The sequence below is a fragment of the Streptomyces sp. NPDC024632 genome (assembly GCF_055559175.1).
Map to the genome: position 1 here is coordinate 86,006 of NZ_JBVHLD010000003.1, position 54,022 is coordinate 140,027.

General features: G+C 71.8%; 59 protein-coding genes, 1 other RNA gene and 1 pseudogene (1 of these 61 only partly in view). 25 read left to right on the forward strand and 36 right to left on the reverse strand.

Annotated elements, in window-relative coordinates:
* Window positions 1-163: 163 nt before the first annotated feature.
* From ACZ37P_RS07615 to ACZ37P_RS07690, 16 genes are all read right to left on the reverse strand, one after another.
* Window positions 164-349, reverse strand: coding sequence for a hypothetical protein (locus ACZ37P_RS07615; protein ID WP_467345462.1), 186 nt, complete (start codon window positions 347-349; stop codon window positions 164-166).
* Complete coding sequence (locus ACZ37P_RS07620) at window positions 346-918, reverse strand: hypothetical protein (protein ID WP_467345464.1); 573 nt, start codon at window positions 916-918, stop codon at window positions 346-348. Before ACZ37P_RS07620 ends, ACZ37P_RS07615 begins: the two co-directional genes overlap by 4 nt.
* The gene (locus tag ACZ37P_RS07625; RefSeq protein WP_467345466.1) at window positions 915-1,229 is read right to left on the reverse strand and encodes a hypothetical protein; all 315 of its coding nucleotides are present in this window, start codon (window positions 1,227-1,229) and stop codon (window positions 915-917) included. Before ACZ37P_RS07625 ends, ACZ37P_RS07620 begins: the two co-directional genes overlap by 4 nt.
* Window positions 1,226-1,489, reverse strand: a complete 264-nt coding sequence (locus tag ACZ37P_RS07630; RefSeq protein WP_467345467.1) for a hypothetical protein — start codon at window positions 1,487-1,489, stop codon at window positions 1,226-1,228. Before ACZ37P_RS07630 ends, ACZ37P_RS07625 begins: the two co-directional genes overlap by 4 nt.
* Complete coding sequence (locus tag ACZ37P_RS07635; protein ID WP_467345468.1) at window positions 1,486-1,875, reverse strand: hypothetical protein; 390 nt, start codon at window positions 1,873-1,875, stop codon at window positions 1,486-1,488. Before ACZ37P_RS07635 ends, ACZ37P_RS07630 begins: the two co-directional genes overlap by 4 nt.
* The gene (locus ACZ37P_RS07640; RefSeq protein WP_467345470.1) at window positions 1,875-2,204 is read right to left on the reverse strand and encodes a hypothetical protein; all 330 of its coding nucleotides are present in this window, start codon (window positions 2,202-2,204) and stop codon (window positions 1,875-1,877) included. Before ACZ37P_RS07640 ends, ACZ37P_RS07635 begins: the two co-directional genes overlap by 1 nt.
* Complete coding sequence (locus ACZ37P_RS07645; RefSeq protein ID WP_467345471.1) at window positions 2,204-2,611, reverse strand: hypothetical protein; 408 nt, start codon at window positions 2,609-2,611, stop codon at window positions 2,204-2,206. The genes ACZ37P_RS07640 and ACZ37P_RS07645 overlap by 1 nt, the downstream gene beginning before the upstream one ends.
* Window positions 2,608-3,129 carry a hypothetical protein gene (locus tag ACZ37P_RS07650; RefSeq protein WP_467345472.1) on the reverse strand — a complete coding sequence of 174 codons (522 nt, stop codon included), beginning with the start codon at window positions 3,127-3,129 and terminating at the stop codon, window positions 2,608-2,610. The genes ACZ37P_RS07645 and ACZ37P_RS07650 overlap by 4 nt, the downstream gene beginning before the upstream one ends.
* Window positions 3,126-3,395 carry a hypothetical protein gene (locus ACZ37P_RS07655; RefSeq protein ID WP_467345474.1) on the reverse strand — a complete coding sequence of 90 codons (270 nt, stop codon included), beginning with the start codon at window positions 3,393-3,395 and terminating at the stop codon, window positions 3,126-3,128. Before ACZ37P_RS07655 ends, ACZ37P_RS07650 begins: the two co-directional genes overlap by 4 nt.
* Entirely contained in the window at window positions 3,395-3,742 is a 348-nt protein-coding gene (locus ACZ37P_RS07660) for a hypothetical protein (RefSeq protein WP_467345475.1), read from the reverse strand. Before ACZ37P_RS07660 ends, ACZ37P_RS07655 begins: the two co-directional genes overlap by 1 nt.
* Window positions 3,739-4,242, reverse strand: a complete 504-nt coding sequence (locus tag ACZ37P_RS07665; RefSeq protein ID WP_467345477.1) for a hypothetical protein — start codon at window positions 4,240-4,242, stop codon at window positions 3,739-3,741. The genes ACZ37P_RS07660 and ACZ37P_RS07665 overlap by 4 nt, the downstream gene beginning before the upstream one ends.
* Window positions 4,239-4,547: a hypothetical protein gene (locus tag ACZ37P_RS07670; RefSeq protein WP_467345479.1), complete on the reverse strand. Its 309-nt coding sequence runs from the start codon at window positions 4,545-4,547 to the stop codon at window positions 4,239-4,241. Before ACZ37P_RS07670 ends, ACZ37P_RS07665 begins: the two co-directional genes overlap by 4 nt.
* A complete protein-coding gene (locus ACZ37P_RS07675) occupies window positions 4,544-4,726 on the reverse strand; it encodes a hypothetical protein (protein WP_467345480.1) in 183 nt (60 codons plus the stop codon). Before ACZ37P_RS07675 ends, ACZ37P_RS07670 begins: the two co-directional genes overlap by 4 nt.
* Window positions 4,723-5,025 (reverse strand): BRO-N domain-containing protein, encoded by a 303-nt coding sequence (locus ACZ37P_RS07680; RefSeq protein ID WP_467345481.1) that lies wholly within the window; start codon window positions 5,023-5,025, stop codon window positions 4,723-4,725. The genes ACZ37P_RS07675 and ACZ37P_RS07680 overlap by 4 nt, the downstream gene beginning before the upstream one ends.
* Window positions 5,022-5,387, reverse strand: a complete 366-nt coding sequence (locus tag ACZ37P_RS07685) for a hypothetical protein (RefSeq protein WP_467345483.1) — start codon at window positions 5,385-5,387, stop codon at window positions 5,022-5,024. Before ACZ37P_RS07685 ends, ACZ37P_RS07680 begins: the two co-directional genes overlap by 4 nt.
* A 72-nt stretch (window positions 5,388-5,459) precedes the next feature.
* A complete protein-coding gene (locus tag ACZ37P_RS07690; RefSeq protein ID WP_355345305.1) occupies window positions 5,460-5,801 on the reverse strand; it encodes a helix-turn-helix transcriptional regulator in 342 nt (113 codons plus the stop codon).
* A gap of 505 nt (window positions 5,802-6,306) precedes the next feature.
* Between ACZ37P_RS07690 and ACZ37P_RS07695 the strand changes: the two genes are divergently transcribed.
* Both ACZ37P_RS07695 and ACZ37P_RS07700 read left to right on the forward strand, forming a co-directional pair.
* Window positions 6,307-6,780, forward strand: a complete 474-nt coding sequence (locus ACZ37P_RS07695; RefSeq protein ID WP_467345485.1) for a hypothetical protein — start codon at window positions 6,307-6,309, stop codon at window positions 6,778-6,780.
* A 403-nt stretch (window positions 6,781-7,183) separates the two neighbouring features.
* Window positions 7,184-8,515, forward strand: a complete 1,332-nt coding sequence (locus tag ACZ37P_RS07700; protein WP_467345487.1) for a tyrosine-type recombinase/integrase — start codon at window positions 7,184-7,186, stop codon at window positions 8,513-8,515.
* A gap of 95 nt (window positions 8,516-8,610) precedes the next feature.
* Here ACZ37P_RS07700 and rnpB read toward each other — a convergent pair.
* An RNA gene (rnpB, locus tag ACZ37P_RS07705) (RNase P RNA component class A) lies at window positions 8,611-9,016 on the reverse strand.
* Window positions 9,017-9,270: 254 nt separating this feature from the next.
* Between rnpB and yaaA the strand changes: the two genes are divergently transcribed.
* Together yaaA and eda are read left to right on the forward strand one after the other, a co-directional pair.
* Complete coding sequence (gene yaaA, locus ACZ37P_RS07710; protein WP_355345317.1) at window positions 9,271-10,056, forward strand: peroxide stress protein YaaA; 786 nt, start codon at window positions 9,271-9,273, stop codon at window positions 10,054-10,056.
* A gap of 93 nt (window positions 10,057-10,149) precedes the next feature.
* Entirely contained in the window at window positions 10,150-10,767 is a 618-nt protein-coding gene (gene eda / locus ACZ37P_RS07715) for a bifunctional 4-hydroxy-2-oxoglutarate aldolase/2-dehydro-3-deoxy-phosphogluconate aldolase (RefSeq protein ID WP_467345489.1), read from the forward strand.
* A gap of 76 nt (window positions 10,768-10,843) precedes the next feature.
* Here eda and ACZ37P_RS07720 read toward each other — a convergent pair.
* From ACZ37P_RS07720 to ACZ37P_RS07730, 3 genes and pseudogenes are all read right to left on the reverse strand, one after another.
* Window positions 10,844-11,521, reverse strand: a pseudogene (locus ACZ37P_RS07720) (histidine phosphatase family protein); the annotation flags it as partial.
* 20 nt (window positions 11,522-11,541) lie between these two features.
* Window positions 11,542-12,285 carry a zinc ribbon domain-containing protein gene (locus tag ACZ37P_RS07725; protein ID WP_355345447.1) on the reverse strand — a complete coding sequence of 248 codons (744 nt, stop codon included), beginning with the start codon at window positions 12,283-12,285 and terminating at the stop codon, window positions 11,542-11,544.
* Entirely contained in the window at window positions 12,282-13,205 is a 924-nt protein-coding gene (locus tag ACZ37P_RS07730) for a Nif3-like dinuclear metal center hexameric protein (RefSeq protein WP_467345490.1), read from the reverse strand. Before ACZ37P_RS07730 ends, ACZ37P_RS07725 begins: the two co-directional genes overlap by 4 nt.
* Window positions 13,206-13,531: 326 nt before the next feature.
* Between ACZ37P_RS07730 and ACZ37P_RS07735 the strand changes: the two genes are divergently transcribed.
* On the forward strand, window positions 13,532-14,917 hold the full coding sequence (locus tag ACZ37P_RS07735; RefSeq protein WP_467345491.1) for a hypothetical protein: 1,386 nt from the start codon (window positions 13,532-13,534) through the stop codon (window positions 14,915-14,917).
* 848 nt (window positions 14,918-15,765) lie between these two features.
* On the opposite strand, the gene ACZ37P_RS07740 is transcribed toward ACZ37P_RS07735, so the two are convergent.
* Window positions 15,766-16,419, reverse strand: coding sequence for a TetR/AcrR family transcriptional regulator (locus ACZ37P_RS07740; protein WP_355345326.1), 654 nt, complete (start codon window positions 16,417-16,419; stop codon window positions 15,766-15,768).
* Window positions 16,420-16,576: 157 nt separating this feature from the next.
* Here ACZ37P_RS07740 and ACZ37P_RS07745 point away from each other — a divergent pair, with 157 nt between their 5' ends.
* A complete protein-coding gene (locus tag ACZ37P_RS07745; RefSeq protein ID WP_401304176.1) occupies window positions 16,577-18,046 on the forward strand; it encodes an MFS transporter in 1,470 nt (489 codons plus the stop codon).
* A gap of 411 nt (window positions 18,047-18,457) precedes the next feature.
* On the opposite strand, the gene ACZ37P_RS07750 is transcribed toward ACZ37P_RS07745, so the two are convergent.
* The 3 genes from ACZ37P_RS07750 to ACZ37P_RS07760 all read right to left on the reverse strand — a co-directional run bounded on the left by ACZ37P_RS07750 (window position 18,458) and on the right by ACZ37P_RS07760 (window position 21,492).
* Entirely contained in the window at window positions 18,458-19,396 is a 939-nt protein-coding gene (locus ACZ37P_RS07750) for a 3-oxoacyl-ACP reductase (RefSeq protein ID WP_401304179.1), read from the reverse strand.
* Window positions 19,397-19,410: 14 nt separating this feature from the next.
* Entirely contained in the window at window positions 19,411-20,496 is a 1,086-nt protein-coding gene (locus ACZ37P_RS07755; RefSeq protein WP_355345335.1) for a Zn-dependent alcohol dehydrogenase, read from the reverse strand.
* A 120-nt stretch (window positions 20,497-20,616) separates the two neighbouring features.
* Window positions 20,617-21,492 carry a MaoC/PaaZ C-terminal domain-containing protein gene (locus tag ACZ37P_RS07760; protein ID WP_401715185.1) on the reverse strand — a complete coding sequence of 292 codons (876 nt, stop codon included), beginning with the start codon at window positions 21,490-21,492 and terminating at the stop codon, window positions 20,617-20,619.
* A 286-nt stretch (window positions 21,493-21,778) separates the two neighbouring features.
* On the opposite strand from ACZ37P_RS07760, the gene ACZ37P_RS07765 reads away from it, so the two are divergent.
* The 3 genes from ACZ37P_RS07765 to ACZ37P_RS07775 are packed head-to-tail and all read left to right on the forward strand — an operon-like array spanning window position 21,779 to window position 24,914.
* Entirely contained in the window at window positions 21,779-22,822 is a 1,044-nt protein-coding gene (locus ACZ37P_RS07765; RefSeq protein WP_401715187.1) for an ABC transporter ATP-binding protein, read from the forward strand.
* On the forward strand, window positions 22,819-23,550 hold the full coding sequence (locus tag ACZ37P_RS07770; protein WP_355345344.1) for an ABC transporter permease: 732 nt from the start codon (window positions 22,819-22,821) through the stop codon (window positions 23,548-23,550). Before ACZ37P_RS07765 ends, ACZ37P_RS07770 begins: the two co-directional genes overlap by 4 nt.
* Complete coding sequence (locus ACZ37P_RS07775) at window positions 23,547-24,914, forward strand: sensor histidine kinase (protein WP_467345494.1); 1,368 nt, start codon at window positions 23,547-23,549, stop codon at window positions 24,912-24,914. Before ACZ37P_RS07770 ends, ACZ37P_RS07775 begins: the two co-directional genes overlap by 4 nt.
* Before the next feature lie 27 nt (window positions 24,915-24,941).
* On the opposite strand, the gene ACZ37P_RS07780 is transcribed toward ACZ37P_RS07775, so the two are convergent.
* The 3 genes from ACZ37P_RS07780 to ACZ37P_RS07790 form a co-directional block, all read right to left on the reverse strand.
* On the reverse strand, window positions 24,942-28,631 hold the full coding sequence (locus ACZ37P_RS07780) for a LamG-like jellyroll fold domain-containing protein (protein ID WP_467345495.1): 3,690 nt from the start codon (window positions 28,629-28,631) through the stop codon (window positions 24,942-24,944).
* A 361-nt stretch (window positions 28,632-28,992) separates the two neighbouring features.
* A complete protein-coding gene (locus ACZ37P_RS07785; RefSeq protein ID WP_467345497.1) occupies window positions 28,993-29,661 on the reverse strand; it encodes a PRC-barrel domain-containing protein in 669 nt (222 codons plus the stop codon).
* A gap of 298 nt (window positions 29,662-29,959) precedes the next feature.
* A complete protein-coding gene (locus ACZ37P_RS07790; protein WP_355345356.1) occupies window positions 29,960-30,325 on the reverse strand; it encodes a nuclear transport factor 2 family protein in 366 nt (121 codons plus the stop codon).
* A gap of 203 nt (window positions 30,326-30,528) precedes the next feature.
* Between ACZ37P_RS07790 and ACZ37P_RS07795 the strand changes: the two genes are divergently transcribed.
* A complete protein-coding gene (locus tag ACZ37P_RS07795; RefSeq protein ID WP_391047638.1) occupies window positions 30,529-31,134 on the forward strand; it encodes a response regulator in 606 nt (201 codons plus the stop codon).
* Between the two features lie 4 nt (window positions 31,135-31,138).
* On the opposite strand, the gene ACZ37P_RS07800 is transcribed toward ACZ37P_RS07795, so the two are convergent.
* On the reverse strand, window positions 31,139-31,699 hold the full coding sequence (locus tag ACZ37P_RS07800; RefSeq protein WP_401715201.1) for a TetR/AcrR family transcriptional regulator: 561 nt from the start codon (window positions 31,697-31,699) through the stop codon (window positions 31,139-31,141).
* Between the two features lie 302 nt (window positions 31,700-32,001).
* On the opposite strand from ACZ37P_RS07800, the gene ACZ37P_RS07805 reads away from it, so the two are divergent.
* The 3 genes from ACZ37P_RS07805 (at window position 32,002) to ACZ37P_RS07815 (ending at window position 35,190) form a co-directional block, all read left to right on the forward strand.
* Entirely contained in the window at window positions 32,002-32,991 is a 990-nt protein-coding gene (locus ACZ37P_RS07805; RefSeq protein ID WP_467345499.1) for an SDR family oxidoreductase, read from the forward strand.
* A gap of 88 nt (window positions 32,992-33,079) precedes the next feature.
* Window positions 33,080-33,529: an SRPBCC family protein gene (locus ACZ37P_RS07810; protein ID WP_467345850.1), complete on the forward strand. Its 450-nt coding sequence runs from the start codon at window positions 33,080-33,082 to the stop codon at window positions 33,527-33,529.
* 86 nt (window positions 33,530-33,615) lie between these two features.
* Entirely contained in the window at window positions 33,616-35,190 is a 1,575-nt protein-coding gene (locus ACZ37P_RS07815) for a helix-turn-helix transcriptional regulator (RefSeq protein ID WP_467345500.1), read from the forward strand.
* Here the strand turns inward: ACZ37P_RS07815 and ACZ37P_RS07820 are convergent.
* Window positions 35,141-36,595 carry an MFS transporter gene (locus tag ACZ37P_RS07820; RefSeq protein WP_401304208.1) on the reverse strand — a complete coding sequence of 485 codons (1,455 nt, stop codon included), beginning with the start codon at window positions 36,593-36,595 and terminating at the stop codon, window positions 35,141-35,143. The two genes, ACZ37P_RS07815 and ACZ37P_RS07820, sit on opposite strands and share 50 nt — an antisense overlap.
* Window positions 36,596-36,733: 138 nt before the next feature.
* On the opposite strand from ACZ37P_RS07820, the gene ACZ37P_RS07825 reads away from it, so the two are divergent.
* From ACZ37P_RS07825 to ACZ37P_RS07845, 5 genes are all read left to right on the forward strand, one after another.
* Window positions 36,734-37,309 (forward strand): hypothetical protein, encoded by a 576-nt coding sequence (locus ACZ37P_RS07825; RefSeq protein ID WP_467345502.1) that lies wholly within the window; start codon window positions 36,734-36,736, stop codon window positions 37,307-37,309.
* 86 nt (window positions 37,310-37,395) lie between these two features.
* Window positions 37,396-38,046: a class I SAM-dependent methyltransferase gene (locus ACZ37P_RS07830; RefSeq protein ID WP_467345503.1), complete on the forward strand. Its 651-nt coding sequence runs from the start codon at window positions 37,396-37,398 to the stop codon at window positions 38,044-38,046.
* 226 nt (window positions 38,047-38,272) lie between these two features.
* Window positions 38,273-39,256 carry an N-acetylmuramoyl-L-alanine amidase gene (locus ACZ37P_RS07835; RefSeq protein ID WP_467345504.1) on the forward strand — a complete coding sequence of 328 codons (984 nt, stop codon included), beginning with the start codon at window positions 38,273-38,275 and terminating at the stop codon, window positions 39,254-39,256.
* 138 nt (window positions 39,257-39,394) lie between these two features.
* Window positions 39,395-40,234, forward strand: a complete 840-nt coding sequence (locus tag ACZ37P_RS07840) for a hypothetical protein (RefSeq protein WP_355345391.1) — start codon at window positions 39,395-39,397, stop codon at window positions 40,232-40,234.
* A 246-nt stretch (window positions 40,235-40,480) separates the two neighbouring features.
* On the forward strand, window positions 40,481-41,491 hold the full coding sequence (locus ACZ37P_RS07845; protein ID WP_355345394.1) for an LLM class F420-dependent oxidoreductase: 1,011 nt from the start codon (window positions 40,481-40,483) through the stop codon (window positions 41,489-41,491).
* A 107-nt stretch (window positions 41,492-41,598) separates the two neighbouring features.
* Here ACZ37P_RS07845 and ACZ37P_RS07850 read toward each other — a convergent pair whose 3' ends face one another.
* The gene (locus ACZ37P_RS07850; protein WP_401304220.1) at window positions 41,599-42,153 is read right to left on the reverse strand and encodes a hypothetical protein; all 555 of its coding nucleotides are present in this window, start codon (window positions 42,151-42,153) and stop codon (window positions 41,599-41,601) included.
* Window positions 42,154-42,337: 184 nt separating this feature from the next.
* Here ACZ37P_RS07850 and ACZ37P_RS07855 point away from each other — a divergent pair, with 184 nt between their 5' ends.
* Window positions 42,338-42,625, forward strand: coding sequence for a hypothetical protein (locus ACZ37P_RS07855; RefSeq protein WP_188285062.1), 288 nt, complete (start codon window positions 42,338-42,340; stop codon window positions 42,623-42,625).
* Between the two features lie 15 nt (window positions 42,626-42,640).
* Here the strand turns inward: ACZ37P_RS07855 and ACZ37P_RS07860 are convergent, their stop codons facing one another.
* Genes ACZ37P_RS07860 through ACZ37P_RS07870 form a run of 3 tightly spaced genes read right to left on the reverse strand, consistent with a single transcriptional unit; the run spans window position 42,641 to window position 46,025 of the window.
* Window positions 42,641-43,747 (reverse strand): prenyltransferase/squalene oxidase repeat-containing protein, encoded by a 1,107-nt coding sequence (locus tag ACZ37P_RS07860; RefSeq protein WP_391160146.1) that lies wholly within the window; start codon window positions 43,745-43,747, stop codon window positions 42,641-42,643.
* Window positions 43,744-44,526 carry a class I SAM-dependent methyltransferase gene (locus ACZ37P_RS07865; RefSeq protein ID WP_467345507.1) on the reverse strand — a complete coding sequence of 261 codons (783 nt, stop codon included), beginning with the start codon at window positions 44,524-44,526 and terminating at the stop codon, window positions 43,744-43,746. Before ACZ37P_RS07865 ends, ACZ37P_RS07860 begins: the two co-directional genes overlap by 4 nt.
* Window positions 44,526-46,025, reverse strand: a complete 1,500-nt coding sequence (locus ACZ37P_RS07870) for a glycosyltransferase family 4 protein (RefSeq protein ID WP_467345509.1) — start codon at window positions 46,023-46,025, stop codon at window positions 44,526-44,528. Before ACZ37P_RS07870 ends, ACZ37P_RS07865 begins: the two co-directional genes overlap by 1 nt.
* 276 nt (window positions 46,026-46,301) lie before the next feature.
* Here ACZ37P_RS07870 and ACZ37P_RS07875 point away from each other — a divergent pair, with 276 nt between their 5' ends.
* The 3 genes from ACZ37P_RS07875 (at window position 46,302) to ACZ37P_RS07885 (ending at window position 48,398) form a co-directional block, all read left to right on the forward strand.
* Entirely contained in the window at window positions 46,302-46,952 is a 651-nt protein-coding gene (locus ACZ37P_RS07875; RefSeq protein WP_188285065.1) for a TetR family transcriptional regulator, read from the forward strand.
* Window positions 46,953-47,346: 394 nt separating this feature from the next.
* Window positions 47,347-48,201, forward strand: coding sequence for a helix-turn-helix domain-containing protein (locus tag ACZ37P_RS07880; protein WP_188285066.1), 855 nt, complete (start codon window positions 47,347-47,349; stop codon window positions 48,199-48,201).
* An 11-nt stretch (window positions 48,202-48,212) separates the two neighbouring features.
* Complete coding sequence (locus ACZ37P_RS07885; protein WP_188285067.1) at window positions 48,213-48,398, forward strand: DUF397 domain-containing protein; 186 nt, start codon at window positions 48,213-48,215, stop codon at window positions 48,396-48,398.
* 133 nt (window positions 48,399-48,531) lie between these two features.
* Here ACZ37P_RS07885 and ACZ37P_RS07890 read toward each other — a convergent pair whose 3' ends face one another.
* Entirely contained in the window at window positions 48,532-48,768 is a 237-nt protein-coding gene (locus ACZ37P_RS07890) for a ferredoxin (protein WP_355345411.1), read from the reverse strand.
* Entirely contained in the window at window positions 48,768-50,309 is a 1,542-nt protein-coding gene (locus tag ACZ37P_RS07895) for an aldehyde dehydrogenase (RefSeq protein WP_467345513.1), read from the reverse strand. The genes ACZ37P_RS07890 and ACZ37P_RS07895 overlap by 1 nt, the downstream gene beginning before the upstream one ends.
* 132 nt (window positions 50,310-50,441) lie before the next feature.
* Between ACZ37P_RS07895 and ACZ37P_RS07900 the strand changes: the two genes are divergently transcribed.
* Window positions 50,442-51,482 (forward strand): MBL fold metallo-hydrolase, encoded by a 1,041-nt coding sequence (locus ACZ37P_RS07900; protein ID WP_467345514.1) that lies wholly within the window; start codon window positions 50,442-50,444, stop codon window positions 51,480-51,482.
* Between the two features lie 29 nt (window positions 51,483-51,511).
* On the forward strand, window positions 51,512-51,787 hold the full coding sequence (locus ACZ37P_RS07905; RefSeq protein ID WP_355345420.1) for a hypothetical protein: 276 nt from the start codon (window positions 51,512-51,514) through the stop codon (window positions 51,785-51,787).
* Window positions 51,788-51,817: 30 nt separating this feature from the next.
* Here the strand turns inward: ACZ37P_RS07905 and ACZ37P_RS07910 are convergent, their stop codons facing one another.
* Window positions 51,818-52,987, reverse strand: a complete 1,170-nt coding sequence (locus tag ACZ37P_RS07910) for a steroid 3-ketoacyl-CoA thiolase (RefSeq protein WP_355345423.1) — start codon at window positions 52,985-52,987, stop codon at window positions 51,818-51,820.
* 222 nt (window positions 52,988-53,209) lie between these two features.
* Here ACZ37P_RS07910 and ACZ37P_RS07915 point away from each other — a divergent pair, with 222 nt between their 5' ends.
* A protein-coding gene (locus tag ACZ37P_RS07915) for a cytochrome P450 (RefSeq protein WP_391116527.1) crosses the window boundary here: on the forward strand, window positions 53,210-54,022 show its 5' portion. 435 nt of this gene lie beyond the right edge of the window; 813 of the gene's 1,248 nt are visible here — the first part of the coding sequence; it begins with the start codon at window positions 53,210-53,212; its stop codon lies off the right edge, out of view.

Consider the following 54,022-nt stretch of genomic DNA (forward strand, 5'->3'; position numbering starts at 1 on the left):
GAGCGGTTCAGTGGGTGATGGGGGGCGGGGTGGTGGGGGAGGGCGGGGGGGGGGTAACGGTGGGGTGGGGCGCGAGGGGGGAGGCGCCAGGAGGGGCGGTGTGGGGTGTGGTTCGTGGGGTGGGTCGGGGCAACACCACCACCCCCAGGCGGGCGGGGGTGGGTTACAGCGGGGGCTGGCAGGCGCAGGCGTCCTGGAGGCCCAGGTCGCCGAGGTAGCAGCCGGGGATGTGGCGGCTGATCGGGTCGAGGCCCGCCGCCCAGTCGGTGGCGTAGAACTCGGGGCCGTCGATCGTGACGACCGCCGGGTCCGGGATGGTCGGGTTGTACAGCAGGCCGTCGACAGTCACAGGGCGCCTCCGGCTGCGGCTTCCGCGAGGGTGCTGACCCGGAACTGCTGGGTGGTCTCCCCGTCCGGCTCCGGGTCGCGCGGGTACCCGAGGTCGGTGAGGGTCCGCTCGTACAGCGGTGCGACCGGCTCCGGCATCGTCGTGTCGCGGTGCATCGGCGCCACGTCGATGGAGCCCAGGTTCTGGATTTTGGACCGCAGCTTGCGGTTCTCCGCCGTCAGCCGGTCGTTCTCCTTGGCGGCCTCGGTGAGCTGCTTCTCCCATACGCTCTGATCGACGTGGTCGGCTGCCGCCTGGGCAAGCTGGGCGTTCAGCTCCTGGATGATGAGGCGCTGGCCCTTGATCAGTTCGTCGGCACCAGCGAGCTGGAGCACCTTCTGCGTCAGCTCGTGCTCCAGGGCCCCGATGTCCGTGGCCTCCGCCCGCTTCAGAAGCAGTTGCAGGCGCTCGATCTCGGCTGCGGTTTGGAGGCGGCTGCCGTCGGCGCTGGGCTGGAGGTGACGCCGGAGCCAAGCGCGGAGGCCGTGTCCCGCGTTGTCCGTTGCCGCGTGTTGGGCGATTGTGGTCATGACGCCTCCTTGTGGGGCGTGGGCAGCGGCAGGCTGATGGCAGCGGGGCGCTGGTGCCGGGTGGGTTGTGTGCCGGTGCGGGTAGCCCATTCGTCGGCGGTTTCGCCGTATCCGGCGGCCTGGGTGGCGACGAAGTCCGGGTCGGCACCGCCCGCAAGGAGCGCGAGCTCGGCCCGCTCCCCCGCATGAACGGGGCAGCGGCAGTCCATGGCGGGCTGGTCGCAGGCCGGGCACGGCGACCCCGCCGCCCACAGGACGCCGACCACCACGGCCACGACGATCAGGCCAAGGACCCCCAGCAGGGCGATCACCGGAGACCACCCGGTACGCCCTCGGGTGCGAGGTCGAACAGGATTCCGGCAACGTCCTCGACGTAGACGAACTTCTTGCCGTTCTCCAGCCGCCACGTCCGCATCATCCCGATCGCGTGGAGCTTCGCCTCCAGCTCCGCGATGCGGCACCAGGGGCAGGCGTGGCCGTGCTCCGAGTCGACCGCCCAGTCCGCGTGCGTACCGGCCCGGCATGTCTGCGGGGTCATGTCCGCGAGCAACGGCTCGCTCAAGCTGCTCATGCGGCGGCCTCCTCGGTCGCGGCGGGAATGGTCCAGGAGCAGACGGCCCACGGGGTGTCGAGGGCACCGGGGCACAGGCGCTGTACGACGGGGAAGTGCTCGTGGCCGTTGCGGAGGTGGCGGACGACCGTGCCGTCCAGGCGCAGGGAGCGCTCCTCCAGGCAGTGCCAGCACCAGCCGCGCGGCCGGGTCGGCAGCGGCACGTTCGGGTACGTCAGGTCCAGTGGGTGGACCACGGCGGCGCGCTTCTTGCCCTCCGGGAGGACCCGCACGTACTGGCGGTGGCCGCCCATGACGACGGCAGGCTGACCCTGGTACGTGACCGTCAGACCGGTGAAAGCGGGCACGTTGTAGTTGCGGCGCACCCACTTCAAGCTGCGGCTCATCACACACCCGCCGTCTCGGTGGCGGCCAGAGCGTGCGGAGCGTCCGCGTTCAGTAGCGCCACCATGTACGCGGCCACGATCACGGACCCGGTCTCGATCCACGGCTGCGGGCAGCAGTCGTACACGGCGTCCTCGTCGCGGCCGGTGCCGGTCTCCAGCTCGAATACGGGGTGCAGGTCGTCGGCACCCGCAGCGGTGCAGACGAGCGCGAGGCCGGTCTCCATCTCGGTGTCGGTGAAGACCTGTCGCCAACGCAGGGGCTGGTCGGGGTTGTTCATCTGCCGCAGCGCGCGAGTCGCGGCCATCCGCAGTTCGTTGAGGTCGGTCATCACGCACCCGCCGTCTCGGTGGCGTAGCCCATGAGCTGCCCGAATACGGCGACCTTCGGGGCCCCGTACTCCGGGTACGGCGCGGCATCCATGGCGTCGATCACGTCGTCGCGGCCCATCAGCCACGCGAACTCACGCAGCTTGATCACGGACCGCTCGGCGGAGATGCCCCGCTCTGCGGCGATCTTGCCGAGGGCGAGGAGGTGGTACTTGCGGGCCGCCTCACCGACCTTCGCCGGGTCGCTGGCGACCTTCGCCCATTCCTCGGCGGTCACTCCGTCATTGAGGAGTGGCAGCACTGTCTCGTAGTCGCAGTAGTTCAGGAGAACTTCCTGCGCCCAGCCGAACATGTCGTCGGCGGCCTGGGCGCGAGCAAAGATCTCAGCGGAAGTACGGGTAACGGTCATGAGTGGTAGCCCTCCTCGGGCGTCGTGGAGGGGGTGGTGGTGTCGGTCCAGTCGCCGTCAGTCCAATGGGCTTCGTCGTGGCTGTGCGTCGTCCAGCCGCTGTCACGCACGGACGTCCAGCCGAGTGCCGTGCGGGCACCCGTCTCCGGGTGCGTGGTCACCGCGTCACAGCGGAAGGTCCACCCGGCGCAGGTGTACGTGTGGTCGGGCTGGAAGAAGTCCGGGGCCGTGCTGGTGTCGTCCTGCCCGGTGGAGGGGGCGGGTGCGCCGGTGTCGGCGATCTCGTGGAGGCGGTCGCTGTACGCCCGGTAGGCGTCGGCCTTCGTGAAGGCGTCGTCGTCACCAGTCCGGTCGAGGCGTGTGATGAGTTCGTCGGCGACGCCACCAGCCTCCCGCAGCACCTCGGCGCGGCGGTGCGCGTCGTGCTCGGCGAGGAACCCGACCGCGTCGTCCGGGTACATGGCCCCGGCCTCGCGGAGGCAGGCGATGATGTAGTCGGCGTGCTGATCGGCGCTCATGCCGTCACCCGCCGCTTGCTCAGCAGGTTGCGGCGCCAGAACGGGTCCGCGCTCGTGGTCGGCAGACCAGCGGCAGCGTTCGCCGCAGCCAGCCCCTCCAGGAACCCGGCAGCGAGCGGAGCCTCCCCCGCCTTCGTCAACCGGCTCACCTCGCGGGCCGTATCCACATCCCCAGGCGGGTGCAGACCACGGAAGAACCCGCACATGAACGCCGTCGGGTCCTCCGATCTCCGGGACCGGGCCTGGGCAATCTCGAACACGTCCATCAGGCGGCCCTCCCCGCCGGGCGGAACCGGGCATGCACGCCGTCGATGCGCGCCAGGTAGTCGGCGGTCTGCACCGGCGTCCACGTGGCATCGTCCAGCCCGTACACCTCGTGCAGCGCCGCATCCACTGCGGCCAACTGCGCCTGCTCCGCGTCCTCCGCCGTCACCTCGGCCAGCGGCCCGAACCACATGGCGACCGTGCGGGCCGTCCAGGGGAACGACGGACCCGTGCCGCGGTCGCCCACGTTCCGCGGTTCGTCGCACGCCAGCAGCAGTTCACCCGACGAGGCATCCGTGCCGTACCCGCGCCAGACCTCACCGTCGCGGTCCATGAAGAGACTGGTCACCGGGGACCACCCGCCTCGGCGGTTGCGCTGATCGCACCCGCGATAGCGGAAGCGAGGTCACCAACCCACTCGGCGTACTCGCTGCGGGGGTCGACGTCATCCAGGCCGTAGTTGCTGAAGTCGAAGTCGCGGACCGTGGCACGAATGGTGGCCGTCGGATCGGCGGCATCCGCCACCGCCTCCAACTCGGCGATCCGGCCCTTGGCCTCCGCGATGCGGGTACGGGCGATCCGCTGCACGTCGTGCAGCAGCGCCCTAAGCCGCTCGACCTCGGCCTCCGCGTCCAGCAGGCGTGACAGCACGACCGGCATCCGGTCGCCGAGCCAGCCCGACGCGTTCAGGCAGAACCAATCCCAGTCGGCGGTGCTGCTGTGGTCGTGCTCTCGGCGGTCACGGACCTGCTCGGACACGCTCACGAGCAGCTCGTCCGTAGCGGCGGGCGCACCATCGATCAGGGCGCGGATCTCAGCGAGCCGCTCCGGGCTCAGCGGGGCGCTCACTCCGCACCGTCCTCGGCGTCGCCCTTGAGACGGGCGATCTCCGCGCGGGCCTCAGCCAGTTCCTCCTCGGCCGTGCGACGCCGATCGGCGTCGGCGACGACCTCGTCACGGAACCGCTGCGCGCCGCTCAGGATCGCCTCGGCGACCTTCACGCGCTCGTCCAGTGACATGCGGTCGCTGATTTGGAGGTTGATGCTCCCGGTGTGGCCACCGTCCGGGTACACGTAGAGCACCGGATTCGGCGCCCCGTTCCCCCGGGCATAGGCGTGCGGCGACAGGAAGAACGTCGCGTTGAAGCTGCTCATGCCGCACCGCCCGAGACCGGGTAGCCGGGCGCGAGGTGCGCGAACGCGTCGTCCAGCGGGTCCAGGTCGTGACGGTCCGGATCATCCAGCGGCAACGACAACCGCAGACGGTCCACCAGAGTCGTCACCTCAGCCACCGGAGAATCCAGGCGGGCCGTCGACGTCAGGTCAGCAGTCATCGCACACCACCAGTGGGGGTAGCGGACGGGAACCAGTTCGCGGACAACGAGGGGAACCAGCGGAAGATCAGCTCCCACATGCCGTCCTCGTAGATGACGGACATCTGTTGGGGACCGCCAGGGGTACTCACGGTCTGAGTACCCCTCTCGTCCTCGTCGAGGATGCGCAACGCATTGGCGGCGTCGCGGTAGCCCATGGACTTCGCGAAGTCGGCGGCCACGGCGTAGGGGGTGCCGTCCTCGGTCTGGCCGAAGCGGATGTGGGAGCCCTGCACGTCGAACACAACCGGCGTCGTCACAGAGCACCGCCCATGTCGCAGGGCTTGATGCCGCCACTGCACGAGCACAGGCCGTCGCGGGCAATGTCGACCGCGTGACCCCAGGTCAGACGGTCGGACGCTTTGCACTGCCGGATGAAATCCTGGGCAACGGCCTCACGGACCTGGGCCTCGGTCCTGTCGCGCTCCGCGTTGAGAGCCTCGACCTCGGCGACCAGGAGCAGCATCGACTCCTTCGCGCGAGCCGAGTGGAACGAGATGGACGACCCGGTACTCAGCAGGCTCTTGATCTCAGCCAGCCGCTCCGGAGACAGACGATCAGTGGAGACCAGCTCATCCGGCTGGTCAGGGAGAATGGGAGACACGTGTGCCGCCTCTTTCATCTGCTTGTGGGTGGGGTGGTGCACGAGGGCCGTTGCCGGGGACCGGGAAGAAACCGGCGGCGGCCCGGGGGGCTAAGCGGCGTTGGCGTCCGCGTCGTCGTGGCGTGCGCGGCGCTGACGGCCTACGCGCGGCTCCGGCGGGCGAGCGTCGTGCGCGGCGGTTTCGTCCGCCGCATCCCCGTCGCTCTCTCCGAGTCCGGCAAGCCAGGCGTCGACCACGGACTCTCGGGCCATGACGCGCTTGCCGTGGCGGAACGTCTTCGGTCCCTTTTTGGCCAACCGCCACTTCTTGTAGGTGCTGACGCTGATGCCGAGGCGGGAAGCGACGCCCGGGGTGACGTTTCCGTCCTCGTCTTCGTAGTCCTCGATGAACACGAAGCCCGGCGGGGGCTTCTGCGTCTGGGTGACGGGCACTGGGTTCTCCTTCACGTGGGGGGTACTGATCGGTAGCCGCTTTGGTTCACTTGGGAGACGCAGGGGGCGCGAAAAGGACCAGCACAGCGACACCAACGGCCTCCGCGATGCGGTGTGCGGTTTCCATGTCACATGTCTCCTGGGTGCCGTCGAGGAGCCTGCCGATCAGCGAGTGATGGCAGTCAACGGCCGTAGCGACGGTGCGCGTACTGTGCGGGACCCCCCGCCCGGGGTGCTCCATGAGCTTGCGGAGCATCTCTCGGTCGCGGAGTTCGTATCGGACTCTCAAGCGGTTCTCCATCGGAACGTTTCGGCTCTCGATGTGAGTATCGAATCACACTAGAACCGTCGCGTCTACAGATTCGACCGACCAGATCTGCTGTATCCCTGGCGACACCGGATCGCTACCATCGACCCGTAGACGAATCGTCTTTACAGCGAAACGGTTGTACGCCCTGACCTGCTATTTGTAGAGTCGCGGCGAATCACATGAGAGACGGTCGGTGTGGATGAGACGCGAAAGGACGGCGGCATGGAGGCCCCAGCCCCCAACCTCAACCGCAACACGCCCCCCAGCGCCCTACCGGAGGACGTCAGGTCTATGGACCGCGACCCCCTGAGCCGCCTCGTCCGCGAGGTCAACGACTCCGGCGTGAGCTTCCAGAAGATGGCGGACCAGTCCCAGGAAGCCGCCGAGCCCCTGTCGAAGCCCTACTTCCAGAAGCTCGCAGCTAACAACGTGACGACCCCGCCAACCGAAGCACGTCTGCGCGCCATCGCCGCCGGCCTTGCAAAACCCCTCAGACTCGTTCAGCGCGCCGCGGCCGAGCAGTACATGGACTACCGCACCACGGAACTCGCGGGTTACGACGAGGAGACACGCATCATCGTTGCCCACCTGGCCGGGATGGATCCTGCCGCCCGCCGCAGGTGGCGCCGCATGATCGAGGCTTCGGAGCGGGAACCGGACGACGAGTAGCGCGTGACCGTCTGGCAGATGATCTGATTAAGTGTCACGAATGGCTCTACATCCGACCGTTGTGCGACCATTGCGGAGGCAGTAAGTTGCCTCATCCGCACAAGTTCTTCACGACGTCGGCCAGCCTTGACCCAGCCGCCCCGGCGTCTCAGAAGTGAAGTTGGGGGGTTGCGCATGCTGTCCATCCGGTACGTAGTCGACGACCTTGACCCAGAGATGCCCGTCGAGGTGGCCGAGCGCCGCGGCGACGTGGTCTACCGTCTGGCCCGCGGGCTCTTCGTCCCCGAGGGTGTCGCCGCCCTCAACTCGGCCACCGCAGCCATGCTGGCTGGCGGCCAGTGGTTCCAGTTGTGGCGAGGCGACATCATCTCGATGAACTCGCCTGAGAGCGAGGGAGGCCGCCGTGGCGGGGTACATCGAGGACAGGTGGTTTCGCAAAGGTCCCGTCGACCCTAAGACGAAGAAGCCGACGCGGGAGAGGACGGACCGCTACGGCAAGGGGAAGCGCTGGCGGGTGGCCGGGATCCCTGGCGTGCGTGACCGCTCGTTCGAGAACCTTGAGGGTGAGCGCGGGGCGAAGAACTGGCTGAAGACTGCGGCTACGGATACGACCCGCGGTGTCTTCTACGATCCGCGTGACGGCTCCATGCTCCTGGACGAGTACGTGCGCGTTCACTGGTGGCCCCACCTCCGGAAGCCGCCGACGACTAAGCAGTCGATGGAGTCGCGGGTCTTCAAGCACATCCTTCCGCACGTCGGCCACCTGCCTCTGAACCGCATCGGGTTCGACGAGATCCGGGCGTGGCAGACGCGCGCCGAGCAGGACATCGATGTGGGCACCCTCGTGGTGGCGTGGCGGCACTTCTCCTCGATCATGCAGGCGGCACACAAGGCGAAGCGGATACCCGTCAACCCGTTCCGGGATCCGGACTTCAAAGCCCCGGCGGTGCCCAAGTCCAAGGCGAAGGCGTGGGAGCACGAGACGGTAGCCGCCGTCCGGCGCGAGGTCGCAGACCGGTACCAGGTGCTGATCGACCTCGCTGTTGCAGCCGGACTCCGGCAGGGCGAGGCGTTCGGGTTCGCCCCGGGCGACATCGAGGGTGAGGTCATCCACGTGACGCGGCAGATCATCGTCGTGCGCGGGAAGCTGGCGTTCGCGCCGCCGAAGGGCAACAAGGAGCGGGACGCACCGTGCCCGCCGGAACTGGCAGCCGCGGTGAAGGCGCACGCCGACAGGTTCCCGCCGGTGGAGGTGACGCTGCCCTGGGTGGACCCGGACCGGCCGAGCCTCGCCTGGGAGTCCCGTCCGAAGCGGACAGTACGTCTCCTTGTGACCACTTCCAGGACCACCGGGAAAAACGGCGGGGCGCTGAACCGGATGACGTTCGACGACAAGCAGTGGAAGCCTGCCCTCGTCCGCGCCGGGGTGCTGCCTGCACCGGCCTTCGAGATGGTGATGGGCAGGAGCGGGCGGGCGTGGAAGCGGATCGCGTGGGAGATGCCGCGGGAGGACGGCTTCCACGTGCTGCGGCATACGTTCGCTAGCGTGGTGCTGGCTGCGGGTGAGACAATCACTCAACTGGCCGCCTGGCTCGGGCACTCCGATCCGGCATTCACTCTCCGGACTTACGTGCACTTCATGCCGTCCGGGCGGCGCGCCATCCAGGCTCTTGGCCGGTGGCTGTCGGGTGAGGCGGAGTCCGCCCCCGGCGAGGAAGCCGAAGCTGTGCCTTAGAAGGCTCAAGCCGTTCTTGTTCTCCCCAGATTCTCCCCAGGGCCCTACTGGATCTTCTCCAGTAGGGCCTTTTTGCTGGTCAGGACTAGGGGCGGCAGACGAGTCGAGCTGTACGCCGGGTTCTGTCGCCGGGCGGCCTCGCGGCCGGCCGGGAGACGGCCATCCATCTAGGGCCGGCGTTGCCACCGGCCTCGTGCGGTCTACCCGCGGACTCGGGCGGGCAGCCCTCGAACGTCCGCGCGGGTGCCGTATCGCTACGACGCCCTCTTGACCTTGCTCCGGGTGGGGTTTACCTAGCCGTCCAGGTCACCCTGGACGCTGGTGGTCTCTTACACCACCGTTTCACCCTTACCGGGGACCGAGATCCCCGGCGGTCTGTTTTCTGTGGCACTGTCCCGCGGGTCACCCCGGGTGGCCGTTAGCCACCACCCTGCCCTGTGGAGCCCGGACGTTCCTCGGGAAGCCCCCGAAAGGGCTCCACGCGGCCGTCCGCTCGGCTCGTCTGCCGTGTGGACCATGGTAGTGGCTGCGCGGGGGCGAAGAGCACCGCGGGGTCGGCGGCGAGCGTACGGCCGCCCGCCGGGGCAGTCCGGCCGGGCGCGGCCGGACAGGTCCCGTGGGCGGCCCGCCCAGGTCCTACTCTGGTGCGGGCCCCCCGACCAGGCGCGGGCGGCCCGAGCGCGAGCCGTACGACCCCGCGCACCGTACGACCGCCTGGACCGTACGAACCGCAAGAACCGTATGAAGGAGATGCCGTGCTCGTCCTGTTGCCGCCGTCCGAGGGGAAGGCCACCGGAGGGACGGGGGCCGCGGTCGCGCTGGACTCGCTGTCGCTGCCGGGGCTGAACGAGGCGCGGGCGACGGTCCTCGACGAGCTGGTGGAGCTGTGCTCGGGCGACGAGGAGAAGGCGGCGGAGGTGCTGGGGCTCAGCCCCGGCCTGCGCGGCGAGGTCGCCAAGAACGCGGCGCTGCGGACGGCGCCCGCGATGCCCGCGGCGGAGCTGTACACCGGAGTGCTGTACGACGCGCTGGGCCTGGCGACGCTCGGACGGGCGGCGCGCCGCCGCGCCGAGGAGTCGCTGCTGGTGTTCTCCGGGCTGTGGGGCGCGGTACGGCTCGGCGACCGCATCCCCTCCTACCGCTGCTCGATGGGCGTGAAGCTGCCCGGCGTCGGCGGCCTGGCGGCGTACTGGCGGCGGCAGATGGCCGATGTCCTGCCGGCCGAGGCGGGCGACGGCCTGGTGCTCGACCTGCGCTCGTCGTCGTACGCGGGCGCCTGGAAGCCGGCCGGGGAGGTCGCCGGGCGTACGGCGACGGTCCGCGTGCTCCAGGTGACGGTGGTCGGCGGGGTCGAGAAGCGGACGGTCGTCAGCCACTTCAACAAGGCCACCAAGGGCCGTCTGGTCCGCGCCCTGCTGGAGTCCGGCGCCCGGCCGAAGGACCCCAAGGGCCTCGCGCGAACGCTGCGGAAGCTGGGTTTCACGGTGGAGGAGCAGCCGGGTACGGGACGGCTCGACGTCCTGGTGCGCGAGATCCACTGAGGCGCGCGGCGCGACGGTACGGAGCAAGACCCTCGTTGCACCCTGCGCAACGGCCGTTGCGCACGCTGGCGCCCGCCAGGCAGGATGACGGGCATGACTTCCGTGCTCGACCTCGCCCCCGTCATCCCTGTGGTCGTCCTGGAGGACGCGGCGGACGCCGTACCGCTGGCGCGGGCGCTGGTGGCGGGCGGGCTGCCCGCGATCGAGATCACGCTGCGGACGCCCGCCGCCCTGGACGCGATCCGGGCCGTCGCGGACGGCGTCCCCGGCGCGGTGGTCGGCGCGGGCACGGTGCTGACGCCCGAGCTGACGGACGCGGCCGTGGGCGCGGGGGCCTGTTTCCTGGTCAGCCCCGGCTGGACGGACCGCCTCCTCGACGCGATGCGCGGCGCGGGCGTGCCGTTCCTGCCGGGCGTCTCGACCGCCTCGGAAGCGCTCGGGCTGCTCGAACGCGGCGTCACCGACATGAAGTTCTTCCCCGCCGAGGCGGCGGGCGGCGTCGCGTACCTCCGCTCCCTGGCCTCACCGCTCCCCCGGGCCCGCTTCTGTCCGACGGGCGGCATCGACGCGGCCCGCGCGCCCGAGTACCTGGCGCTGCCGAACGTGGGGTGCGTCGGCGGTACGTGGATGGTGCCGGGCGACGCGGTGCGGTCCCGGCGGTGGGATCTCGTGGAGAGCCTGGCGCGCGAGGCGGCGGCGCTGCGGGGCTGACGCCCTCAACAGCCGTACGGAGAAAGCCCGTACGGGGAAGGCCCGCACGGAGAAAGCCCGTACGGGAAAGGCCCGTTCACCGCAGGTGGGCCGTCTCGTTCAGCGACCGCAGCGACGCGTTGCCGTCCGCGTAGTACGCCACCTCCGAGAGCGACGCCGGGGCGAGGTTCATGCGGAAGAGCGCTTCGGGCGGCGCGTCCAGGGCGAGGCGCGCGAGCGTCTTGATCGGGGTGACGTGGCTGACGAGCAGTACGGTACGGCCGCGGTGGGAGGTCAGCAGCGCGTCGCGGGCCGCGGCGACGCGGGCGGCGACGTCGGTGAAGCTCTCGCCGCCGGGCGGCGGGACATCGGGTGAGCCGAGCCAGGCGGTGAGTTCGGCGGGCTGCCGGTCCCGTACCTCGGCGAAGGTGAGGCCGTCCCAGGCCCCGAAGTCCGTTTCGCGCAGGCCCTCTTCGAGGTGGACGTCCAGGCCGAGGCGGTCGGCGGCGATCCGGGCGGTCTCCCGGCAGCGGGCGAGCGGCGAGCTGACGACGGCCTCGATGCCGTGGCCTTCACTCAGTCGCCCCTCGGCGCGCACCGGCCCTTCGGCGCGTACGGCCAGCGCCGCCGCGGCCCGTTCGGCCTGGCGCCGCCCGGCGGCCGACAGCGACGGATCGCTTCCGCCGCTCCCGGAGAACCGCTTCTCCCCCGTCAGCGCGGTCTCGCCGTGCCGCAGCAGGACGAAGGTGGTGGGCGCCGCCATGTCGGGCGCCGCACCCTCGTGAACCAACGCCACTACAGGCCGGACTCGGCCGTACGCACCAAAATCCGGCGGCAGTTCTCGCACCGTACGACGGTGTTGGCGGGCGCGGCCCTGACCTCGTTCAGCTCGGTGATGTTGAGTTCGAGGCGGCAGCCCTCGCAGCGCTTCTGGTAGAGCCGCGCCGCGCCGACGCCGCCCTGCTGCCCGCGGAGCTTGTCGTACAGCTTGATCAGGTCGTCGGGCACGGTCCCGGCGATGACCTCGCGCTCCTTGGCCGCCGTGAAGCCCTCCGCGTCGATGCTTTCGATGGCGGCGGACTTGCGGGCCTCGGCCTCGGCGACCTTGGCCTGGACGGACTCGACGCGCGCGGCCAGTTCCGTGGCGCGCTCCTGGGCGCCCTCGCGGCGCTCCATGACGTCGAGCACGACGTCCTCCAGGTCGCCCTGCCGCTTGGCGAGCGAGGTGATCTCGCGCTGGAGGTTCTCCAGGTCCTTCGGCGAGGTGACCGCGCCGGAGTCCAGACGCTGCTGGTCGCGGGCGGAGCGCTGGCGTACCTGGTCGACGTCCTGCTCGGCCTTGGTCTGCTCGCGCGCGGTGTCGCTCTCCTCGGTCTGCGCGGCGACCAGCAGGTCACGGAGCTGCGCGAGGTCGGCGCCGAGCCGCTCCAGCTCGGCGTGCTCGGGCAGGGTCTTGCGCTTGTGGTCGAGTTGCGCGATACGCGAATCGAGGGCCTGGACTTCGAGAAGTCGGATCTGGTCGGCGGGCTCGGCGTTCAGCGGGGGGCTCCTGTGCGGCTGGAAGGGCGGGAAGTGGATTGCGGGAGTTCCCGGCCGCCCCGGAATTCCGGGGTGTCCGAGCGCTCCGGGGCGACAGCGTGCGCTGTCCACGGGTCGGTGACCGCGTACGAGACATGGGTGCGCAGCGCCCAGCCGTGCCGGTCGGAGATCTCGTCGAGCTGAGCGGCGGCCTGCTCGCACCACGGCCACTCGGTGGCCCAGTGCGCGGCGTCGACCAACGCGGGCGGGCCGGACTCGCGCGCCTCGGAGACCGGGTGATGGCGCAGGTCGGCGGTGACGTACGCGTCGACGCCCGCCGCGCGGACCTCGGCGAAGAGGCTGTCGCCCGAGCCGCCGCAGACCGCGACGGTACGGACCGTGGCCTGCGGGTCGCCGGCGATCCGCAGCCCGGTGGCGGTACGCGGCAGCCCTCGCGCCGCCCGCTGCGCGAATTCGGTCAGCGTCAGCGGTGCGGCGGTCTCGCCGATCCGGCCGAGGCCGCGGCGGCCCGCGGGGTCGGTGGGGTCGGGTACGAGCGGGCCGGTGATCCGCAGGCCGAGCGCGGCGGCCAGGGCGTCCGAGACGCCGGGGTCGGCGCGGTCGGCGTTGGTGTGCGCGACGTGCAGCGCGACCCCGTTCCTGATCAGGTCGTGGACGGCGCGGCCCTTGAAACCGGCCGGGCCGGTCGGCGCCACCGTCGTCGTACCGCGCAGATAGAGCGGGTGGTGCGTGACCAGCAGGTCCGCGCCGATCCGTACCGCCTCGTCGACGACTTCCCGCACCGGGTCGACGGCGAACAGCACGCGTCCGACCTCGGCCTCGGGCTCGCCGCAGACCAGGCCGACGGCGTCCCACGCCTCGGCCAGCTCCGGGGGCCAGAGGGCGTCAAGCGCGGCGATGACGTCGGACAGTGTGGGCACGGTAGGAAGGTTACCTGGCCGCCCGTGTCCGCCGGATGCCGTACGCCGTGACCGCGGGCGGCGGGGGGTGCCACAACGGGTGCGCGGGGTCGTTCGTAGCCCGTGCGGCACCCGTTCGGCACCCATTCGGCACCCGTGAGTCAAGGGCGCGCGGGGCGCATCCGATGTCCGCGGGGAGCGCGACCGCTCGCCGGGCGGAGCACATCTGCCCCTCCACGCGGAGCAGAACGGGAAAACCCGCACTCTTACGTGTGAACCGCACCGAGTCGCGTTGATCGTCCGGAAAAATGAAAACTACGGTCCTGTGCCGGAGGTGGGTGAGTCATATGAGCGCCAGTACAGATGCCAGTGCCCGTGCCATGGAGATCCCCCCGGCCGTCCGCGTACTGCGCCGGTCGGGCTTCACGATCGCCGCGGACGGGTCGTACGCGGCCTGCCTCGCCGAGGCTCGCGTACCCGCGCCGGAGGGGGACGGGGACGTGGACGAGTACGGCGGGGGCGGCGTCAGCGGCTGGTTCCCCGAGCGGTGGACGCTCGGGCCCGAGCCGTACGCGGTGCCGCTGCCCGGCGCCCAGCCGGAGGAGGCCGGGACGCAGGTCGTACCGCTGCCCGACGGCCGCGTCCTGATCCGGCGGCGGGTCGCCGACCGCCACGACCTGGCGCTGCTGTATCCGGCGGGGGCAGGTACCGGGGAGGTGCCGATCGGGTCGCTCGGCGGGGATGCAGTAACGCTTCTTCCCCCGTGTCCCTTGGGCGGGGCGGCTTTCGCGCTCGTGTACGAGGGGGGTTCCGGCGAGAGGGGCTCCGCTGGTGGGGGCTCTGGCGAGGGGGGCTCCGCCGATGGGGGTTCCGGCGAGGGGGACTCTGCTGAGGGGGACGGGGTCACGACCGTCTGGCAGGTGTACGGCGCCGGGAAGGACGGGCCCGTCGCCGTCATGCGCGTGCCCGGCCGCTGCACCGGCGGCGTCTGGCTCGACCGTACGGGGCGGCTGCTCGCCGTCGACCGTACGCTCGCCGGCCGCACCAAGGCCGTCGCCGTCGACCTGCGACTCGGCGAGGCCAGCCCGCTCCTCCAGATCACCGAGGACAGCGACGACCGGCTCGTCCTCGCGGAACCCGACAGCGGGCTGCTGCTCCTGCGCAGCGACGCCACCGGGGAGGCGCGGCTCGGCTGGGGCGTCCTCGGCAGCCGTCGGCCGGTACGTTTCCCCGACGCGCTCCAGGTGCCGGGCATCCTGCTCACGCCGGTCGCCGCGCAACCGGGGCAGATCCTGATGCCCGAGGCGGCGGTGGTCGCGCTCCGCGCGGAGGCGCCGGGCGGGGCGGAGTCACTGGCGCTGTGGCGGCCGGGTGAGCGGCGGCTGCACTGGCGGGCGTCCCCTCCGGGGTGGCTGGGGGCGACGGGGTACTGGGGGGCCGACGACTTGCTGCGGCTGCCGTGTTCGGTGCCGGAGTGGCCTTGCGGGGTGGCGCCGTACGAGGCGCCACGGGTGCGGCCTGCGGCCGGGGCTTCGGGGTCCCGGCGTGGGCGGGGTGCGGTGCCCGCCGCTCTGCCCGGGCCTGGTTCTTCCGCCGGCCTCGGCTCTTCCGGTGCCCGCGGCTCTTCCGCCGACCTCGGCTCTTCCGGTGCGGCTCTGCCCGCGCCGACGCGGCTGCCCTGGCGGGTGCTGCCGCTTCAGCAGGCGCCGCTGGCTGCCGCCAAGGCGGGGTGACCCCCATGACCGTGACGTCGGCCCCGCCAGTAGACTCACCCGAAGCCGCGCATCCGGGCACTCCGCGTGACCACCGCGGGGCGGCTTCGCCGCAGTCCGGGTCGAGTTTGTTCGCGCGCTTTCGGCGTAGGCCGGTTCGTTGTTCCACGGGGATTTCGGGGAGATTCAAGAAGATGTCGTCCGACGCGCGTTCCTCTCACGACCACGGGGGGTCCGGGGACAGCTCGGGGCGCCACCGGGGGCCTGCTTCTTCCTCTGAGGAGGGGGAGGCTCAGCCTCAGGGGAAGCATCGGCGTCCTTCGGACGATTAGCGGGTTTTTCTTTCCCGCCCGCCCACCCGTGCGGGTGTTTTCTTCGTCTGCGGGTGCCGCTTGTGCCTGGTCGGTGCCGGTCCGGGGTACCTCCTCGAAATCCGTCTCACCTGGTCCTGGGGATTCGGTGCCGTTCCTGTTGACGTATTTCTGCGGGGGCACCCCGGCCCGTCCCCTTCCGGTACGTCGGCGTCCGCCTGCCGGTGGGGGTTGCGGAGGGGGGTGGGTGGGCTGAGGTGCGGGGGCGGCCGACGGTCCACTGTGGTGCCGGGGCGGGGGTGGGTGGGCTCCGGTACGGGGGCGTCTGGCGGTCCGCTGTGCTGCCGGGACGGGGGTGGGTGGGCTCCGGTACGTCGGCGGCCTGCTGTCCGGTGGGGGTGCCGGGAGGGGGGTGGGCTCCGCTCCGCCTGTCCGCCGTCGACCCGCCCGCGTAGGCGGGAGGGGGGCTCGGGTGCGTCGGCGGCCGGGGGTGGGGGGCCGCAGGCTTATGGGAGCCGTCCTCGATGCTCGGGGTCGGGGCCGACTCAGGTCGCCGACTCAGGCTTTGGCTTTGGCTTGGAGGCGGAGGCCGGTCAGGGTGAGGTCTAGGGCGGCGCGGAATTGGTCGATGTCGTCGTGGCCGTCGAATTCGTCGACGATTTCGTGGACGAAGGGGAAGTCGGCGGGGTCGAGTTCGCGCCAGGTCTTGGCGAAGCGGCCGAGGAATTCGTCGCGGTTGACGGCGCCGTTGAGGACTTCCGGCGGGGGTTCCTGGCCGAGGTCGACGGCGGAGCCGACGACGACGCCGACGATCGCGGAGACGGCGTGGAAGCGCTGCCGGGCCGTGAGGTCGAGGCGGAGGGTCTGTTCGCCGAGCTTCTCGTAGACGAGCAGGGAGTTGGCCTGCACGTCGGTGTTGCGCATGAAGTAGGCGCCGAGCCAGGGCCGGCGGACGATCGCGTCGAAGAGGCGCAGGGCCATGGCGCGAAGGTCGTCGATCGGGTCGTCGCTCCGCGGAAGGGCCTCGACGTCGGCGAGGATCGCGCCCATCGCGTGGTCGGTGGCCCGGTCGAGTAGTTCGTCCTTGCTCTCGACGTACCAGTAGATGCTGGCGACGCCGCCGCCGAGGCGCTGCGCGAGGGCGCGGAAGGTCAGGCCGGGCGCCCCGGCCTCGTCCAGGAGGGCCACGGCCTCCGTGAGGACGGACTCCATCGAGTGAGAAGCCCGTCGGCGTCCCTGGGTCGAGCGGTCTTGCAGGCGTGCCATGGCTCACATCCCCATCGCGATCTTGCGTCGTATCGAACGTTGTTCTATCGTAGCGGATCGTACGTTGTTCGATAACCGAATGACGTTCGATTGGAGGACTGCCATGACCACTCCCACGCTTGAGAAAACGTCACATACCTACCCGTCCCTGAGCGCGGCGTGGATTCCGCTGGCCGCCCTCTGCCTGGCCTTCTTCGTCGAAATGGTCGACAACACGCTGCTGTCGATCGCGCTGCCGACGATCGGCCGCGACCTCGGCAGCGGGACGACCGCGCTTCAGTGGGTCACCGGGGCGTACTCGTTGACCTTCGGCGGCCTGCTGCTCACGGCGGGGTCGATGGCCGACCGGCTCGGGCGCCGCCGGGTGCTGCTGGTCGGACTCGCCGTGTTCGGCTCGCTGAGCCTGTGCGTCGTCCTCGTCACCACGGCGGGCCAACTCATCGCCCTGCGGGCCGCGCTCGGCGTCGCCGCCGCGGCGATGGCGCCGATCACGAACTCACTGGTCTTCCGGCTGTTCGACGACAAGGCCCTGCGCATGCGCGCGATGACGGTGATGATCGTCGTGGGCATGTCCGGCTTCGTCCTCGGACCGCTGCTCGGCGGCACCGCGCTGGCGCATGTGCGCTGGGAATGGCTGCTGGTCGTCAACGCCCCCATCGCCGTCATCGCGTGCGTCGGCGTCCGGCTCGGCGTCCCGGCCGACCGGCCGGAGGACCTGACCCACGACAAGCTCGACCTGCCGGGCGCCGTCCTGAGCGTCGCCGCCATCGGGCTCGCCTGCTACTCCCTGACCAGCGGCGTCGAGCACGGCTGGCTCTCCGCGATCACTCTCGCGTCGATCGCGGGCGCCGTCGTGGCCGCGATCGCCTTCGTCCGCCACGAGCGCGGCACCCCGGCGCCCATGCTGGACCTCAGCCTCTTCTCCAACGGCACCGTCCGCGGCGCCGCCATCGCCCAGATCGGCACGTCCATCGCGATGGCCAGCGTGATGTTCGGGCTGATCCTCCACTTCCAGTACGCCTACGGCTGGAGCCCGGTACGCGCCGGACTCGCCAACCTGCCGATCATCGTGACCATGCTCGCCGCGACCCCCTTGTCCGAATGGCTCGCCCGCCGGTTCGGCCACCGCATCGCCTGCCTCGTCGGCGCTGCCTGCCTGGCCGGCGCCCTCGCCGGTCTCTCCTGGGGCGTCGACCACGGCTACGCCGCCATCGCCGTCTGCATGGTGATCATGACCATCGGACTGCGCACCGTCATGACGATCTGCGCCGTCGCCCTCGTCGACGCCATGCCCAGCAACCGCACCTCCATCGGCGCCGCCCTCAACGACACCGCCCAAGAAGTCGGCTCCAGCGTCGGCACCGCCATGGTCGGCACCCTCATCGCCGCCCTCGTCACCACCCAACTCCCGCCCGGCACCTGGAGCAGCGACCTCGTCGCCTCCTTCTTCCACGGCGAACGCGTCACCTACGCCCTCCTCTCCCTCCTCGTCGGCCTCATCGCCGCCGGCGGCGCCCTCACCCTCACCAACTCCCACACCCTCGAAGACCCCCCCACCGATTCCCCCGCCTGACCCCCAGCCCCCTACCGGTAGCAACCGGCAGCAACCAGCACCACAGCGGCCCGTCGAACGCCGACGCACCCGAGCCGACCCCCCACCCACCCCACCGGCGGCCGGACGCCGACGTACACCAGCCCACCCACCCCCGCCCTGGCACCGCAGCGGACCGTCGGCCGCCCCCGCACCCCAGCCCACCCACCCCCCTCCGCAACCCCCACCGGACAGGCGGACGCCGACGTACCCGGAGGGGACGGGCCGGGGTGCCCCCGCAGAAATACGTCAACAGGAACGGCACCGAATCCCCAGGACCAGGTGAGACGGATTTCGAGGAGGTACCCCGGACCGGCACCGACCAGGCACAACCGGCACCCGCAGACGAAGAAAACACCCGCACGGGTGGGCGGGCGGGTGGGCAAAGAAAAGCTACGAGCGGCGCAGCCCCAACACCTCAACGGCAGCGAAAGACCCCCGCTCCCCCCCTTCGAAATACGGCGTCAACACCCCATCAAGCTCCCCATACGAAAACACCGACTTCGCCGTCTCGAACCGCGCCGCCACCACCGGCCGTTGCAGAACGGCCACCATCCCCCCGTGCACAACGAAGACCTGCCCGGACACCCCCGCGGCAGCGGGCCCGGCAAGGTACCCGACCAGCGGAGCGACATGCTCGGGAGCCAGCGGATCGAGCCCCCCGGGCTCGGCAGAGCCGAACACATCAAGAGTCATCCGCGTCCGCGCCCGCGGACAAATGGCGTTGGCGGTGACCCCGTACCGCCGAAGCGCCTCCGCCGTGGACGTCGTGAGCCCGACGATGCCCCCCTTGGCGGCGGCGTAATTCGGCTGTCCGGCCGACCCGGCGAGAAACGCCTCGGACGCGGTGTTGACGATGCGCCCGAAGACCGGAGCCCCGGAGGACTTGGCGCGCGAGCGCCAATGCGCGGCGGCGAACCGAATGGTGTTGAAGTGGCCTTTGAGGTGCACCCGGATGACGGAGTCCCACTCGTCCTCGGTCATGGAGAAGACCATGCGGTCGCGGAGAATCCCGGCGTTGTTGACGAGGATGTCGAGCTGCCCGTTGTGCTCGACGGCCAACTGGACGAGTTCCGACGCCTGTTCGTGGTCGGCGACATCGCCGTGATGGGCGACGGCGCTGCCGCCGGCGGCGGCGATCTCGGCGACGACCTCCTGCGCCGGGGTGGCGGAGGAGGCGCCGGAGCCGTCACGGCCGGGCTGGCCGAAGTCGTTGACGACGACGTGCGCCCCGAGCCGGGCGAGTTCGAGCGCTTCGGCGCGCCCGAGTCCGCGCCCGGCCCCGGTGACGACGGCGGTCCGCCCGGCGAGCGGGAGTTCACCGTTCGGCATTGGCTGATCCCCCATCAGATCGTGATGCTCGTACGCAGCGCGACGCCCGTCCGCATCTGGTCGATCGCCTCGTTGATGTCCTCCAGGCGCACGCGGTGCGTGATCAGCCCTTCGAGGTCGATGCGCCCGGCGCGCCAGAGCCGGATGACGCGGTCGTAGGAGCGCAGGACGTCACCGCCGCCGTAGAGGGACGGCAGGATGCGCTTCTCGTCGAAGAACAGCTCGAACATGTTGATCTGGAGGTTGTCGTCCATGGCGCCCGCGCCGACGATGCACAGGGTGCCGCCACGCCGGGTGGCGTCGTACGCGGCGCGCGCCGTCGCGGACTTGCCGACCACCTCGAAGACGTAGTCGAAGCCCTCGCCCGCGGTGAGCCGGTTCTTGGCATCGGCGAGGCCGTCGGGGTCGACGGACTCGGTGGCGCCGAAGCGGACGGCGGCCTCGCGGCGGGACTCGACCGGGTCGACGGCGACGATCTCGGCGGCGCCCGAGGCCCGCGCGCCCTGGATGACGCTGATCCCGACGCCGCCGCAGCCGATCACGGCGACCGACGAACCCGCCTCCACCTGGGCGGTGTTGAGGGCGGCGCCGATACCGGTGGTGACCCCGCAGCCGATCAGCGCGGCGATCTCGTACGGCACGTCGTCGGGGATCGGCACCGCGCACCTGGCGTCGACCACGACCTCCTCGGCGAAGGTGCCGGTCCCGGCGAAACCGAAGACGTCGGGTGAAGCGGCGCCGGGGCGGCGGTAGTTGGCGGTGCCCGCGTTGAGGAATCCGGCGATGCACAGCTCGGTCTGGCCGCGCTTGCAGGACGCGCACTCGCCGCACGCGGGCAGCCAGCAGACCAGGACGCGGTCGCCCGCCGTGACGGACGTGACGCCCTCGCCGACCTCGGCGACCTCGCCCGCGCCCTCGTGGCCCGGCACGAAGGGCGCGGGCTGCGGCAGGACGCCGCTCATCGCGGACAGGTCGGAGTGGCACAGTCCGGTGGCCTTGACGCGGATACGTACCTTGCCGGGCCCGAAGCCCGCGGTCTCGATGTCGTCGACGACTTCGAGCTTGTCCTGGCCGGTCTCCTGCTGGATGGCTGCGCGCACGGTACGGCTCCCCTCGGATGGTGCGAAGACGGTGGTCGCTACGGAGGCCCGGCCGACGACCGGGCCGAAAGCTGCTGAGCCGAGAGCCGCCGGGCGCGCGGCCCGGTGTGCCCCACGGGCTCAGGTGTGCTCGATGACGGTGTCCGCCAGGACCGGCGCCTCGTCCCGCTCCACGGCCGACACCGCGGCCACGATCCGGCCGGAGCCCGCGCCGCCGCCGTCCCCGTCCGCCCACATCCGTACCCGCAGCGTCTCGCCGGGGTAGACGACGCCCGCGAAGCGTGTCGCGTACGAACGGATCCGGGCGACGTCGCCGCCGAGCAGCGTGTCGGTGACGGCCTTGAGCGTGGCGCCGTACGAGCACAGTCCGTGCAGGATCGGGCGGTCGAATCCGGCGGTGGCGGCGAATTCGGGGTCGGCGTGCAGCGGGTTCCAGTCGCCCGACAGCCGGTAGAGCAGCGCCTGGTCCTCGCGGACGGGTACGTCAACGGCCTTGTCGGGCGCGCGGGTTGGCGGTTCCGGACGGCGGGAGGGACCGCGTTCGCCGCCGAAGCCGCCTTCGCCGCGGACGAAGATCTCGTTGTCGGAGGACCACAACGGGCCTTCGTCGTCGGCCACTTCGGAGCGCAGCACGATGACGGCGGCCTTGCCCTTGTCGTAGACGGCGGCGACCGATCCGGTCCGTACGGCATGGCCGCTCACCGGCAACGGCCGGTGGAGTACGAGGCGTTGGCCGCCGTGCAGGACGGCGGCGAGGTCCACGTCGATGCCGGGGCCGATCGAGCCGTCCACCGAGCCGGGCCCGCCGCCCGCGACGGTGGCGAAGCTCGGCAGGACGTGCAGCCGGCTCTCCAGCGTGTAGCGCAGTTCGTCCGCGTCGGTGGCCGGGCGCCCGGCGCCGATCCCCAGGTGGTAGAGGAGAACGTCCTTGTGGTTCCAGGCGATTTCGGTGCGGCGCGGCTCGGCCGCGAGGGCCTTGGCGACGTCGATAGGCATGGTCCCTCCGGGGCACTTCCGGTGGCGGCTACTTCCGGTGACGGGTACTTCCGGGGCGCTGGCTAGAACGTGTTCTAGAGATGGCCCCTGTATAACGCAAAGCCCAGGAAGTGAGAAGAGCTGACACATCGTCAGCTGGAGGGATTCCCGGCCCTTCCCGCCCGCCGACGCGGCGGATTCCCGGCCGCCCCGCCCGCCGGGGCACCGCACCCGTGACATTTGTCCTGCCCCCCTGCGGACATTCCCCTCTGCCCGCCGCCCCTCCCCCCTCCGTAGCGTCGTGGCCATGGAGAAAACCCCGTCCACGCCCCGGCCCGGCACCCCGCCCGACACCTCGTCCGACACCTCGTCCGGCGCCCGGCCCGACACCTCGCCCGCCGTCCGCTTCACCGCCGTCCACAAGAGCTTCGGACCGGTCAGGGCCGTGGCCGGGATCGACCTGGAGATCGCGCGCGGCGGCACGATGGCACTGCTCGGCCGTAACGGAGCCGGGAAGTCGACCACCATCAGCCTGCTGCTCGGCCTGGACCGGCCGGACGCGGGCGAGGTGCGGCTGTTCGGCGGCCCGCCGCAGGAGGCGGTCAGGGCCGGGCGGGTCGGCGCGATGCTCCAGGACGGGCGGCCGATCCCGCGCGCCACCGTCAAGGAGCTGGTGACGTTCGTGGCGGCCACGTATCCGCGGCCGATGCCCGTCGCCGAGGCGCTGTCGCTGGCCGGGATCACGGAGCTGGCGGCCCGCCGCGTGGACAAGCTGTCCGGCGGCCAGACGCAACGGCTCCGCTTCGCTCTGGCCGTCGCGGGCAACCCCGAGCTGATCGTGCTGGACGAGCCGACGGCCGCCCTCGACGTGGAGGCGCGGCGGGTGTTCTGGCGGTCGATGCGCGGTTACGCGGCGCGCGGCAACACCGTGCTGTTCTCCACGCACTACCTGGAGGAGGCCGACGAGCACGCCGACCGCATCCTGGTGATCGACCAGGGCCGTACCGTCGCCGACGGCACCGGCGAGCAGATCAAGCAGGCCGTCGGCGGCACGCTCGTCTCGTTCGACCTCGCCGGGTCCGGCTCCGCGGGCCTGCGCACGCTGCCCGGTGTGACCGCCGTCGAGATCCGCGGCGACCGGGCCCTGCTGCGTACCTCCGACTCCGACGCCACCGTCGTCGCCCTCGCGGCGAGCGACCGCGTCCGCCGTCTGGAGGTCGTCCCGGCCAGCCTGGAGGACGCCTTCCTGACCCTGACCGCACCTCACCCGGCGACCGGGACCCCGGCCGCCGAATCCCCGGCGCCGCACTCCACCCCCGCCCACCCCCTCCAGAAGGAAGCCGTCCGATGACCGAGTACGTGAAGCTCGAAGTCCGGCGCGCCCTGCGCGACCCCGGCTTCATCGTCATGGGCTTCGCCATGCCCGTGCTGATGTACCTGCTCTTCACCAACCTCGGGGTCGGCGGCGACGGCCAGGACAAGATCGACTACGCGCGGTACTACATGGTCGGCATGGCGGCGTACGGCGCGCTCGGCGCGTCGATGGGCATCGGGACCGGCGTCGCCGAGGACAAGGGTCTGGGCTGGCTGCGGCAGCTCCGCGTCACGCCGCTCAGCCCGTTCCGTGTGGTGGTCGGCCGGGCGCTGACCGCCGGGGTGACCGTCCTGCCCGCGATCTGCGCCGTCCTGCTGGCCGGGGCGCTGGTGAACGGCGTGCACCTGGCCGCGTGGCAGTGGGTCGCCACCGCCCTGCTGCTGTGGGTGGGCACGATCCCCTTCACCCTGCTCGGCCTCGGCAACGGCTACGGGCTGACCGCGCAGACCACCGGCGTCACGAGCATGGCCTGCATGATGGGCCTGTCGATCGTCGGCGGCCTGTGGATTCCGGTCGACGCCTTCCCGCGCTGGCTCGCCCGGATCTCCCAGTGGACGCCCGCCCAGCGCTTCGGCCAGCTCGGCTGGAGCGTGCTTGACCGGCACGCGCCCGGCGCGGGTACGGTGGCCGTGCTCGGCGGATGGCTGGTCGTCTTCGCCGGTTACGCCGTCCTCTCCTACCGGCGGGGTGCGCGGACCGCATGACGACGACGCGGCAGGCGACCTCCCGCCGGGACACGTACAGCGCGTACCGAACGGGGACGGTGACCGCCATGACGGCGAACAACGGCATGGCCGACGGCGTGACCGACCGCCCGGCCGGCGGGGCGGACCACCCGGTCGAGAGCACGGACAAGCCGTGCGGCAGGGCCTGGTGGCGGCGCGGCACACCGCACGACTTCGCCCGCGAGATCGAGCACATCAAGTCTCCCGACGGCAACGCGCTCTACCCCTGGCTGCTGATGGTCATCGGCCCCGGCACCGACATCGCCCAGGGCCAGGTCCCCGCCCCCTGGCTCGCGGGCTGCGGCCTCGCGCTGTTCTGCCTCCTGTACGTGTTCACGGTCCGTTCGGCTTTCCACGAGCGGTGGCGCGGGGGGCCGGTCCCGTACCGTCTGCTGGGTGCGCTGGCCGTCTGTACGGCCACGCTGGCCATCGCCTACGGCGGGAATTTCCTGCTGCTGTACACGCTGGTCTCGCTGAGCGTCGGGGCCGTGGCCTCCACCCGCCGCGGCCTCGGCCTGATGCTGACGCCGCTGAGCGCGACCGCCGGAGTCACCGCGAGCACGCACGGCCAGGGCTTCTGGGGCACGGCGGGCCTGGCGTACGGCACCTTCCTGTCCGGCCTGGTCGTCTCGGTGATCATCACGCTCTCCTACGCCGTCGCCCAGCTCAGGGAGACCCGGCAGGAGCTGGCGCGCAGCGCGGTCGCCCAGGAGCGGATGCGGTTCTCACGCGACCTGCACGACCTGCTCGGGCACACCCTGTCGGTGGTCGTGGTGAAGTCCGAGGCCGCGCGCCGGATCGCGCCGCGCGACATCGACGCGGCGCTCGCCCAGGTCGCCGACATCGAGGCGGTCGGCCGCCAGGCGCTCACCGAGATCCGCGAGGCCGTCACCGGCTACCGCGAGGGCAGCCTGTCCACCGAACTCGACCGGGCCCGGTCCGTCCTGACCGCCTCCGACATCGAGGTCGTGGTCCAGGAGTCGGGCCCGCCCCTGCCCCCGCAGACCGAGGCGCTGCTCGGCTGGGTCGTCCGCGAGGGCGTCACCAACGTCGTCCGGCACAGCGGCGCGACGCTGACCCGTATCGAACTCGCCACCGGGCGCGGCCGGGCCCATCTGACCATCAGCGACAACGGCCGCGGGTCCTGTCCGCCGCCGTCCGGTCAGGACGGCGACACCAGGACCCGCACCGGTACCGGCCTGCGCGGCCTGACCGAACGCCTCGCCGCCGCCGGCGGCTCCCTCACCTCGGGCCCGGCCGCCGACGGCGGCTTCCGCCTGACGGCCGCCCTCCCGGTGGAGGAGGACGCGACCCCGGCCGGTCACGCCGTGTCGGCGCGCTGACCGGCCGGGGCCGCCGTCCGACCGGGGTCAGCCGTCGATGACCGACGTGATCTGGTCGGAGTCGGTCATCGCGCCCGACCAGACGCGGATGTCCTCGATCTGGCCCGCCAGGTAGTGCCCCCAGGTCGCGCCGACGTAGGCGCGGCCGCCGGTGAAGTCGCCCGCTCCCTGGACGGCGGTGAAGGGCTGGGTGTCCTGGAGGTTGTCGCCGAGGTAGAGGCTGACCGTGCCGGACTGGGCGTCGAGGACGCCGGTGACCTGGACGGTGCCGTCGGCGCTGCCGCCGCTGGGGTCGTCGTTGGGCGAGACGGCGCCGGTGAAGGTGCCGTCGGTGGCGACCCGGCCGAAGAGCCACTGGCCCTGGGGGACGGTGATGACGTTGCCGTCGTCGTCCAGTGTGGTGGTGGTGCCGGTGTACTTGAACCACACGCCCCACGAGGAGCCGTCGGCCGAGCGCTGCCCCGCGATCTGTTCGGTGTAGCCGACGGGGTGGGTGACCAGGGCCGCCGCGTCGAGCTGGGTGCGGGTGGTGACCGTGAAGGAGCCGGTGTCGTCCACGACGGAGCCGGGCGTGGAGACCGAACCGGTGGCGCCGTCGAGGGCGATGGTGTCGCCGTCGAGGGTGGCGCCGCCCGAGGTGGTCAGGGTGCGGCCGTAACCGGAGGCGGTGTCGGCGAGGGTGGTGCCGGAGGCGCCCGACGGGTCCCAGGCCGCGGTCAGTTCGACCTGGGCCTTGCCGTCGGTGCCGAGCAGCCGCGCCTCGTCGGAGGCTTCCTGCGAGGTCAGCGTCCGCTGCCAGACCTTCACCTCATCGATGCTGCCGGGGAAGTTGTACTGGTACGTCCCCCACTTGTACCGCCCGATCTGGAAGGCGCCGGTCGCCGACCACGAGCCGGTGGTGGTCGCGGTGCCCTGGAGCACGCCGTTCACGTACAGCGCGCTCTGCGAGGTCGCCGGGTCGTAGCTGCCCAGCAGGTGGGTCCACACCCCGGTCCTGGGCGGGGACTTGGCCGCCACTCCGTAGTACGCGGTGCCGGTGTTGGCGTCCTGCTGCTTGACCCCGAAGAACCAGGTGCCCAGGCCGTGGTCGTAGGCGAGGATGAACGGGCTGTACGTCACCCCGTCCTGGGAGAGCACGATGCCGTTGGGTGTGGTGGTGTCCAGCTTCACCCACGCCGAGACGGTGTACGCCGAGCGGGTCTCCAGTACGGGCCCCGCCGTCGAGGCGTACCCCGACGTCCCGTCCAGGTGCAGGCCCTTGTCCGGGGTGCTGCCGCCGTTGCCGTCCGGCAGGTCGCCGCGGCGGCCGTTGGCGTCGCGGACCGCGCCGGTGCCGGCCAGCGTCGCGTTGTGCTGCTGCGCCGCCACGGTGGTCGAGGTGTCGACGGCCTGGCCGCCGCTCTCGTCGAAGCTCCACTGCCCGACCGGGCCCGCACCGGCCGCGACCAGGAAGTCCTTCACCGTCTCCGCTCCCCACCGCCCGACGACGTCCTTGGCGCGGACGTCCAGGTGGTACGTGCCGGAGGCGGGCGGGGTGATCGTCGCGCTGGTGACCCCGGCCGCGAGCGCGATCCACGCGTCGGACGAGGACAGCTTGTACTCGTAGGCGGTGTTGGTGTCACCGGACGCGGGCCCGAAGACGACCTTGCCCTCCACGCCGGGACCGCCCGCCGGAACACAGGTGTTGGGCAGGCACTCGCTGTAGGTTCGCGCGAAGGTGACCGTCGGCGCCTTGGGGGCGGTGGAGTCGACCTTGAAGTAACACCAGCCGGTGGTCGAGCCGTTGGACGGTCCCGCCAGATAGCTGCTCTGGTTGTCGTAGTACGAACGGGTCCATGTGCGGTACCGGTACAGCGTGCCGTCGGTCAGGGTCGGTGCGGTGGCGACGCCGGGTGAGACGTTGTCGCCGACGAATCCGGTCGCGGGCCGCACGATGTCGCTGAACGCGCTCGACCATGTGGCGCTGGACGCCGTGTACTTGTCCATGCTGAAGACCGAACGCAGCCGCGCGCCCGACTCGCCGCCCGCCGCCGTCTGCGGCACCGACGACAGCGCGGGCGTCGGGTCGGAGATCACCGACGGGTCGGCGCTCTTGGTCGAGCACACCACGCCGCTGCCCGTGACCAGACCGATCTTCGTCGGGAGCGCGGGGTTGGCCACGTAGTTGACGGACAGCGCCGCGTTGTTCTTGAACCGCTTCCACGCGGAGGTGTCGGACTCGTCGTGCGCGCGCAGTTCGAGGGTGAGCTTGGCGAATTTGCCCGCGGCGAAGTCCGCGACCGTGGGCGTCAGATTCTCATTCGTCTCGTCCGGGTTGTCGGCGAATTCGATCGGCGCGTCAGGGGAGTTGGGGTCGCAGGTCGAGCCGCGGCCGGCCGAGAAGGAGCGGTCGACCATCAGGTCGAGCTCCTTGGGGCGTGACGACCAGGTCGTGGACGACGAGAAGTTGTTCGTGCGCTCCAGGTCCGTCCAGCGCGCGTCGCACTGGAACGCCCAGGGCGAGGTGACGCGGAAGGTCGCCTTCAGGACCTTCTTGCCCTTGAGGGCGCCGGGGGTGAACTGGAAGTAGAGCCGCTGCGTGTAGCCGGGACCGCAGTAGTAGCCGTTCCAGGAGCCGCAGTGGCCGTCGCCCTCGCCGTTGGTGCCGTTGCCCCAGCCGTAGCTGCTGTAGCCGTCGCTGCGCAGGAGCGTGCGCTGCGGGGCGCCCGAGGCGAGCGACACGTCGGGGTCGATGTACAGCGGGTACGCGGCGGTGTCCTTGGCCGCGAGGAGGTGGGGGTCGGGGACGACGGCGACGGAGGTGCCGGTGACGTCCAGCGGGGTGGTGGCGGTGGTGGCGCCGGGGGCCGGGCCGTCTTCGGGGGCGAGGGCCTCGGCGGCCTCGGCGCTGGGCGCGGTCTTTGTGGTGGGCACGGTCTTGGCGGAGGGCGCGGCCTTTGTGGTGGGCGCCGTCTCCGCCGTGGGCGCGGCCGGGTTGTCGACCGGGTCGGACGCCGTACCGAGCGAGTCCCACATCTGGGCGGCCGAGGACGTGAACAGCTCCTGCCCGTCGGGGCCGACCGCGCTCAGGCCGCCGCTCGCGGTGTCGCTGACGTCCAGCCCGGAGGCGCGCATCCCGAACTCGATCCGCTTCAGCGCCGGATTGGCCGCCGCGGTCGGCGTCTTGACCACCAGCACCTCGCGGTAGCCCTGCGTGGTCGCCGTCATGCGCAGGTCCACGCCCGGCAGCACGTCGGCGTACACGGCGCTCTCGCCGTCCAGCGTCGGGGCGGGCAGCGTGCCGGGCCAACTGAAGGCCAGCGTGCGGCCGTTGCGCCCGATCGTCACCAACGGGGCGGTGCCGCCGCCGGAGAAGGCCAGATCCACCACGGCCGCCTTCGGAGCCAGGCTCCCGTCGGCCTTCCTGGCCAGGGTCGCGTCCGGCTCGGCCCAGGAGCCGTCCGCCCGCGCGACCCGTACCGGGGCCGTGAACTGGTCGAGCCGCATGGTGATTCCGTCGGGATTCGCGTACGTCGTCGTGTTCTCCGTACGCGCCCCCACCACCTCCACCGGCTGCCCGGACGCCTGCGCCTGGTCCAGGTCCCGCTGCGCCTCGGTCTGCGGCACGGGCGCGGGGTCCGCCGTCGCGTCCAGGGGCGTCAGCCCCGCCCACGCCACCGTGGCCGCCGCCCCCACCGCGACCCCCCGCCACGCCAGCTTCCGCGCTCTGCGCCGCATACGAATATTCACAGTCCGCCCCCACCCCGTTCCACCCGAACTCCCCTATGAGCGAAGTGGATTCTGTGTCCATCTAACGAAGCGCGTCAATCCTTTCAGGAAAAAATTAAGTGGAATCCCGCCTTCTGCACCTGCCGCCACCTGCCCCGATACGTACCTCGGGGTTCACGAACCCCGAGGTACGTACAGCCTTTTCCCGCCACCCTTTCCGCGGGCCGGATTCCGGGACGAATTCCCCCCGCAGCCCCTTTATCCGCTTTTCCCCCGGTCAGTCCGCCGCCACAACCCCCGCCCAGTCCAGCCCACCCCGCGCCCCGACCCCGGACGCGTAGCCGCCGCCGGTGAAGAACGGGGTCGATCTCTAGGACCTGTCGTCGGGGGCGGGAGGGGGCGGAGGGGTGGAGGGGGTCGCCTCGGGTGTCGGGGTGGGGGGCTCGGAGGAGGCGGCGGGCTCCGCAGGGGTGGGGGGCTCGGAGGAGGCGGCGGGCTCCGCAGGGGTGGGGGGCTCGGAGGGGGTGGATGCGGGTGGGGTGGTTTCGGCGGGGGTGGCCTTGCGGAGACGGGAGCGGGTGGGGGCGGGGGCCGGGTCGTCGGAGAGCTCCTGGATGTCGTCCATGCCCTCGTCGTGGCCGGTGAGGGGGGCGGTGGGGCGGTCGGCGCCCACGCCCGGGGCGCCGGACGCCTGGCCCTCCGGCGGGAGGAGCCCGTAGTGGGCGTACAACTCCTGCTCCTGGTCGAGTCCGAGGTGCTGCTCGGCGTCCTCGCGCGGCGCGGCCTTGATCGTGTCGAGGTCGTACGCCACCCGCAGCACACCGCCGCCCGTGTCGCGCCCGATCTCGTGCTCGGCGCCGGCCAAGGGGACGAACGTCTCCTCGAAGCCGTGCATCCCGGTCCTCACCGTCACCCACTGCGGCCGACGGTCCCAGTCGTCCACGTACACATGGCTGACCCGGCCGATGAATTGCCCGTGCCGGTCGTGGATCGTCAGTTCCCTCAATGCCTCGGAACTCCCGAAGACGTCATCCGTCATACGAATTCACTCCTCTACGACGTGCCTGCGGCCCAACCGGAAAAGGTGCGGCACCGTCCTCCCGCGAACCGCGTGCCCGACGAGGCCACCTTCTCCCATCCCGACCGCTACCCCGTGGCGGGACACCTAGGGCTTTTCTTTCAGATCATCGGATCTGCGCGCGAGGTCGCCCCGCCAAGGCGGCTTCCGGCGAGGCGGCTTCTTCCGGCGAGACGGCCGATCCCGGTGCCTTCCCCTGGCACGACGTCCTCGCCGAGGTCACGTCGTGGGGAACTCGGGGGCGGCGGGGGGAATCGGCCTACTTGATCTCTCCGGCGAAGACGATGACCTGGTCGATGAGGCTCCGCCGCAGATGGACGACGTCGGTTCCCGTCAGGCGGGGGCCTCCGTCGGGAGTGGTGAAGACCCACTCGTACCGGGCCCACTCATCTGGCATGTCCACCGCCGAGCAGCGCTCCATCGTGCCGGCCCCCGCCGGATGGCGCCGGATGTCCAGCACGAAGCGCTCGACCGCCTCGATCCCCTCGCTGCGTCCCAACGGCCCCCAGAAGAGGACATCCGAGGTCAGGGCCTGGGAGAGCAGCCCGGTCACATAGGTGTCGTCCGACGCGTTGAACGCGGAGATGAACGTGTCGATCGCGGACTGCGCGGTCTCTTCATGCATGTACCAGTAGTACCAGCCCACTCGCGGCAATAGTCGCCGTGCGAGCCATGTCCCGGACACGGCGGGCGGACCGCGCGGGCGGGGGCTGTCTAGGGTGGCGGCTGCCTAGGGCGAGGGCTGTCTAGGGTGGGGGGATGACCGACGGGGAGACAGGGCAGGGCGGGGAGCGGGGCGGCGAGCACGGCGATCGGCGGGACGGGGCGCTGACGCGGGTGCTGCTCGCGGAGGACCAGGGGATGATGCGGGGCGCGCTCGCGTTGTTGCTGAATCTGGAGGACGACCTGGAGGTCGTCGCGCAGGTGGCCGCCGGGGACCGGATCGTGGCGGAGGCGCTGGAGGCGCGGCCGGACATCGCGCTGCTGGACATCGAACTGCCGGGGCGCAGCGGCCTCGACGCGGCGGCGGAGCTGCGCGAGCGGCTGCCGTCGTGCCAGGTGCTCATCCTCACCACGTTCGGCCGGCCGGGGTATCTGCGGCGCGCCATGGAAGCGGGCGCGGCCGGATTCCTGGTCAAGGACGGGCCCGTCGAGGAACTGGCCCACGCCATCCGCCGTGTCCTGCGCGGCGAGCGCGTCATCGACCCGGCGCTGGCCGCGGCCGCGCTCAGCGCGGGGCCCAGCCCGCTCACCCCGCGTGAGCGCGACGTGCTCAACGCCGCCGCGGACGGCTCCACCGTCGCCGACATCGCGGCCCGCGTCTTCCTCTCCGAGTCCACCGTGCGCAATTACCTCTCCGCGGCCATCGGCAAGACCGGCACCCGTAACCGCATCGAAGCCGTACGCCACGCGCGCCAGAACGGCTGGCTCTGACCCCTCACGCCAGCGAGGCGAGGAACGCTTCGGCCGCGTCGTCGACGCGGGCGCGGTCGCCGGTGGCGAGGAGGTCGAGGAGCAGGCCGCGAACGGTGGCGATGACGAGGGTGGCCGTACGCACTGCCGACTCGGGTGATACGTCGGGTCCTTGGGCGGCGCACAGGGCGTTCATCCAGTCGGTGACGACGTGGTCGAGGAAGTCGGAGAACTGCTCGGGCGCCTGGAGCGCCCGCCCGTAGACGGCGAAGAAGAGCCGGAACTCGGCGCCTTGGCGCGGGTCCGAGGCGCGTCGCCAGACGGCGCGTACGGACGTCGCCAGATCGGGCTGGTGTCCGGCCGTCTCGTTGGTGGCCTGGAAGATGCGCTCGCGCAGGCGCCCGAGGACGGCCTGGAGCATCTGCTCCTTGGTGCCGAAGCGGTGGACGAGGGTCGTGGGCGACACCCCGAGGGCGGCGGCGACCGGCCGCCACGACACCTCGGAGAAGCCGTGCTCGACCGTGTAGTCGACCACCGCGTCGAGCAGTTCCGCGCGCCGCTGGTGGTCGACGGGGCGCCCCGCCATCGCTGCCTCCGGTTGATCGTCGCGGTCGTTCGTAATCGTCACGGTCCGTCGTGATCGTCACGGTCCGTCGTGATCGTCGCGGTCCGTCGCGACCGTCGCGGTCCGTCCTGTTCGTCGCGGTCCGTCGCGACCGTCGCGGTCCGTCCTGTTCGTCGCGGTCCGCCGTCGTCCATCCTCCCTCGCGCACCGGCCGCCGTCACCGCTTGACTTTTCTTGCACGACCGTACAAAGAATAGAGGGTGACCGCAAGGCCGCCCGCTACGGATCCGCCGGACGGGCGCGCCCCTTTCTGGAGGTTCCCCATGCGCGTTTTCGTCACAGGAGCGTCGGGCTGGGTCGGCCGCGGGCTCGTTCCCGAGCTGATCACCGCGGGTCACTCGGTCGTCGGGCTCGCCCGCTCCGATGCCGCCGCCCGGACCCTGCGGGCCGCGGGCGCCGAGGTCCTGCCGGGCTCGCTCGACGACCTCGGCACGCTGCGGGAGGCCGCCGCGTCGTCCGACGGGGTCGTCCACCTGGCGTTCAAGCACGACATCGCCTTCGCGGGCGACTTCGCCGGTGCCACTGGCGCCGACCGCGCGGCGATCGAGACCTTCGGCGAGGCCCTGACCGGTACGGACAAGCCTTTCGTCATCGCCTCCGGCATCCTCGGCGTGCTCGGGCTGGCGCCCGGTGTCGTCGCCACCGAACGCGACGGTCTCGCGCGGGCCGCGAGCACGGAGGGCGACACCGATAGCGCCGACGGCACTGACGGCACCGGTGCCACTGACAGCACCGACGCCCCGATCAGCGGCTCCGGCGGCCGGATCGGCAACGCCCACTACGTCCAGGCCCTCGCCGGCCACGGCGTCCGCTCCTGCGTCGTACGCCTCCCGCCCGCCACGCACGGCACCGGCGACAACGGGTTCATGCCGGTCGCGATCGGCTTCGCGCGCGAGAAGGGGGCCGCGGCCTACGTCGGCGACGGCGCCAACCGCTGGCCGTCCGTCCACCGCGACGACGCCGCCCGGCTGTTCCGCCTCGCGCTCGAATCCGCGCCCGCCGGTTCCGTGCTGCACGCGGTCGCCGACGAGGGCGTACCGATCCGCGAGGTCGCCGAGATCTTCGCCGCGCATCTCGGCGTCCCCGCCGTCTCCGTCACGGCCGAGCAGGCCGGGGAGTACGTCGGCTGGCTCGGCCGCTTCTGGGCCGTCGACGGCCCCGCCTCCGCGCGGATCACGCGCGATCTGCTCGACTGGCGGCCGACCCGCCCCGGCCTGCTCGCGGACCTGAAGGACGGCCACTACTTCCGCTGAGCGCCGCGGGATTCCCGCGATGTCCGATTCGTTCAAGAAAACGGCGCCGGTCGGCCGTAGCGTCGCGGTCATGGACAACAGCAACGGCATGGACAGCACAGGCAGGGACGGCTCAAGCAGGAAGGGCGCAGGCAGGGAATCCCGGCACCTCGGCATCCGTATCGACCGTCCCGTCAAGGACGTCTACGACTACGCCTCGGACCCGGCGAATCTGCCGGAGTGGGCGCACGGGCTGGGCGGCTCGATCGAGGAGATCGACGGTCAATGGGTCGCGCGATCCGCCCCCTTGGGGCGGGTGACCGTCGCCTTCTCGCCCGCCAACGAGTGGGGCGTGCTCGACCACGACGTCACGTTGCCCTCCGGGCGGACCGTCTCCAACCCGGTCCGGGTGATCGCGGACGGCCCGGCCAGCGAGGTCGTCTTCACGCTTCGGCGACAGCCGGAGACGAGCGACGACGAATTCCGGCGCGACGCCGAGTCCGTCACCGCCGACCTGGCCCGGCTCAAGAGCCTGCTCGAAGCGGCCGGACGGCCGTAAGGCGCCCCCGCGGGTGTCAGTGCCGTGCGATAAACAACTCCTCACAGACTCCGGCGGTAGCGGGAACGAGCGATGAGGGGGCCACCATGGCGGTCGAGGGCGCGGCGGCGGATACGGAGGCCGGGCTGGCCGGGCGTACCGAGGTGGTCGGCGGGATCGAATCGCTGGTCCTCGACGGCCGCCGCCTCTGGTTCGGCTTCGACTTCACCTCCGACCAGGTGCTCTCCCCGCTGATCGACGACGCGGGAGCCATGGCGCGGTTCGCCGCGCGGCACATGCGGCAGCGCACCGGCGCCCACGACGAGGCGTACTGGGCGGAGCTGGTCGCGTCCGCCGTCGACAGCTCGGACCTGGTGTGGCGCGACGAACAGCGCGCCTTCACCACGAGCGCCTTGGAGGCCGGGGACGCGGGCCCGGCGGCCGGACACCTGCTGTACCTGCTCGACGCGGCCACCGAATGGGACGGCCACGCGCCCGCGGACCTCCCAGCAGCCGGCCTCCCGGCCGATGTCCCCGCCGACCTCCCCGCCGACGCGGAAGAGGCCGAACAGACACTGCGCGCCCACCACGCCGTGGGCAACTGGTCCCTGCTCTTCGCCCCCCTACATCCGCGGCCTCCCGCACAAGACGTCCGCCCGCGAGCGGTAGCCAGGGACAGGTTCTCCCTGGCTAAAAGGGCGGCGGGCTCGGAGGATGGGAGGGTGATCGACAGGACAGGGCTGGCCGACTTCCTCCGCCGGAGGCGGGAGGCGCTGCGGCCCGCGGACGTCGGCCTGGCCGAGGGGGTGCGGCGGCGGACGCCGGGGCTGCGGCGCGAGGAGGTGGCGCAGCTGGCGGGGGTGTCGACGGATCACTACACGCGGCTGGAGCAGGCGCGCGGCTCGGCGCCGTCCGAGTCCGTCGTGGCGGCGCTCGCGCGTGCGCTGCGCTGCGACCCGGACGAGCGGGACCACCTGTTCCACCTCGTCGGGCTGTCGGCGCCGCCGCGCCTGGCCGGGAACCGGATTCGTCCGGGGCTGATCAGCCTCGCGAGCCGTCTGGTGGACGTGCCGGTGTGCATCTACACCGACCTCGGCGAGGTGGTGTGGACGAACGCGCTCCAGGACGCGCTCACCGGCCGGGACATCACGGGCCCCGGCCGCGAGAACAACATCTTCTGGCAGTGGTTCACCGATCCGGCCTGGCGCGCGCGGGTGCCGGAGGAGGACTGGCCGCGGATGTCGGCGGCGCACGTCGGCGACCTCCGCTCGACGTACTCCCGCCGCGCCGGGCACCGGGGCCTCGCCGACCTGGTGCGGGATCTGCTCGACAGCAGCGCCGAATTCCGCGCGCTGTGGGAGCGGCACGAGGTCGCGGTGCGCCGCGCGGACCGCAAGAACGTGCTGCACCCGCGGGTCGGGCTGGTCCGGCTGCGCTGCGAGGTGCTGCTCACACCCGAGGACGACGTACGGATGCTGGCGTCGTTCCCGGTCGAGGGCACCGACGCCGCGGAGAAGCTCGCGCTGCTCCGCGACGACGCGACGGCGGCCCCGACCACAGGCCCGGCTACGGCCACAGGCCCGGCTACGGCACCGGCACCGGCTACGGCCACAGGCCCGGCTACGACACCTGCTACGACACCGGAACAATCTTCGGAGTCGGCTTCGGCAACAGCGCCGTGAGCGCGGTGCCCACGACCAGGAAGGCCGCGCTGATCAGGAAGGCCAGGGAGTAACCCGAGGTCAGCGCGCGGGCCGCCGACGCTCCCGCGTGCCCGCGGGAGGAGATACGGCTGGCGGCGGCGGTCGCGAGGATCGTGAGCCCGAGTGCCCCGCCGAGCTGGCGGGAGGTGTTGAGGAGGCCGGAGACGAGCCCCTGTTCGCTCATGCCGACACCGGAGGTGGCCGCCGCCGCGATGGGGGTCATCATCAGGCCCGCGCCGAACATGGTGAGGACGCCGGGCCCGAGGATCGAGGTGAGGAAGGCCCCGTCCACGGTGAGCCGGCTCTGCCAGGCCAGGCCCGCCGCCGAGATGAGCCCGCCCGCCGCGCCGACGATCCGGCTGTCCACGTAACTCATCAGCCGGGGCGCCAGCTTGGAGCCGACGATGATGCTGACGGTGTGCGGCAGGAAGGACAGACCGGCCCGCACCGGGCTGTAGTGCAGCACATTCTGCATGTACAGCGACAGGAAGTACCAGGTGGCGAAGGTCGCGGCCCCGGCCGCGAGCAGGACGGTGTTGGCCGCGGACACCGAACGGATACGGAACAGGCGCAGCGGCATCAGCGGCTGGGCGGTCCTGGCCTCGACGGCGACGAAGCCGCCGAGCAGGACGGCGCCCCCGACGATCGGCAGCAGCGCGGTGGCGGACGTCCAGCCGTGCGACTCGCTCTCGGCGATGCCGTACGCGAGGGCGGCGACACCGCCGGTGACCAGGACGGCGCCGGGTACGTCGAGACGGCGGCTCGTACCGCCGCGGCTCTCGGTGAGCCACAGCGCCGCGCCGACGATCACCAGCGCGCCGATCGGCACGTTGACCAGCAGCACCCAGCGCCACGACAGGTAGTCGGTCAGCAGGCCGCCGACCAGGCCGCCCGCCGCGCCGCCGCCCGCGCCGACCGCCGTCCAGGTGCCGATCGCCCTCGTCCGCTCGGGGCCCTCGGGGAAGGACGTGGTGAGAATGGCGAGTGTGGTGGGCGCCAGTACGGCGGCGCCGATGCCCTGGAGGGTGCGGGCGGCGATCAGCAGCCCCGAGGACTGCGCGAGGCCGCCCGCGAGGCTCGCGGCCGTGAACAGGCCGAGGCCGACGAGGAAGACGCGCTTGCGGCCGAAGAGGTCGGCGGCCCGGCCGCCGAGCATCAGCAGGCCGGCGAAGGTGATCGCGTACGCGTTCACCACCCACTGCTGACCGGCCTGGCTCAGCGCCAGGTCCGTACGCATCGACGGCAGCGCCACGTTCACGACGGACACGTCGAGCACCACGAGGAATTGGCCCGCGCACACCGCGACCAGCACCGCCCATGCGGGCGGCGCCGGGCGCCCGGTACGGCGGGGGGTTCGTTCGCGCTGTCCGAGGAGATCGCTCATGGGGACCATGCTGCCGTCCCGACTGTCACGAAAGCATCGGGATTTTGGCCTACGTCCACCCCCGCCGGGGCCTAGGACATCTTCCGGGGGGCACGTGCTTCGGGACCGGTCCCGGGACAGGTGGGTTTGGCTGTACGCATGAACCATCAGCCTTCCGCGGGCCCGGCCCGTTTCCGTCCGCTCGTCCGTGCCGTGCTGTTCGCGGCCGTGGCCGCCGTCCTCGTATCGTGCGGCGACGGCTCCGGCCGCTCCGACGGCGCGGGCCGGGCCGTACCGGCGTCCCGCACACCGACGACCGCCACGCCATCCCCGAGTCCCACGACCCCCAGCCCGTCGCCCGCCCCGACGCTGCCCGTGCCGTCGGACGGCACGGACACGGAGCTGTGCAGGGACGGGCGCTGCGAGGTCCGGGTGACCGAGGGCGACACGATTCCGGTGCCCGCGCGGTCCGGTGTCGGACGGCTCACGGTGACCTCGGTCGGGGGTCACACGGTCATGCTGACCGCGCCGCTGATCCAGTCGCAGTTCGACTCCGACGGCGGCTGCCAGATGAGCGTCACCGGCCCGTCGGACGAGGACTCCGGCTCCACCGACCTGACCTGCGAGGCGGGCACCAAGGGGAGGGTGAACAAGCTGAGTCTCCAGCTGCTCGGCGTCGTGGGCAGGGCCGCCGTGCTGCGCATCGGCCTCGCGGCCTCGGGCGCCGACGCATAAGGCCCCGGCCCGGCCCCATCCCGGCACCCCAGCCCCGGCCCGGCCCAGGTCCCGGCCCAGGTCCCGGCGGAAATAAGGTGAACCCCATGACGGATGTGGTGGCGGCGTTCGAGGCCGCGAAGGGGTTCATGCCACGGGACGAGGGCCTGGCCCTGTACGCGGCGGCGAAGGAGGCCGCGGCCGGACTCGGGCTGCCGCTGCTGGAGGTGGGCACGTACTGCGGGCGGTCGACGATCCTGCTGGCGGACGCGGCCCGGGGCGCGGGCACGGTGGCGGTGACCGTCGACCACCACCGGGGCAGCGAGGAGCAGCAGCGGAACTGGGGCAACGGCGAGTACCACGACCCGGAACTGGTGGTGGAGGAGGCGACGGGGCTGATGGACACGCTCCCGTCCTTCCGCAGGACGCTGTACGAGGCGGGCCTCGAAGAGCACGTGATCGCGGTGGTCGGGAGGTCACCGCAGGTCGCGAAGGTGTGGCGGCAGCCGCTCGGGCTGGTGTTCATCGACGGCGGGCACACCGACGAGCACGCGGGCGGCGACTACGAGGGGTGGGGGCCGCTGGTCGCCGAGGGCGGGCTGCTGGTGATCCACGACGTGTTCGCGGACCCGGCCGACGGCGGGCAGGCGCCGTACCGGGTGTACCGGCGCGCGCTGGACTCCGGCGCCTTCGCCGAGGTCTCGGCGACGGGGTCACTGCATGTGCTGCGCAGGCTGCCGGGCCCGTTCGAACCGTAGCCCGCGCGTCCTACGGCCGGGCAGCCGCAGAACCGCGGCCCGTTCACCACCGCGCCCGGCGCGAACCGCGGCCCCTTCCCGCCGCGCCCCGCACAACCCGCGCGGCTTACGGCCGAGCGGCCCACGCCACCCGTCGCCGTCACGACCACCTCGCCCTCCGTAGCTCCCCGGCCGCGCCGCGCGACCGCCCTTCAGGGATGTCCGCGAGGCCGATAGAGTCGCTGGCGTGTTCAGGAACGAGTCGTACGGGGGCGGCAAGCGCCGCTCTCTGATCATCGCCGTCGCCGTGGTCGTACCGGCGTGCCTGGCAGGCGGTCTGGTGTACCACGCGGTGGGCGATTCCGGGGGCTCGGAGCAGGACAGCGCGGTACGGGCCGCGCCGACGTCCTCGCCGTCGGCCTCACCGACCTCGGCGGGTACCGGCGACGACGGCCAGAAGGGCTCGGCGCCGCAGGCGGACCTGGCGGGCACGGCCCCGACCGCGCAGGCGACGGCTTCCCCCCGACCGCTCAACACCGCGGGCGCGATGAGGCCGTTGGCGGGAAAGGTCGTCGTCCTCGACCCCGGCCACAATCTCAACAACGCCAAGCACACGGCGGAGATCAACAAGCTGGTGAACATCGGCACCGCCCGCAAGGAGTGCGACACCACGGGGACGGAGACCAACTCCGGTTACGCGGAGGCGACGTACACCCTGGACGTCGCGCACCGGGTGCGGGCGATCCTGCTGGCGCGCGGCGCGCAGGTGAAGCTGACGTACGACGGCGACCGGGCGTTCGGCCCGTGCGTGGACGAGCGGGCCCGGATCGGGAACGCGGCGCACGCGGACGCGGCCCTGTCGATCCACGCGGACGGCGCGCCCGCGTCGGCGTCCGGCTTCCATGTGATCGCGCCCACGTCGGTGCACGTGGGCATCGCGGACACCCGTAAGATCGCGGCGCCCTCGTATCTGCTGGCCACGACGCTGCGTTCGCGTTTCGCCGCGGCGACCGGCGAGCACTTCGCCGACTACCTCGGCGGCGGTACGGGGATGACGGTCCGCGACGACCTCGGCGGGCTCAACCTGTCCACCGTTCCGAAGGTGTTCATCGAGTGCGGGAACATGCGCAACGCTCATGACGCCAAGTCGTTGACGGACTCCGTGTGGCGGCAGCACGCTGCCCAGGGGATCGCCGACGGCCTCACCGCCTTCCTCGAAGGGAAGAGGTGACAGGGCTGTAGCAGTCCGGTATGGATCGTGCACCAATGGTCATACCTGGCTGTCCGGACATGATCACACCCGTACGATGGGGCACCGCCCGATTGAGTACGGCCGAGTTAACCGAACTGACAAAGGACAGGACCTGACGTGAACATCCGCTCCCTGACCCGAGGAGACGGCGCGGTGATCGGAGCAGCGGTGCTGCTGCTGATCGCCTCGTTCCTGCCGTTCTTCAGCTTCAAGTCGCCGTTCAACGGCGCGGAAAGTTCGCGGAACCTGTGGCACTCGGACTACTTCCCGATCCTGCCTTCGGTGACGCTGGCCGCGCTGATCGCCGCCGCCGCGGTGGTGCTGGCGCGTACCGGTCCGCTCGTCGGGCGGCAGATCCTGGGGCTCTCCCTTGAGCAGTGGGCTGTCGCGATCTCGCTGTTCGTGGGCTGGACCGCTCTGTGGGCGACGCTGTTCGACAACCCGGACGGCGTCGACAAGGGCGCGGGCAACTGGCTGACGCTGCTGTTCGGCGTCGTCATCGCGGTGGCGGCCCCGCTGTCCAACCGTCTTCCCGCGCTGAAGGCCCCGCTGCTCGGCGCCCCGCGGCCCGCGGCCCAGCCGTACGGTGTCGGCCCCGGCCAGCAGCCGTACGCGGCGGGTCCGCCGCAGGCCGGTTACGGGTACCCGGGCGGCGCGCAGTCCGTCGAGACGCCGTACGGTCAGCCGCAGCAGGCCCAGCAGCCGTACGGTGCGCAGCAGTCGGCGCCGCAGCCGGCCGCCGCGCAGGGTCCGTCGTCGGACTTCACCGCTTTCTGGTTCGCGGTGCCGGTCCCGCGTCCGTTGTTCGCGGAGGACAACCCGGGTGCGCAGATCGCCGAACTGACGCCGGGTACCTGGTACTTGGCCGTGGACCAGCGCGGCTCCGCGCTGATCGCGCAGACCCAGGACGGGCGGCGCGGTGTGCTCCAGGACAGCAGCGGCATCCAGCGCGGCTGATCGTTTCTCCTTCCGGTACGCGACAGCGGCCGGTCCCGCTCCGGGCCTCCGGACGCCGGGACCGGCCGCTGTTCTTTTCCGCCCGCCCGCCTGCCCGCCCCCCCCAGCCCGTCACCCGGCCCCCAGCCGCCCGCTGCCTGCGAACGGCCCCGCGCCCGGCCGCCGGTCTTCCGGCCCGCGGCGGGCGCGCGTACCCTCCCATTATTCCTGACGCACCGTCAGATCACTTGCCCCCAGGAGGCGTTCATGCGGCTCGGACTCGCGCTCGGTTACTGGGGCCGCGGCCCGGACCCCGGCCATGTGGGGCTGGCACAGGAGGCGGAACGGCTGGGCTACGACTCGGTGTGGACCGCGGAGGCGTGGGGCTCGGACGCCTTCACCCCGCTCACCTGGATCGCCGCGCACACCAGCCGGATCAGGCTGGGCACGGGTATCGCGCAGATGGCGGCCCGCTCCCCCGCCGCCACCGCGATGCAGGCGCTCACCCTCGACCACCTCTCCGGCGGGCGGATGCTGCTCGGCCTCGGCCTGTCGGGACCGCAGGTGGTGGAGGGCTGGTACGGCCGCCCGTTCCCGAGCAGCCCGCTGACCGCGACCCGCGAGTACGTGGACGTGATCCGCCAGGTGCTGCGCCGCGAGGCGCCGGTACGGCTGGACGGCCGTTTCCACGCGCTGCCGTACGCCGGTCCCGACGGCACCGGCCTCGGCCGCCCGCTGAAGCCCATCACCCACCCGCTGCGCGCCGCCCTGCCGGTGCTGCTGGGCGCCGAGGGTCCCAGGAACATCGCCCAGACGGTACGGATCGCCGACGGCTGGCTGCCGCTGTACTGGTCGCCGTTCCGTACCGACGCCTACGACGCGCCGCTCGGCGAGGCGTCGAAGGACTTCATGGTCGCCCCGCTGGTCCGCGCGCAGGTCTGCGCGGACCCGGCCGACGGGCTGCTCCCGGTCAAGGCGATGCTCGGCTTCTACATCGGCGGCATGGGCGCGCGCGGCCGTAATTTCCACGCCGAGCTGATGGGCCGGATGGGGTACGAGGAGGAGGCCGGGCGGATTCAGCGGCTCTTCGCCGAGGGCCGCCGCGAGGAGGCGGTGCACGCCGTGCCGGACGCCTTCGCCGACGAGATCTCGCTGGTCGGGCCGCGTGAACGGATCGCCGACCGGCTCGCGGCCTGGCGGTCGGGCCCGGTCACCGACCTGTTGGTGACCGCGCCCGACCGGGAGACGCTGCGGGTGCTGGCGGAGCTGAACGCCTAGCGGGCGGCCCGGCGGTGGGCTCCGAGCGCGTCAGCCGACGATGTCCTCAGCCGACGATGTCCTGAGCCGCCGCCGCCCTCAGCCGCCGCCCTCAGCCGCCGCTGCCCTCAGCCGCCGATGTCCTTGAGCGACGGCACGTTGTCGGTGACGTCCGCCCCCGCGCTCTTGCCCGCTTCCTTGACCTTGTTGATCACGTCGTCGAAGCTGTTCGCCGCCTGGTCGGCGGAGTCGCCCTTGCGGAGCTTGGCCGGCAGGTCCTTGAGTGCGTCGATGCCCGCCGTCAGCGGTGCCACCGCCTTGCTCAGCGTGGGGTCGGCCTTGGCGTTCCCGGCCGCCGCCTTCAGCCTGTTGTAGGCGAAGGTGCCCGCGAGACCGGCCTTGACCAGCGCGAAGGTCCGGCCGCTCGCGCCCTTCTTGAACTTGCCCGCCTTGTACGGCTTCACGATCCACTGGTACGTGGCCCCGGCCGCGAGGCCCGCGTTGGCGACGAAGCGCGTCTTGGCCAGCTTCTGCTTCTCGACGGTGCTGGTCGGCGACGCGCTCGGGTCCGAACTGCCGGTCGACATGGAGTCCGTGGACTTGCCGCAGGCGGTCGCCGTGAAGAAGGTGACGGCGAGCAGGAGCGCGACGATCGTCCGGCGCAACGGGATGCGTGTCGGCACGGGGACCTCCGGGGTGGCATACGGGCTACGGGTGCGGGGCGTGCGTGATCTTTGGCAGCATCACCCGGCCCCGGTCCGCCCGCCACTCGGGAGTTCTGGCCAGATCCTCACGCTTCGCGAGGGCGCGCCGTCACCGCGGAATCGAAAGGAGTTTCAATCGCCGGAGCCGGGCAATGCGGTTGTCATGGCCAGACGGTATGGCGGTAACCCCGCCGCGGCGATCATCCTCATCGTCGCAGACATCGCTGCACTGATCCTGATCCTGTGGATCTTCTTCTTCGTGTTCGACGCCAACCGGGCGAACGACCTGGTCAACTGGGTCCATCACTCGGCGAATTGGCTCGCGGGCTGGTCGAAGGACCTGTTCACGGTGGACAACGCCAAGTGGCGCACCGTGCTCAACTACGGTCTGCCCGCAGCCGTCTACCTGCTGGTCGCGCACGCGGTGGCAGGCCGGGTCAACCGCGCCTGACGTACGGCACGCGTCTCAGCAGCAGCCCGTCCTGCCGGACGCCTCGGGTTCCAGCCCGACCGGCAGCCGTTCCCCGCTGAATACGGCGGTGGTCGCCTCGTCCCCCCCGAGCGCGGCCACCGCCAGCAGCACGGCGGCGGCGGTCCACGCGGTGCGCTCCACCGGCCAGACGGCGTCGTCGTCGTAGACGTACCCCGTCCAGTACAGGCCGTCGTCCGCGCGCAGGTGCCGCATGTCGGCCAGCAACTGTACGGCGCGGTCGGACTCGCCCACCGCCCAGAGCGCCAGGGCCAGTTCGGCGGTCTCGCCGCCGGTCACCCACGGGTTGGGCACCACGCAGCGGACGCCGAGGCCCGGCACCACGAAGCGGGACCAGCCCTCCTCGATCCGCTCCAGCGCGCGCGGCCCGCGCAGCGCGCCGGACAGCACCGGGTAGTACCAGTCCATGGAGTAGCGGCTCTTGTCCAAGAACCGCTCCGGGTGGCTGCGGATCGCGTGCCCTAGCGCGCCGGTGGCCAACTCCCAGTCCGGCTGAGGTTCTTCGCGGTGCTCGGCGATGGCCAGCGCGCAGCGCAGCGCCTGGTGGATCGACGAACTCCCGGTCAGCAGCGCGTCGGTGACGACTCCCCCGCCGTGCTCGGCCGCCTCCCGCTTCCAGCCGATCTGGCCGCCGGGCTGCTGGAGCCCCAGCACGAACTCCACCGCCGCGTAGACCGTCGGCCACAGCCGGTCCACGAACGCGTCGTCCCCGGTGGACAGATAGTGGTGCCACACGCCGACGGCCACGTACGCGCAGAAGTTGGACTCCTGGCCGCGGTCGGTCGGCCGCTGCGGGTCGCCGTCCTGGTAGGCGGCGTACCAGGACCCGTCCTCGTTCTGGTGCCTGGCCAGCCAGTCGTACGCGGCCCGCGCGCGCTCGTGCTCGCCCGCCGCGTCCAGCGCCATCGCCGCCTCGACGTGGTCCCAGGGGTCGAGGTGGTGGCCGCGGAACCAGGGGATCGCGCCGTCCTCGCGCTGGACCGCCGCGACGGCGTCCACCGTCTCCGCGGCCTGCTGGGCGGTGAGCACACCGGGCAGCGCCAGCCGCTCCGTGCGGTCCGGCCTCCGGCTGGGATACGTCACTTGGCGGCGCCCGGGGCGGCTGTGACGTCGGTGTCGTCCACGGACGGCGAGACGGCGTCCACCGGCAGGTGCGGCTTGGTCGCGTAGGCCACGAAGCTCTTGCCGATCAGCGGGTTGAGCGCCTGTTCGGCGACCCTTGTGGCCAGCGGTTTCTTCATGATGTCCCAGACCAGCAGCTTGTGGTACAGCTTCACCGGCAGCGCCTTGTCGTTGTCCACGCCGACCGCGCACTTGATCCACCAGTACGGCGCGTGCAGCCCGTGCGCGTGGTGCGTGCCGTACGGGCGCAGGCCCGCCTCCCGCATCCTGCCGAGCAGTTCGTCGGCCTTGTAGATGCGGATGTGGCCGCCCTCGACCTCGTGGTAGGCGTCCGACAGCGCCCAGCAGACCTTCTCCGGGCCGTAGCGCGGCACCGTGACCGCGATCCGGCCGCCGGGGCGCAGCACCCGCACCATCTCGGCGAGGACGCCCTTGTCGTCGGGGATGTGCTCCATCACCTCGGAGATGATGACGACGTCGAAACTCTCGTCGGGGAACGGGAGTTGGAGGGCGTCGCCCTCCATCGCCACCGCCGACGCGCCCTCCGGCGCCTCGCCCTCCTCCTTCATCGCCGCGAACCAGCGGGCGACTTCGCGGATCTCCTCGCCGTTCCTGTCCAGCGCCACCACGTGCGCTCCGCGCCGGTAGCACTCGAAGGCGTGGCGCCCGGCGCCGCATCCGAGGTCCAGCACGCGGTCGCCTGCGGCGAGCGGGAAACGGGTGAAGTCGACGGTCAGCATCAGCGGTTGCTCCCTACCGGGCCGGACTCGGTCTCGGGGGGCACGTCCCCCATACGTTCACCTTGCGCGAGGGCGCGCCCTTCAGGGGCGCGGGGCACCGCGCGCTCGGCCGGTGCGGCGCCGCGGCTCACCGACCGCCCCAGCGGGGCGGACGCGGTCGGTTCCGCGACCACCGGCCCGGTGGCGGCTTGCTCGCGCCCACGCGGCGGCAGCCGCACATCGGACACAGGCCCGCGAGCCCGCGGGGCGGAGGCGATCGCTTCGCGGTACAGGGCCACCGTCGCCTCGGCGGCCCGCTCCCACGTGAAGTGGGCCAGGACGCGGGCGCGGCCGGCGGCGGCGAGCCGTTTGCGAAGGCCGGCGTCGTCGAGAACACGTTCAAGCCCAGCGGCAAGCGCACCGGCGTCGCCCGGGGGCACGGCGAGGCAGGTCTCGCCGTCGGGCCCGGCGACCTCGGGGATGGCGCCGCCGGTGGTGGCGACCAGCGCGGTGCCGGTGGCCATCGCCTCGGCGGCGGGCAGGGAGAAGCCCTCGTAGAGCGACGGCACGCAGGCGACCTCGGCGCCGCGCAGCAGGTCGACCAGCTCGGCGTCGCTGATGCCCTTGACGAATTCGACGGCGTCCGCGAGGCCGAAGTCGGCGATGGCCTCGGCCACGGGCCCCTTCTCCGGCCGTTTGCCGACGACGACGAGATGGGCGTACGGCCGCTGCGCCCGTACCTTGGCGAGCGCCTCGATCAGGAAGACCAGGCCCTTGAGAGGCACGTCGGCGCTCGATGTGGTGACGATCCGGCCGGGCACCTCGGCCACGGAGGGGTCGGGCGAGAAGAGCCGGGCGTCGGCGCCGATCGGGACGGCGCGGATGCGGTCCGGCCGTACGCCCAGGTCCTCGATGATCTCGTCGCGCGAGGAACCGGAGACGGTCACCACGGACGGCAGGCGGCGGGCCACCCGCTTCTGCATCTGCGTGAAGCCGTACCAGCGGCGTACCGACAGCCGTCGCTTCCAGCCCTGCGCGGCGGCCAGGTCCAGGCGGCGGTCCACGGTGATGGGGTGGTGGATCGTGGTGACCAGCGGCAGGCCGAGGCCGAGCAGCCCGTAGCCGAGCGTCTGATTGTCGTGGACGACGTCGAACTCGGCGCGGCGGGCGGCGAGATGGCGCCGGGCACGCAGGCTGAAAGTGAGCGGTTCAGGGAAGCCGCCGGTCCACATGGTGGCGACCTCGAGGGCGTCGACCCAGTCGCGGTACTCGCCGCGCTTGGGGGTGCGGAACGGGTCCGGCTGCCGGTACAGGTCGAGGCTGGGCAGCTCGGTGAGGGTGACGCCCTCGCCGACCGCGTCCAGCACGGGGTAGGGCTGCGCGCCGATCACCTCGACGCTGTGGCCGAGCGCGGCCAGCTCGCGGGACAGGTGCCGGACGTACACGCCCTGGCCGCCGCAGAAGGGATTTCCCTTGTAGCTGAGCAGGGCAATCCGCAGCGGCCTGGCCTGTGAGGTCACTCCGGCCCCCTTCTCGGTCGCGATTGAGCCGGAGCGTAACCGCTGTCGCGCTAATCTAGAACAAGTTTCAGACTTGATGGTACAGAAAGCCAGTCCACCGGCCGCCGGACGGTCGGATCACGCCGCCGGAGGCGGGGCCCGGTGCGGGCCGAGGGTGACTCGCACCACGTCACCCGCCCTGCCATCATGCACGCAGCGCGGGACACCGGCGGCACGGGCCGACCGGCCCGCGGACCGGCACGCAAACGGGTACGGGAACGGCACGGGATGGGACACATGAGCACTGACTCCAAGCCGTCCAGCCCGCCGCTCCCGCGCGTACCGTCGCACTCCCCCGCGCCGCACTCGCCGCCGCTGACGGAGCGGCAGGAGGCCCGGCGCCGCCGCATCCTGCACACCAGCGCGCAGCTCGCCTGCCGGGGCGGTTTCGACGCCGTGCAGATGCGGGAGGTCGCCGAGACCTCGGGCGTCGCGCTCGGCACGCTCTACCGCTACTTCCCCTCCAAGATCCATCTGCTGGTCGCGACCATGCAGGACCAGCTCGGGCAGTTGCACGGGACGCTGCGCAAGCGGCCCCCGGTGGCGGCCGAGCCGGCCGACCGGGTCGCGGAGACCTTGATGCGGGCCTTCCGCGCGATGCAGCGCGAGCCGCATCTGGCCGACGCGATGGTGCGCGCCCTCACCTTCGCCGACCGTTCGGTCAGCGCCGAGGTCGACACCGTCTCGCGGCTGACCACGGCGATCATCCTGGACGCGATGGGCCTGGACGCGCCCCCCACGGCCGAGCAGCTCTCGGCCGTCCGGGTCATCGAGCACACCTGGCACTCCGCGCTGGTCACCTGGCTCTCCGGCCGGGCCTCGATCGCCCAGGTGAAGATCGACATCCAGACGGTCTGCCGTCTGATCGACCTGACGTCCCCCGAGTAGCGCCCGCGCGGGCGCGGCCCGGCGCGCTCCCGGCCGAGGGTCACGGGCGAAGATCACGGGCGAAGATCACGGGCGAAGATCACGGGCGAAGATCACGACCGTGGCTGGCCGCCACCGCCCGGCGACCGGGGCCCCACGACCCCTTCACGGGAACTTCACCGGGCCCTCGCCGACCCGTCGCCCGTCGTACCGTCGGAGCGGGATCGCCGGTAACCGGATACCCGGTCAACACACTTACACCTCAAGGGAGTTGACTGTCCGCGTGCGCGTAAGCGCGCGCAGCATATGGGGCAATAATGCCCCACTGCAACCTTGTCTCCGAAATTTCCAGAAACGATCTGGACCCCGCGTGAGCGGAACGGCAGACTCGGAACCACCATTCAGAAGGGACACCATGCCGCTCAGAAGCACCGCAACCGCCCGCCAGGAGCGCCTCGGTGCGGAGCTACGGAAAATGCGGGAAGCCGCAGCGATCACCGCGCGGGACACCGCGCGGCTGCTCGGCACCGACCCGGCGAAGGTGAGTCACATCGAGGCCGGGCGGCTCGGCGTGAGCGAGGAGCGGTTACGCAGACTCGCGGCGTTCTACGAGTGCGGCGACACCGCGCTGATCGACGCGCTCGTGGTCATGGCCAACAGCCAGGGCCGCAAGGGCTGGTGGGAGACCTACCGCGGCGTCGTACCGGCCGGGCTGCTGGACATCGCCGAGCTCGAACACCACGCCACCCGGCTCCGTACCATCCAGATCACCCACATTCCGGGTGTGTTCCAGACCGAGGACTACACCCGCACGGTCTTCGGCTACGCCATCCCGCCGTTGCCGGACAACGAGCTGGAGGCGCGGGTGGCCCAGCGCATGGAGCGTTCGGGAGTGCTCTACCGGGAGACGGCGCCGCCGTACGAGGCGCTGATCCACGAGGCCGCGCTGCGTATGCGGTTCGGCGGCGGGAAGGTGGCGCGCGCCCAGCTCGAACACATCCAGGAGCTGAGCCATCTGCCGCACATCAGCGTGCGGGTGATCCCCTTCGCGGTGGACGGTCACATAGGTTCCGGCCACGCGATGCTCTACGCGAGCGGTCCGGTACGGCCGCTCGACACCGTTCAGATCGACTCCGCACACGGCATCAGCTTTCTGCACGCGGCACCGCATCTGTCCAATTACCGCGTGCTCTACAACACTCTCGCGGAGGTTGCGCTGGATCAGTCCCGGTCACGGGACTTCATCCGCGACATCTCCCAAGACCTCTGAAAGGCCCGCCGATGATCGCGCCCGCGCCGCTCGTTTGGCAGAAGTCCACGTACTCGCAGGAACAGGGCGAGTGCGTCGAGCTGGCCGAGGACGGCGGCGCGGTCCTGCTCCGCGAGAGCGACGACCCAGGGGTCGTGCTGTGTACGACGCCGACCGCGCTGGCCCGCTTTCTGCGGGCCATCAAACGCGGCGGGTGAGGCGGGGACGGTTCCGGGCCGCCGCGCCCGGTCCGGCCCAGTCCGGACCGGCCCGGCCCGGCCCGCAAGGGTGACGACGGGTAGCCCGGCCGGGTGATTCCGGCCGGGCGGGCTGTTCACACCGTCCGTCCGGTCACTCCTCCGGCGGGAAGACCGGCTCTCCCGACCCCTGCACGGTCAGGGTGATGGCCTCCACCGGGCAGCTCTCGGCCGCCGCGAGGAGGCCCTCCGAGGCGTCCGCCTCCGCCTCCACCGCGCGGGACTGGCGGGGCACGCCGCCCAGCACGAAGGCGCCGGGGGCGCCGATCGCGCACAGTCCCGAGCCGATGCAGACGGAGCGGTCCACGTCCACGTGCCAGCGGTCGCCCATCAGTCGGTGCCGCCCGCCGTGCCGCCCGCCGTGCCCGCTGCCCCGGCGGCCTCCCGCGCCGGGGCGGCCGGGTAGTCGGCCGGGAGGTGGATCATCTTGTGCTCCAGGTACTCGCTGAACCCCTCGGGCCCGAACTCCCGCCCGAGACCTGAGTCCTTGTAGCCGCCGAAGGGGCCGAGCATGTCGAGGCTGAAGGTGTTGACGGAGTACGTGCCGGTACGCACCTGGCGCGCGATGTCGATGCCGTGCTCGGTGTCGGAGGTCCACACGCTGCCGGACAGGCCGTAGTCGGAGTCGTTGGCGATGCGTACGGCGTCGGCCTCGTCGTCGTACGGCAGCAGGCAGATCACCGGGCCGAAGATCTCCTCGCGGGCGATCCGCATCCCCGGCGCGACGTCGCCGAACAGCGTCGGCTCGACGTACCAGCCGGTGTCCAGGCCGCTCGGCCGGCCGCCGCCGGTCAGCACCTTGGCGCCCTCGCGCTGGCCGATCGCGATGTAGTCCAGGGAGCGCTGCCGCTGGCGTTCCGCGACCAGCGGGCCGACCTCGGTGGCCGGGTCCAGCGGGTCGCCGACCACCAGCGCGGAGGCCGCCGCCGCCAGCCGCTCGGCGATCTCGTCGTAGTGGGTACGGGGGGCCAGGACGCGGGTCTGGGCCACGCACGCCTGGCCGTTGTTCATCCACGCGTTGGGCACGATCCCGGCGACGGCCGCCGTCAGGTCCGCGTCCGGCAGGATCACGGCCGCCGACTTGCCGCCCAACTCCAGTGTCACGCGCGTGAGATGGCGCGCGGCCACCTCCATCACCCGCTTGCCCGCCGCGACCGAGCCGGTGAACGACACCTTGTCCACGCCGGGGTGGCCGACCAGGTACTCGCTGACCTCGCGTCCGGCGGGCACGATGTTCAGCACCCCGTCAGGCAGCCCGGCCTCCCGCGCGATCTCCGCCAGCAGGTAGGCGTCGAGCGGCGACTCCGGCGACGGCTTGAGCACCGCCGTGCACCCGGCGAGCAGCGCGGGCCCGAGCTTCGCCGCCGCCGTGAACTGCGGTACGTTCCACGGCACCACGGCCGCGACGACGCCGACCGGCTCGCGCCGTACCAGGATCGGCCCGAGCGCTCCGGCCCGCCGCTCCTCGTAACGGAAGTCGCGCGCCACGGTGATCGCGGCGTCCCAGACCATCATCGCGCCGAGCGCCTGGGCCAGGACGCTCCAGGAGACCGGTGAGCCGTTCTCCCGGCTGATCAGCCGGGCTATCTCCTCGTGCCTGACCAGGACGGCGTCCTTGATCCGGCCGACGACCTCGATCCGTTCCGCCAACGTCGAGCGGGGCCAGGGTCCTTCGTCGAACGCGGTGCGGGCCGCCGCCACCGCCCGGTCCACATCCGCCCGCGACGCGTGCGGCACCCGTCCGAACACCCGCTCCGTGTGCGGCGACACGACCTCGATCGTCCCCCCGTCCCCCGCCGGATCGACGAACGCCCCTCCGATGAACAGCTTTCCGTGCTCGATGAAGTCGGAACCAGGACCGGGATCGTTCATCGCTGTCGCCTCCGCCGCTCTCGCTGTCTCCGCTCGAACCATTTCTGACGCTCAGTCAGAACTGATACCAGTTCTCGTTATAGTGGGCAATGGACGCGGCACGCCCGGCGGCGGCCGGAGAGGAGCCATCCCATGGCGGACCACGGCACGGCTGGCCGGCGGGAGGAGCGGGGTCGGGTGGTCGACCACGGCGGCGGGGTGTGGAGCGTGCCGGTGCCGATTCCCGACAACCCGCTCGGGTACACGCTGGTGCACCTGCTCGACACCGACGACGGGCCGGTGCTGGTGGACAGCGGGTGGGACCATCCGGACTCGTTCGCGGCGCTGGAGCGCGGGCTGCGGGAGGCGGGCACGTCGGTGGGTGACGTCCTGGGTGTGCTGGTGACGCACCACCATCCGGACCACCACGGCCTGAGCGCGCGGGTGCGGGAGGCGTCGGGGGCGTGGATCGCGATGCACGCGGCCGACATCGACGTGGTGCGGCGCACGCGGGAGGCCGAGCCGGGTGTGTGGGTGGAGTACCTGCTGGCGCGGCTGGCGGCGGCGGGCGCGCCCGAGGAGCACCTGGCGCCGCTGCGCGAGTACGGCGGGCAGGCGCTGCCGGGACGGCCGCCCGCGCTGCCGGACCGCGAGATCGTCCCCGGCGAGCGGCTGCCGCTGGCGGGGCGCCGGCTGCGCGCGGTGTGGACGCCAGGACACACGCCGGGGCACGTGTGCCTGTATCTGGAGGAGAGCCGCCGGCTGTTCTCCGGTGACCACCTCCTGCCGGAGATCTCGCCGCACATCGGCCTGTACGAGGACCCGGACGCCGTCGTCGAGACGGACCCGCTCGGCGACTACCTCGACTCGCTCGAACGCATCGCCCGCCTGGCCCCCGCCCAGGTGCTCCCGGCGCACCAGTACGCCTTCGCGGGCGCCGCCGGCCGGGTCGGCGAGCTCCTGGAGCACCACGCCGCGCGCCTGGCCGAGCTCCTCGCCCTCATCACCCCCGGCCCCCGCACCCCCTGGCAGCTCGCCGAGGCGCTGCCCTGGAACCGTCCCTGGTCGCGCATCCCCGCGTCCTCGCGGACCATCGCCGTCTCCGAGACCGAGGCGCATCTGCGGCGGCTGACCAAGGCGGGGCGCGCCGAGCCCGTGCCGGGGTCCGACCCGGTGACGTACCGGGCCGTCTAGCGCGGCACCGGGACGTTAGGGTGTTCCTCATGCTCCTGCGCCGCCGCGCCACCACCGTGGCCACCGTCGCCGTCCTGGCACTGGCCGCCCTGACGGCGGCGCCGTCCGCCGTCGCCGCGTCGCACGACACGCGGTCGCGCGTGACGGCGGCGAGCGCGACGGCCTCGCCCAGCCCGACCGGCGACACGAAGAAGGACGGCGGATCGGCGGGCACCAGTACGTGGCTGATCGTCAGCATCTTCTTCGTCGCGAGCGTCGGCGTGGGCTTCCTGCTCAGCGGCCGCAAGGGCCGCAGGCAGCGCTGACCCCCGCGCGGGGCTCGTCCGGGCGGTGCTTCACAGCCGCTGGATGATCGTGCCCGTGGCGAGCGCGCCGCCCGCGCACATCGTGATCAGGGCGAACTCCTTGTCGGCGCGCTCCAGTTCGTGCAGCGCGGTGGTGATCAGCCGGGCGCCGGTGGCGCCGACGGGGTGGCCGAGCGCGATGGCGCCGCCGTTGACGTTGACCTTTTCGAGGTCCTGGTCGAAGACCTGGGCCCAGGACAGGACGACGGAAGCGAAGGCTTCGTTGATCTCGACGACGTCGATGTCCCGCAGCGTCATCCCGGCCTTGCCGAGGACGGCGCGGGTGGCGTCGACGGGTCCGTCGAGGTGGAAGTGCGGGTCGGAGCCGACCAGGGCCTGGGCGACGATCCGGGCGCGGGGGCGCAGGTGCAGGGCGCGGGCCATCTTCTTGGAGGCCCACATCACAGCGGAGGCGCCGTCGGAGATCTGCGAGGAGTTCCCCGCGGTGTGGACGGCGGTGGGCATGACGGGCTTGAGCCCGGCGAGCCCGTCCATGGTGGTGTCGCGCGGGCCCTGGTCGCGGTCGACCAGCCGCCACATGCCGAGCCCGGCGTGCTGCTCGTCCTCGGTGGTGGGCACCTGGACGGCGAAGGTCTCGCGCTTGAAGCGCTCCTCGGCCCAGGCGCGGGCGGCGCGTTCCTGCGAGATGAGGCCGAGCCGGTCGACGTGCTCGCGGGTGAGTCCGCGGCGGCGGGCGATCCGTTCGGCGGCCTCGAACTGGTTGGGCAGGTCGACGTTCCACTCGTCGGGGAACGGCTTGCCGGGCCCGTGCTTGGAGCCGCTGCCCAGCGGCACCCGCGACATGGCCTCGACTCCGCAGCCGATGCCGATGTCGATGACGCCCGCGGCGACCATGTTGGCCACCATGTGGTTGGCCTGCTGCGAGGACCCGCACTGGCAGTCGACGGTGGTCGCGGCGGTCTCGTAGGGCAGGCCGACGGCGAGCCAGGCGTTGCGCGCGGGGTTCATGGACTGTTCCCCGGCGTGGGTGACGGTGCCGCCGACGATCTGCTCGACGGCGTCGGCCTGGATGCCGGTGCGGCCGAGCAGTTCGCGGTAGGTCTCGCCGAGCAGATAGGCGGGGTGGAGGTTGGCGAGCGCGCCGCCGCGCTTGCCGATCGGGGTGCGTACGGCTTCGACGATGACGGGTTCAGCGGCCATGAAGCTCGTCCTCTTCTCAACTAAACTAGTACGCGTTCTAGTTCTTCCCGCAGTCTTATTACCCGCGGTACGGCGCGCGCAAGAGTCGCGCACGGCCCACGTCGTTCCCGTACGTGATCCACACGCCCGCGGCCCTTGCGACTTGTGGAACTCGTTACTACCTTCGGTCGTATATCTGATGGACCGTCAGACAACTTATGACACGTCAGACCTGGAGTGCCGATGCCCTGTCCCGCGCTTCCCGAAGGCTTCGACTTCACCGATCCGGACGTCTACCAGGACCGCGTCCCCCTCCCGGAACTGGCCGAACTCCGGCGGACCGCCCCGGTGTGGTGGAACGCCCAGCCGCACAACACCGCGGGTTTCGGAGACGACGGCTACTGGGTGGTGACCCGGCACGCGGACGTCAAGGCGGTGTCGACCAACCCGGAGGTCTTCTCCTCGTACACCAACACCGCGATCATCCGCTTCAACGACCGGATCAGCCGCGACCAGATCGACGTGCAGCGCTTCATCATGCTCAATATGGACCCGCCCGAGCACACCCGGCTGCGGCAGATCGTCCAGCGCGGCTTCACCCCGCGGGCGATACGGGCCCTGGAGGACGCGCTGCGGGCCCGCGCCCAGCGGATCGTGACCGGCGCGGCGGAGGCGGGCCGGGGGAACTTCGTCACCGACGTCGCGTGCGAACTCCCGCTCCAGGCCATCGCCGAACTCATCGGCGTGCCGCAGGACGACCGGCTCAAGCTCTTCGACTGGTCGAACAAGATGGCCGCGTACGACGACCCGGAACTCGCCATCACCGAGGAGATCGGCGCCGAGTCGGCGATGGAGCTGATCTCGTACGCGATGAACATGGCCGCCGCCCGCAAGCAGTGCCCGGCCGCCGACATCGTCAGCAAACTCGTCGCCGCGTCCGACGAAGGCAGCCTGACCTCCGACGAGTTCGGCTTCTTCGTGCTCGTGTTGACCGTCGCGGGCAACGAGACGACGCGCAACGCCATCACCCACGGCATGCACGCGTTCCTGACCCAC

Coding starts and splice junctions, on each gene's coding strand:
- ACZ37P_RS07620 (WP_467345464.1), bottom strand. CDS start 918: ATGACCACAATCGCCCAACACGCGGCAACGGACAACGCGGGACACGGC.
- ACZ37P_RS07630 (WP_467345467.1), bottom strand. CDS start 1,489: ATGAGCAGCTTGAGCGAGCCGTTGCTCGCGGACATGACCCCGCAGACA.
- ACZ37P_RS07635 (WP_467345468.1), bottom strand. CDS start 1,875: ATGAGCCGCAGCTTGAAGTGGGTGCGCCGCAACTACAACGTGCCCGCT.
- ACZ37P_RS07640 (WP_467345470.1), bottom strand. CDS start 2,204: ATGACCGACCTCAACGAACTGCGGATGGCCGCGACTCGCGCGCTGCGG.
- ACZ37P_RS07645 (WP_467345471.1), bottom strand. CDS start 2,611: ATGACCGTTACCCGTACTTCCGCTGAGATCTTTGCTCGCGCCCAGGCC.
- ACZ37P_RS07650 (WP_467345472.1), bottom strand. CDS start 3,129: ATGAGCGCCGATCAGCACGCCGACTACATCATCGCCTGCCTCCGCGAG.
- ACZ37P_RS07655 (WP_467345474.1), bottom strand. CDS start 3,395: ATGGACGTGTTCGAGATTGCCCAGGCCCGGTCCCGGAGATCGGAGGAC.
- ACZ37P_RS07670 (WP_467345479.1), bottom strand. CDS start 4,547: ATGAGCAGCTTCAACGCGACGTTCTTCCTGTCGCCGCACGCCTATGCC.
- ACZ37P_RS07675 (WP_467345480.1), bottom strand. CDS start 4,726: ATGACTGCTGACCTGACGTCGACGGCCCGCCTGGATTCTCCGGTGGCT.
- ACZ37P_RS07685 (WP_467345483.1), bottom strand. CDS start 5,387: ATGAAAGAGGCGGCACACGTGTCTCCCATTCTCCCTGACCAGCCGGAT.
- eda (WP_467345489.1), top strand. CDS start 10,150: ATGACTTCCGTGCTCGACCTCGCCCCCGTCATCCCTGTGGTCGTCCTG.
- ACZ37P_RS07735 (WP_467345491.1), top strand. CDS start 13,532: ATGAGCGCCAGTACAGATGCCAGTGCCCGTGCCATGGAGATCCCCCCG.
- ACZ37P_RS07740 (WP_355345326.1), bottom strand. CDS start 16,419: ATGGAGTCCGTCCTCACGGAGGCCGTGGCCCTCCTGGACGAGGCCGGG.
- ACZ37P_RS07745 (WP_401304176.1), top strand. CDS start 16,577: ATGACCACTCCCACGCTTGAGAAAACGTCACATACCTACCCGTCCCTG.
- ACZ37P_RS07750 (WP_401304179.1), bottom strand. CDS start 19,396: ATGCCGAACGGTGAACTCCCGCTCGCCGGGCGGACCGCCGTCGTCACC.
- ACZ37P_RS07760 (WP_401715185.1), bottom strand. CDS start 21,492: ATGCCTATCGACGTCGCCAAGGCCCTCGCGGCCGAGCCGCGCCGCACC.
- ACZ37P_RS07765 (WP_401715187.1), top strand. CDS start 21,779: ATGGAGAAAACCCCGTCCACGCCCCGGCCCGGCACCCCGCCCGACACC.
- ACZ37P_RS07770 (WP_355345344.1), top strand. CDS start 22,819: ATGACCGAGTACGTGAAGCTCGAAGTCCGGCGCGCCCTGCGCGACCCC.
- ACZ37P_RS07775 (WP_467345494.1), top strand. CDS start 23,547: ATGACGACGACGCGGCAGGCGACCTCCCGCCGGGACACGTACAGCGCG.
- ACZ37P_RS07780 (WP_467345495.1), bottom strand. CDS start 28,631: ATGCGGCGCAGAGCGCGGAAGCTGGCGTGGCGGGGGGTCGCGGTGGGG.
- ACZ37P_RS07785 (WP_467345497.1), bottom strand. CDS start 29,661: ATGACGGATGACGTCTTCGGGAGTTCCGAGGCATTGAGGGAACTGACG.
- ACZ37P_RS07790 (WP_355345356.1), bottom strand. CDS start 30,325: ATGCATGAAGAGACCGCGCAGTCCGCGATCGACACGTTCATCTCCGCG.
- ACZ37P_RS07800 (WP_401715201.1), bottom strand. CDS start 31,699: ATGGCGGGGCGCCCCGTCGACCACCAGCGGCGCGCGGAACTGCTCGAC.
- ACZ37P_RS07805 (WP_467345499.1), top strand. CDS start 32,002: ATGCGCGTTTTCGTCACAGGAGCGTCGGGCTGGGTCGGCCGCGGGCTC.
- ACZ37P_RS07810 (WP_467345850.1), top strand. CDS start 33,080: ATGGACAGCACAGGCAGGGACGGCTCAAGCAGGAAGGGCGCAGGCAGG.
- ACZ37P_RS07815 (WP_467345500.1), top strand. CDS start 33,616: ATGGCGGTCGAGGGCGCGGCGGCGGATACGGAGGCCGGGCTGGCCGGG.
- ACZ37P_RS07820 (WP_401304208.1), bottom strand. CDS start 36,595: ATGAGCGATCTCCTCGGACAGCGCGAACGAACCCCCCGCCGTACCGGG.
- ACZ37P_RS07825 (WP_467345502.1), top strand. CDS start 36,734: ATGAACCATCAGCCTTCCGCGGGCCCGGCCCGTTTCCGTCCGCTCGTC.
- ACZ37P_RS07830 (WP_467345503.1), top strand. CDS start 37,396: ATGACGGATGTGGTGGCGGCGTTCGAGGCCGCGAAGGGGTTCATGCCA.
- ACZ37P_RS07845 (WP_355345394.1), top strand. CDS start 40,481: ATGCGGCTCGGACTCGCGCTCGGTTACTGGGGCCGCGGCCCGGACCCC.
- ACZ37P_RS07855 (WP_188285062.1), top strand. CDS start 42,338: ATGGCCAGACGGTATGGCGGTAACCCCGCCGCGGCGATCATCCTCATC.
- ACZ37P_RS07865 (WP_467345507.1), bottom strand. CDS start 44,526: ATGCTGACCGTCGACTTCACCCGTTTCCCGCTCGCCGCAGGCGACCGC.
- ACZ37P_RS07875 (WP_188285065.1), top strand. CDS start 46,302: ATGAGCACTGACTCCAAGCCGTCCAGCCCGCCGCTCCCGCGCGTACCG.
- ACZ37P_RS07880 (WP_188285066.1), top strand. CDS start 47,347: ATGCCGCTCAGAAGCACCGCAACCGCCCGCCAGGAGCGCCTCGGTGCG.
- ACZ37P_RS07885 (WP_188285067.1), top strand. CDS start 48,213: ATGATCGCGCCCGCGCCGCTCGTTTGGCAGAAGTCCACGTACTCGCAG.
- ACZ37P_RS07890 (WP_355345411.1), bottom strand. CDS start 48,768: ATGGGCGACCGCTGGCACGTGGACGTGGACCGCTCCGTCTGCATCGGC.
- ACZ37P_RS07895 (WP_467345513.1), bottom strand. CDS start 50,309: ATGAACGATCCCGGTCCTGGTTCCGACTTCATCGAGCACGGAAAGCTG.
- ACZ37P_RS07900 (WP_467345514.1), top strand. CDS start 50,442: ATGGCGGACCACGGCACGGCTGGCCGGCGGGAGGAGCGGGGTCGGGTG.
- ACZ37P_RS07905 (WP_355345420.1), top strand. CDS start 51,512: ATGCTCCTGCGCCGCCGCGCCACCACCGTGGCCACCGTCGCCGTCCTG.
- ACZ37P_RS07910 (WP_355345423.1), bottom strand. CDS start 52,987: ATGGCCGCTGAACCCGTCATCGTCGAAGCCGTACGCACCCCGATCGGC.